The 54,415-nt window shown below is 69.5% G+C and carries 54 protein-coding genes and 6 tRNA genes (2 of these 60 running past the window's edge); 18 read left to right on the forward strand and 42 right to left on the reverse strand.

The features are described from left to right. The 7 genes from lon to A176_RS24075 form a co-directional block, all read right to left on the reverse strand. On the reverse strand, positions 1–669 hold the 5' end (the start) of the coding sequence (gene lon / locus A176_RS24045; RefSeq protein ID WP_002637351.1) for an endopeptidase La. Its footprint begins 1,782 nt before the window's first position; 669 of the gene's 2,451 nt are visible here — the first part of the coding sequence; its start codon is at positions 667–669; its stop codon lies off the left edge, out of view. Positions 670–867: 198 nt separating this feature from the next. After that, a complete protein-coding gene (locus A176_RS24050) occupies positions 868–3,033 on the reverse strand; it encodes a prolyl oligopeptidase family serine peptidase (protein WP_082282812.1) in 2,166 nt (721 codons plus the stop codon). Positions 3,034–3,228: 195 nt separating this feature from the next. Further along, positions 3,229–4,512 carry an ATP-dependent Clp protease ATP-binding subunit ClpX gene (gene clpX / locus A176_RS24055; protein ID WP_002637349.1) on the reverse strand — a complete coding sequence of 428 codons (1,284 nt, stop codon included), beginning with the start codon at positions 4,510–4,512 and terminating at the stop codon, positions 3,229–3,231. A 220-nt stretch (positions 4,513–4,732) separates the two neighbouring features. Further along, positions 4,733–5,353 (reverse strand): ATP-dependent Clp endopeptidase proteolytic subunit ClpP, encoded by a 621-nt coding sequence (gene clpP, locus A176_RS24060; RefSeq protein ID WP_002637348.1) that lies wholly within the window; start codon positions 5,351–5,353, stop codon positions 4,733–4,735. 21 nt (positions 5,354–5,374) lie between these two features. Continuing rightward, a complete protein-coding gene (gene tig, locus A176_RS24065) occupies positions 5,375–6,652 on the reverse strand; it encodes a trigger factor (RefSeq protein ID WP_044890962.1) in 1,278 nt (425 codons plus the stop codon). A gap of 106 nt (positions 6,653–6,758) precedes the next feature. Then, positions 6,759–6,840: transfer RNA gene (locus A176_RS24070), tRNA-Leu, on the reverse strand. 103 nt (positions 6,841–6,943) lie between these two features. Then, positions 6,944–7,016: transfer RNA gene (locus A176_RS24075), tRNA-Lys, on the reverse strand. Between the two features lie 385 nt (positions 7,017–7,401). Here A176_RS24075 and bet point away from each other — a divergent pair. Then, positions 7,402–8,532, forward strand: coding sequence for a phage recombination protein Bet (gene bet, locus A176_RS24080; RefSeq protein WP_044890942.1), 1,131 nt, complete (start codon positions 7,402–7,404; stop codon positions 8,530–8,532). An 85-nt stretch (positions 8,533–8,617) separates the two neighbouring features. Here bet and A176_RS24085 read toward each other — a convergent pair. The 14 genes from A176_RS24085 to A176_RS24150 form a co-directional block, all read right to left on the reverse strand. Next, a tRNA-Arg gene (locus A176_RS24085) sits at positions 8,618–8,691 on the reverse strand. Between the two features lie 23 nt (positions 8,692–8,714). Further along, positions 8,715–8,788: transfer RNA gene (locus A176_RS24090), tRNA-His, on the reverse strand. A 130-nt stretch (positions 8,789–8,918) separates the two neighbouring features. Beyond that, a complete protein-coding gene (locus A176_RS24095; protein ID WP_002637345.1) occupies positions 8,919–9,326 on the reverse strand; it encodes a hypothetical protein in 408 nt (135 codons plus the stop codon). Between the two features lie 159 nt (positions 9,327–9,485). Continuing rightward, positions 9,486–9,562 (reverse strand) — tRNA-Arg (locus tag A176_RS24100). 36 nt (positions 9,563–9,598) lie between these two features. Then, positions 9,599–9,672 (reverse strand) — tRNA-Pro (locus tag A176_RS24105). A gap of 76 nt (positions 9,673–9,748) precedes the next feature. Further along, on the reverse strand, positions 9,749–10,342 hold the full coding sequence (gene rdgB / locus A176_RS24110) for an RdgB/HAM1 family non-canonical purine NTP pyrophosphatase (protein ID WP_002637344.1): 594 nt from the start codon (positions 10,340–10,342) through the stop codon (positions 9,749–9,751). After that, positions 10,339–11,052 carry a ribonuclease PH gene (gene rph, locus A176_RS24115; protein WP_002637343.1) on the reverse strand — a complete coding sequence of 238 codons (714 nt, stop codon included), beginning with the start codon at positions 11,050–11,052 and terminating at the stop codon, positions 10,339–10,341. Before rph ends, rdgB begins: the two co-directional genes overlap by 4 nt. A gap of 88 nt (positions 11,053–11,140) precedes the next feature. Further along, a complete protein-coding gene (locus tag A176_RS24120; RefSeq protein ID WP_002637342.1) occupies positions 11,141–11,950 on the reverse strand; it encodes an N-acetylmuramoyl-L-alanine amidase family protein in 810 nt (269 codons plus the stop codon). 50 nt (positions 11,951–12,000) lie between these two features. Then, entirely contained in the window at positions 12,001–13,059 is a 1,059-nt protein-coding gene (gene selD / locus A176_RS24125) for a selenide, water dikinase SelD (protein ID WP_002637341.1), read from the reverse strand. 57 nt (positions 13,060–13,116) lie between these two features. After that, positions 13,117–14,055, reverse strand: coding sequence for a DUF4388 domain-containing protein (locus A176_RS24130; protein ID WP_002637340.1), 939 nt, complete (start codon positions 14,053–14,055; stop codon positions 13,117–13,119). A 5-nt stretch (positions 14,056–14,060) separates the two neighbouring features. Continuing rightward, a complete protein-coding gene (locus A176_RS24135) occupies positions 14,061–14,783 on the reverse strand; it encodes a tetratricopeptide repeat protein (RefSeq protein ID WP_002637339.1) in 723 nt (240 codons plus the stop codon). 39 nt (positions 14,784–14,822) lie between these two features. After that, a complete protein-coding gene (locus tag A176_RS24140; RefSeq protein ID WP_002637338.1) occupies positions 14,823–15,527 on the reverse strand; it encodes a hypothetical protein in 705 nt (234 codons plus the stop codon). Then, entirely contained in the window at positions 15,524–16,300 is a 777-nt protein-coding gene (locus A176_RS24145; RefSeq protein WP_044890963.1) for an outer membrane protein assembly factor BamD, read from the reverse strand. The genes A176_RS24140 and A176_RS24145 overlap by 4 nt, the downstream gene beginning before the upstream one ends. A 10-nt stretch (positions 16,301–16,310) precedes the next feature. Further along, positions 16,311–16,817, reverse strand: a complete 507-nt coding sequence (locus tag A176_RS24150; protein ID WP_002637336.1) for a regulatory protein RecX — start codon at positions 16,815–16,817, stop codon at positions 16,311–16,313. 35 nt (positions 16,818–16,852) lie between these two features. On the opposite strand from A176_RS24150, the gene A176_RS24155 reads away from it, so the two are divergent. Continuing rightward, positions 16,853–17,590 carry a hypothetical protein gene (locus tag A176_RS24155; protein ID WP_002637335.1) on the forward strand — a complete coding sequence of 246 codons (738 nt, stop codon included), beginning with the start codon at positions 16,853–16,855 and terminating at the stop codon, positions 17,588–17,590. Between the two features lie 115 nt (positions 17,591–17,705). Here the strand turns inward: A176_RS24155 and A176_RS24160 are convergent, their stop codons facing one another. The 4 genes from A176_RS24160 to A176_RS24175 form a co-directional block, all read right to left on the reverse strand. Continuing rightward, positions 17,706–19,124, reverse strand: coding sequence for a type IV pilus twitching motility protein PilT (locus A176_RS24160; RefSeq protein ID WP_002637334.1), 1,419 nt, complete (start codon positions 19,122–19,124; stop codon positions 17,706–17,708). A 130-nt stretch (positions 19,125–19,254) separates the two neighbouring features. Then, complete coding sequence (gene rpsI, locus A176_RS24165) at positions 19,255–19,656, reverse strand: 30S ribosomal protein S9 (RefSeq protein ID WP_002637333.1); 402 nt, start codon at positions 19,654–19,656, stop codon at positions 19,255–19,257. Positions 19,657–19,670: 14 nt separating this feature from the next. Next, on the reverse strand, positions 19,671–20,117 hold the full coding sequence (gene rplM, locus A176_RS24170) for a 50S ribosomal protein L13 (RefSeq protein ID WP_002637332.1): 447 nt from the start codon (positions 20,115–20,117) through the stop codon (positions 19,671–19,673). A gap of 212 nt (positions 20,118–20,329) precedes the next feature. Further along, positions 20,330–22,405 (reverse strand): ATP-dependent helicase, encoded by a 2,076-nt coding sequence (locus A176_RS24175; protein ID WP_002637331.1) that lies wholly within the window; start codon positions 22,403–22,405, stop codon positions 20,330–20,332. Positions 22,406–22,532: 127 nt separating this feature from the next. Here A176_RS24175 and A176_RS24180 point away from each other — a divergent pair, with 127 nt between their 5' ends. Both A176_RS24180 and A176_RS24185 read left to right on the forward strand, forming a co-directional pair. Beyond that, positions 22,533–23,015, forward strand: a complete 483-nt coding sequence (locus A176_RS24180; RefSeq protein WP_044890943.1) for a hypothetical protein — start codon at positions 22,533–22,535, stop codon at positions 23,013–23,015. A gap of 16 nt (positions 23,016–23,031) precedes the next feature. Beyond that, on the forward strand, positions 23,032–23,529 hold the full coding sequence (locus A176_RS24185) for a hypothetical protein (RefSeq protein ID WP_002637329.1): 498 nt from the start codon (positions 23,032–23,034) through the stop codon (positions 23,527–23,529). 26 nt (positions 23,530–23,555) lie between these two features. Here A176_RS24185 and A176_RS24190 read toward each other — a convergent pair whose 3' ends face one another. Together A176_RS24190 and A176_RS24195 are read right to left on the reverse strand one after the other, a co-directional pair. Further along, positions 23,556–24,743, reverse strand: coding sequence for a class I SAM-dependent rRNA methyltransferase (locus tag A176_RS24190; protein WP_002637328.1), 1,188 nt, complete (start codon positions 24,741–24,743; stop codon positions 23,556–23,558). A 5-nt stretch (positions 24,744–24,748) separates the two neighbouring features. Further along, positions 24,749–26,032 (reverse strand): metallopeptidase family protein, encoded by a 1,284-nt coding sequence (locus A176_RS24195; protein ID WP_002637327.1) that lies wholly within the window; start codon positions 26,030–26,032, stop codon positions 24,749–24,751. Positions 26,033–26,087: 55 nt separating this feature from the next. Between A176_RS24195 and A176_RS24200 the strand changes: the two genes are divergently transcribed. Beyond that, a complete protein-coding gene (locus A176_RS24200) occupies positions 26,088–26,669 on the forward strand; it encodes a Maf family protein (protein WP_002637326.1) in 582 nt (193 codons plus the stop codon). A gap of 253 nt (positions 26,670–26,922) precedes the next feature. Here A176_RS24200 and A176_RS24205 read toward each other — a convergent pair whose 3' ends face one another. After that, a complete protein-coding gene (locus tag A176_RS24205) occupies positions 26,923–27,885 on the reverse strand; it encodes a hypothetical protein (protein ID WP_002637325.1) in 963 nt (320 codons plus the stop codon). A 13-nt stretch (positions 27,886–27,898) separates the two neighbouring features. Next, positions 27,899–28,954: a zinc ribbon domain-containing protein gene (locus tag A176_RS24210; protein WP_226993973.1), complete on the reverse strand. Its 1,056-nt coding sequence runs from the start codon at positions 28,952–28,954 to the stop codon at positions 27,899–27,901. Between the two features lie 465 nt (positions 28,955–29,419). Here A176_RS24210 and A176_RS24215 point away from each other — a divergent pair, with 465 nt between their 5' ends. Next, a complete protein-coding gene (locus A176_RS24215) occupies positions 29,420–29,605 on the forward strand; it encodes a hypothetical protein (RefSeq protein WP_082282814.1) in 186 nt (61 codons plus the stop codon). Between the two features lie 60 nt (positions 29,606–29,665). Here A176_RS24215 and A176_RS24220 read toward each other — a convergent pair whose 3' ends face one another. Continuing rightward, the gene (locus tag A176_RS24220) at positions 29,666–29,917 is read right to left on the reverse strand and encodes a hypothetical protein (protein ID WP_002637322.1); all 252 of its coding nucleotides are present in this window, start codon (positions 29,915–29,917) and stop codon (positions 29,666–29,668) included. 160 nt (positions 29,918–30,077) lie between these two features. Continuing rightward, complete coding sequence (locus A176_RS24225) at positions 30,078–31,565, reverse strand: TolB family protein (RefSeq protein ID WP_420811417.1); 1,488 nt, start codon at positions 31,563–31,565, stop codon at positions 30,078–30,080. 129 nt (positions 31,566–31,694) lie between these two features. On the opposite strand from A176_RS24225, the gene A176_RS24230 reads away from it, so the two are divergent. Both A176_RS24230 and A176_RS24235 read left to right on the forward strand, forming a co-directional pair. Further along, on the forward strand, positions 31,695–32,492 hold the full coding sequence (locus A176_RS24230) for a TatD family hydrolase (RefSeq protein WP_002637320.1): 798 nt from the start codon (positions 31,695–31,697) through the stop codon (positions 32,490–32,492). A gap of 28 nt (positions 32,493–32,520) precedes the next feature. Then, positions 32,521–33,393: a tRNA threonylcarbamoyladenosine dehydratase gene (locus tag A176_RS24235; protein ID WP_002637319.1), complete on the forward strand. Its 873-nt coding sequence runs from the start codon at positions 32,521–32,523 to the stop codon at positions 33,391–33,393. A 10-nt stretch (positions 33,394–33,403) separates the two neighbouring features. Here A176_RS24235 and A176_RS24240 read toward each other — a convergent pair whose 3' ends face one another. Beyond that, complete coding sequence (locus A176_RS24240; RefSeq protein WP_002637318.1) at positions 33,404–34,387, reverse strand: PD-(D/E)XK nuclease family protein; 984 nt, start codon at positions 34,385–34,387, stop codon at positions 33,404–33,406. A gap of 96 nt (positions 34,388–34,483) precedes the next feature. Between A176_RS24240 and A176_RS24245 the strand changes: the two genes are divergently transcribed. The 3 genes from A176_RS24245 (at position 34,484) to A176_RS24255 (ending at position 37,347) form a co-directional block, all read left to right on the forward strand. Next, entirely contained in the window at positions 34,484–35,311 is an 828-nt protein-coding gene (locus tag A176_RS24245) for an SDR family oxidoreductase (protein ID WP_002637317.1), read from the forward strand. Positions 35,312–35,865: 554 nt separating this feature from the next. Next, positions 35,866–36,972, forward strand: a complete 1,107-nt coding sequence (mutY, locus tag A176_RS24250) for an A/G-specific adenine glycosylase (RefSeq protein ID WP_044890966.1) — start codon at positions 35,866–35,868, stop codon at positions 36,970–36,972. A 153-nt stretch (positions 36,973–37,125) separates the two neighbouring features. Further along, complete coding sequence (locus A176_RS24255) at positions 37,126–37,347, forward strand: DUF2934 domain-containing protein (RefSeq protein ID WP_002637315.1); 222 nt, start codon at positions 37,126–37,128, stop codon at positions 37,345–37,347. A gap of 7 nt (positions 37,348–37,354) precedes the next feature. On the opposite strand, the gene A176_RS24260 is transcribed toward A176_RS24255, so the two are convergent. Beyond that, the gene (locus A176_RS24260) at positions 37,355–38,446 is read right to left on the reverse strand and encodes a uroporphyrinogen decarboxylase/cobalamine-independent methonine synthase family protein (RefSeq protein WP_002637314.1); all 1,092 of its coding nucleotides are present in this window, start codon (positions 38,444–38,446) and stop codon (positions 37,355–37,357) included. A gap of 140 nt (positions 38,447–38,586) precedes the next feature. Here A176_RS24260 and A176_RS24265 point away from each other — a divergent pair, with 140 nt between their 5' ends. Further along, positions 38,587–39,186, forward strand: coding sequence for a hypothetical protein (locus A176_RS24265; RefSeq protein ID WP_002637313.1), 600 nt, complete (start codon positions 38,587–38,589; stop codon positions 39,184–39,186). 13 nt (positions 39,187–39,199) lie between these two features. Here A176_RS24265 and metH read toward each other — a convergent pair whose 3' ends face one another. Beyond that, a complete protein-coding gene (metH, locus tag A176_RS24270; protein ID WP_002637312.1) occupies positions 39,200–42,715 on the reverse strand; it encodes a methionine synthase in 3,516 nt (1,171 codons plus the stop codon). Next, complete coding sequence (locus A176_RS24275) at positions 42,712–43,608, reverse strand: ArsR/SmtB family transcription factor (protein WP_002637311.1); 897 nt, start codon at positions 43,606–43,608, stop codon at positions 42,712–42,714. The genes metH and A176_RS24275 overlap by 4 nt, the downstream gene beginning before the upstream one ends. A 97-nt stretch (positions 43,609–43,705) precedes the next feature. Here A176_RS24275 and A176_RS24280 point away from each other — a divergent pair, with 97 nt between their 5' ends. After that, positions 43,706–44,596, forward strand: coding sequence for a patatin-like phospholipase family protein (locus A176_RS24280; RefSeq protein ID WP_002637310.1), 891 nt, complete (start codon positions 43,706–43,708; stop codon positions 44,594–44,596). Positions 44,597–44,599: 3 nt separating this feature from the next. Here the strand turns inward: A176_RS24280 and A176_RS24285 are convergent, their stop codons facing one another. Continuing rightward, positions 44,600–45,310, reverse strand: a complete 711-nt coding sequence (locus A176_RS24285) for a hypothetical protein (protein ID WP_002637309.1) — start codon at positions 45,308–45,310, stop codon at positions 44,600–44,602. 297 nt (positions 45,311–45,607) lie between these two features. Between A176_RS24285 and A176_RS24290 the strand changes: the two genes are divergently transcribed. Next, complete coding sequence (locus A176_RS24290) at positions 45,608–47,209, forward strand: S8 family serine peptidase (RefSeq protein WP_002637308.1); 1,602 nt, start codon at positions 45,608–45,610, stop codon at positions 47,207–47,209. A 58-nt stretch (positions 47,210–47,267) separates the two neighbouring features. On the opposite strand, the gene A176_RS24295 is transcribed toward A176_RS24290, so the two are convergent. The 3 genes from A176_RS24295 to A176_RS24305 form a co-directional block, all read right to left on the reverse strand. Next, positions 47,268–47,711 carry a CoA-binding protein gene (locus tag A176_RS24295; RefSeq protein WP_002637307.1) on the reverse strand — a complete coding sequence of 148 codons (444 nt, stop codon included), beginning with the start codon at positions 47,709–47,711 and terminating at the stop codon, positions 47,268–47,270. After that, positions 47,708–48,613 carry a hypothetical protein gene (locus A176_RS24300; RefSeq protein ID WP_002637306.1) on the reverse strand — a complete coding sequence of 302 codons (906 nt, stop codon included), beginning with the start codon at positions 48,611–48,613 and terminating at the stop codon, positions 47,708–47,710. Before A176_RS24300 ends, A176_RS24295 begins: the two co-directional genes overlap by 4 nt. A gap of 80 nt (positions 48,614–48,693) precedes the next feature. Continuing rightward, complete coding sequence (locus tag A176_RS24305; RefSeq protein ID WP_002637305.1) at positions 48,694–49,011, reverse strand: DUF2795 domain-containing protein; 318 nt, start codon at positions 49,009–49,011, stop codon at positions 48,694–48,696. 203 nt (positions 49,012–49,214) lie between these two features. Here A176_RS24305 and A176_RS24310 point away from each other — a divergent pair, with 203 nt between their 5' ends. From A176_RS24310 to A176_RS24325, 4 genes are all read left to right on the forward strand, one after another. Beyond that, positions 49,215–50,813, forward strand: coding sequence for a YiiX/YebB-like N1pC/P60 family cysteine hydrolase (locus A176_RS24310; RefSeq protein ID WP_002637304.1), 1,599 nt, complete (start codon positions 49,215–49,217; stop codon positions 50,811–50,813). 7 nt (positions 50,814–50,820) lie between these two features. Next, on the forward strand, positions 50,821–51,096 hold the full coding sequence (locus A176_RS24315) for a hypothetical protein (RefSeq protein ID WP_002637303.1): 276 nt from the start codon (positions 50,821–50,823) through the stop codon (positions 51,094–51,096). A gap of 84 nt (positions 51,097–51,180) precedes the next feature. Next, positions 51,181–52,005, forward strand: coding sequence for a transglutaminase family protein (locus tag A176_RS24320; RefSeq protein ID WP_082282936.1), 825 nt, complete (start codon positions 51,181–51,183; stop codon positions 52,003–52,005). 39 nt (positions 52,006–52,044) lie between these two features. Next, complete coding sequence (locus tag A176_RS24325; RefSeq protein WP_002637301.1) at positions 52,045–52,608, forward strand: NUDIX hydrolase; 564 nt, start codon at positions 52,045–52,047, stop codon at positions 52,606–52,608. Positions 52,609–52,617: 9 nt separating this feature from the next. Here the strand turns inward: A176_RS24325 and A176_RS24330 are convergent, their stop codons facing one another. From A176_RS24330 to A176_RS24340, 3 genes are all read right to left on the reverse strand, one after another. Further along, on the reverse strand, positions 52,618–52,869 hold the full coding sequence (locus tag A176_RS24330) for a hypothetical protein (protein ID WP_002637300.1): 252 nt from the start codon (positions 52,867–52,869) through the stop codon (positions 52,618–52,620). 237 nt (positions 52,870–53,106) lie between these two features. Next, positions 53,107–53,562, reverse strand: a complete 456-nt coding sequence (gene moaC / locus A176_RS24335) for a cyclic pyranopterin monophosphate synthase MoaC (RefSeq protein WP_002637299.1) — start codon at positions 53,560–53,562, stop codon at positions 53,107–53,109. Further along, positions 53,559–54,415: the 3' portion of a trans-sulfuration enzyme family protein gene (locus A176_RS24340; RefSeq protein ID WP_002637298.1), read on the reverse strand. Its footprint extends 328 nt past the window's final position; 857 of the gene's 1,185 nt are visible here — the last part of the coding sequence; its start codon lies off the right edge, out of view; the stop codon is at positions 53,559–53,561. Before A176_RS24340 ends, moaC begins: the two co-directional genes overlap by 4 nt.

Here is a 54,415-nt window from a genome sequence, read left to right on the forward strand (position 1 = left end):
CTTCTCCACCTGGAGAATCTCGATCTCACCCTGCATCAGCTCGTAGAGCTTCTCCAGGCGCTTGGCCGGGGACTCCGTCTCGAGCAGGGCCTGCTTGTCGTTCAGCTTCAGGGAGAGGTGCGCGACGATGGTGTCCGCGAGCCGCGCCGGGTCGTCGATGCTGGCGACCTGCATCAGCATCTCGGGCGGGATGCGCTTGTTGAGCTTGACGAAGGCCTCGAAGACGGAGTGGACGCTGCGAACCAGCGCCTCCAGCTCCACCGTCTTCTCCGTCTGCTCCTCGACCTCTTCCACCTCGACCATGAAGAAGGCGTCGTTGGGGTGGAACTTCTTCACCTTGGCGCGGCGCACGCCTTCGACCAGCACCTTCACCGTGCCGTCGGGCAGCGGGAGGAGCTGGATGACGTGGCCCAGCGTGCCGAAGTGAAAGATGTCGTCCGGGGTGGGGTCGTTCGTCTTGGCCTTCTTCTGCGCCGCCAGCAGGATGACGGCCTTGTCGTCCGGCCCCTTGTGCGCCATCGCGTCCTTCAACGCCGCGATGGACTTCTCCCGGCCGACGAACAACGGCACCACCATGTGCGGGAACACGATGATGTCCCGAAGGGGCAAGAGCGGGACGGTGAGACCCCGCTTCTGGGCTTCCTTCTTGTCGTCACGTCCGAAGAACATGTATCCGCCACCTGCGGGCCGTGGATGAATCAGGCCCCTAGAAGAGTTGCCCGTCTGCTCGCTCGCCGAGCATTCGTACGGGATGAAGCAGTTCTATAACACGGCGATTCGCGGCGCCGTTCCCCGGCTCAAGATTGGGGAACGGCGTCGTGCCATCAAGGGAACACCCGAGGCTCCCTCGGGCGTCCGCTTGGAGTGTCAGCGGCCCTGCGCAGCCACCCCACCCTGTGCCCCCTGGACCTCCAGGGCATGGAACAGGAACGAATACAGGTCCACGCTCGAATCAATGGACTTGGCCACCTGGTCCGCGCCGCCGTGGCCCGCATTGGCCTCGATGCGCAGCAGCGCCGGGGCCTGGTTGCCCGTGGCGTTTTGCACCGCCGCCACGAACTTGCGGGCGTGCATGGGGTCCACCCGGTCGTCGTGGTCCGCCGCCATCATCAGCAGCGCCGGGTAGCGCACGTCCGCCTTCACGTGGTGGTAGGGCGAGTAGGCGTACAGCGTCTTGAAGTCCGCGGCCTTGTCCGCGGTGCCGTACTCCGGAATCCAGGTCCGGCCGCTGCCGAAGAGGTGGTAGCGCACCATGTCCAGCAGGGGCACGCCGCACACCACCGCGCCGTAGAGCTCCGGCCGCTGCGTCATGGCCGCGCCCACCAGCAGGCCGCCGTTGCTGCCGCCGTAGATGGCCAGCTTCTTGGGCTGCGTGTACTTCGCCTGGACCAGGTGCTCGGCCGCGGCGTGGAAGTCGTCGAAGACGTTCTGCTTCTTGTCCAGGCGGCCGGCGTCGTGCCACGCCTTGCCATACTCACCACCACCGCGCAGGTTGGCCACCGCGTACACGCCGCCCGCGTCCAGCCAGGGCAGGATGCTCGCCCGGAAGGTGGGCTCCATGCTCACGTTGAAGCCGCCGTAGCCGTACAGGAGCGTGGGCGCGTTGCCGTCCAGCGCCAGGTCCTTCCGGTGCACCACGAACATGGGCACCTTCGTCCCGTCCTTGGACGTGTAGAAGACCTGGTCGACCTTGTACTGCTCCGGGTTCATGGGCAAGTCCACCTTGGCCCAGAGCTCGGACTTCCCGGTGCTGACGGACGTCTTGTAGATCTGCCGCGGCGTGGTGAAGGACGTGAAGACGAAGTAGGCGTCGTCCAGGTCCTCCAGACCCACCAGGTTGGACGCGGCGCCCACGCCCGGCAACTGCACCGTGCGCACCGGCTTGCCCTTCAGCGTGGCCACGCGCACCTCGGTGGTGGCGTCCTTGAGGTACTCCAGCGCCAGGTGCCCGCCGACGATGTGCGCCGACTGCAGCGCGGCCACGGCGTCCTCCGCGACGATTTCCTTCCACGACGCGCGGGCCGTCTTCGCCGGGTCCACCTCGAAGACGCGCTGGCGCGGGGCACCCTCGTCCGTGAGGACGTAGAAGCGGTCCTTCCAGGCCTGCACCTCGTACTTGGCGCCCACGCCCTTCACCAGCAGGCGGAAGTCCTTCTCGCCCGGGCGCTTCCAGTAGACGTCGTTCTCGCTCCAGCCGCGGAGGATGTAGACGAAGAGGTACTTGCCGTCGCGGCTCAGGTCGCTCTGGAGGAACGTCGTCGGATCCCCCGTGCGCTCGTGCACCACCGCGTCCTTGGCCGGCTCGGTGCCCAGCGTGTGGTAGCGGATGGTGGTGTAGCCGGGGCGCTCGTCCACCTTGATGGACGAATCCGTGGGCAGCCACTCGTAATAGAAGCCCTTGTTGTCGGGCGTCCACTTGGGCGAGGCGTACTTGCCGCCCTCGATGACGTCGACCTTGGACCACTCGCCGGAGTCCACGTCGATGACGTGCAGCACCGCTTCATCCGCGGCGTTGGGCTTCTGGGCGAAGGCCACCTTCTTGCCGTCCCAGGACACCGACCAGGTGCCCAGCGACACGGTGCCGTCCTTGCTCCAGGTGTTCGGGTCGAGCAGCACCTTCTCCGGGCCGCTCTCACCCTGGCGCCAGTAGAGGATGCTCTTCTCCTTGTCCTTGTGCGTGCGCGAGTAGAAGAAGCGCCCGGCGCGGCGGGACGGCGTGGAGATGGAGTCGGTGTAGAACAGCTCGGTGAAGCGCTTGTGCAGCGCCTCACGGCCAGGGAACTTCCCAAGCTGCTCGCGGGCGTGCGCGTCCTGCGTCTTCATCCACGCCTGGACCTCGGGGGCCTTCTCGTCCTCGAGCCAGCGATACGGGTCCGCCACCTGGACGCCGTGCAAGGTGTCGACAATCTGCTCCGCCCGGGTTGCCGGGTGTGACATGCGAGGGGACTCCTCGGGAACGGGGGCCGCGGAGGCTGCCGCGGGAAGCTCTTCGCGCGCCGCCTCCTTCTGGGAGGCACACGCCGCGAGCGACATCAAGGCGGGGACGAGCAGCTTTCTCATGGGCCCAGCACATACAGAAAGGCCCCCGCCCGTCCCACAAAAAGTGTGGAGGGGCGAACGCAGCCTGGCCCCTCCCTGACGAAAGGGGCGCGCCCGGCCCACCTGTCGGTGGTCCGTGACGCGCCCCGTCAACCCGCCAACGCCCGGGCCCTCAGGGGGCCCCTGGCGTCAGGCGGATTCCTTCTTCGGCTCCGCGGCGTCCTTCTCCGCCTGCGCGTGGAGCACCACCGGCTCGCTCTTCCTGAGAATCACTTCCTCGGAGATGAGCACCTCGCGCGCCGTCTTGCGGGACGGGATTTCGTACATCACGTCCAGCATGGCCGACTCCAGGATGGAGCGCAGGCCACGGGCGCCCGCCTTGCGGCGGATGGCCTCGTTGGCGATGGCCTTGAGGGCGCCGTCGGTGAACTTCAGCGTCACCCCGTCCAGTTCGAAGAGCTTGCGGTACTGCTTGGTGAGCGCGTTCTTCGGCTGGTTGAGGATGTTGATGAGGGCGGCCTCATCCAGCTCCTCCAGCGCGGTGATGATGGGCAGGCGGCCGATGAACTCCGGAATCATGCCGAACTTCAGCAGGTCCTCGGGCTCCACGTGCTTGAGCAGCTCCGTGAGGCTGCGTTGCTTCTTGGACTGCACGTCCGCGCCAAAGCCCAGGCTGCGGCCGCCCATGCGCCGCTCAATCACCTGGTCCAGGCCGCCGAAGGCGCCGCCACAGATGAAGAGGATGTTGGTGGTGTCCACCTGCAGGAACTCCTGCTGCGGGTGCTTGCGGCCCCCCTTGGGCGGAACGTTGGCCACCGTGCCTTCGATGAGCTTGAGCAGCGCCTGCTGGACGCCCTCGCCGCTGACGTCGCGGGTGATGGAGGGGTTCTCCGACTTGCGGGCAATCTTGTCGATTTCGTCGATGTAGACGATGCCGCGCTGGGCCCGCTCGATGTCGTGGTCGGCGGCCTGCAGCAGGTTGACGATGATGTTCTCCACGTCCTCGCCCACGTAGCCGGCCTCGGTGAGGCAGGTGGCGTCAGCGATGGTGAAGGGCACGTTGAGGATGCGCGCCAGCGTCTGCGCCAGCAGCGTCTTGCCGCTACCTGTGGGCCCCAGCAGAAGGATGTTGCTCTTCTGCAGCTCCACGTCCTCCATCGCAACCTTGGACTCGATGCGCTTGTAGTGGTTGTGCACGGCGACGGAGAGCGTCTTCTTCGCCCGCTCCTGCCCAATCACGTACTCGTCCAGCACCGCCTTGATTTCGGAGGGCCGGGGGATGCGCAGCTTGGTGTCCTTCGTCTCCTCGCGGTCGATCTCCTCCGCGATGATGTCGTTGCAGAGCCCGATGCACTCGTCGCAGATGTAGACCGTTGGCCCCGCGATAAGCTTCTTGACCTCCTTCTGTGACTTTCCACAGAAGGAGCAGCAGAGGGTCTGGTTGTCTCGCTTCTCCACGTTCTTGCCCGCCATTTCGTCCCTCGCTGCGCCTGAAAGGCCCCAACCCCGAACTCCACCCACCCCGTTCCTGGCTCGGGACCAATCTAGTCAGCCCCCGTCCGGAACGTCCACGCGCCTTCCGGGTACTTAACAGGGGCCGTGCCATGACGCAGAAAGCAGAAAGCCGGAGTCGCGGGGGCGCATTCCCGCGGCTCCGGCTGCCAGCCGAGGCTCCGAAGCCTCGGCAATTCGCCTACTTCTTCTCTTCCTTGCCCAGCCCCACGACCTTCCGGGGATTCTGGATCTCATCGATGATGCCGTAGGCCTTCGCCTCCGAAGCACCCATGAAGTAGTCGCGGTCCGTGTCCTTCTCGACACGTTCAATGGACTGTGCGGTGTGCTTGACGATGAGCTCGTTGAGCTTCGCCTTCATCCGCAGGATTTCCTTGGCCTGGATTTCAATGTCCGTGGCCTGACCGCGCACCCCACCCAGGGGCTGGTGAATCATGATGCGGCTGGAAGGCAGGGCGTAGCGCTTGCCCTTCGCACCGGCGAGCAGCAGGACGGCCCCCATGGAGGCCGCCTGCCCGACGCAGATGGTCGACACCGGACACTTCACGTACTGCATGGTGTCGTAGATGGCGAGGCCCGCCGTGACGGAGCCGCCCGGCGAGTTGATGTAGAGGTTGATGTCCTTGTCCGGGTCTTCCGACTCCAGGAACAGCAACTGGGCGACGATGACGTTGGCGACGTCATCGTCGATCTCCGTCCCCAGCATCACGATGCGGTCCTTCAGGAGCCGGCTGTAGATGTCGTACGAGCGCTCACCCCGGTGGGTCTGCTCGATGACGTAGGGAACGGGCATGAAGGGCATGTCGACCTCGGTGAGAGAACCTTACGAATACTTCGCCCGGCTCCTCAGGAATTCAATCGTCTTTTCCTCTCTCAGTCGGAGAGACAACCCGAGCCGCTCGTCGGCGCCCTTGAAGTACTTCTGCACCACGGCGACCGGCTGGCCCGCCTCGGTGGCGAGCTGCTCGATGCGGGCGTCCACGTCCGCGTCGGAGGCCTGGATGCCCTCCTTCTGAGCGATGGACTCGAAGAGCAGCGTGCCCTTCACTTCCTGGAGGGCCTTCTCGCGCATGTCCTCGCGCAGGCGGTTGAAGTCCAGGTTGAGCTGGCGGGGGTCCACGCCGGAACGCTGGAGCTGCTGCAGCGCGCCGCGGAGCATGGAGTCCATGGCCCGCTCCACCATGGCGCGGGGCACGTCGAAGGTGTTGCGCTCCAGCAGCGCCTTCATCAGCGCCTCGCGCTCCTCACCCTCCACCTGGGACTTGCGCGCCTTCTCCATGTCCTCGCGGACCTTGGTGCGCAGCTCGTCCAGGGACTGGGCGATGCCCGACTCCTTGGCGAAGTCGTCGTTCAGCTCCGGAACGATCTCCTTCTGCACGGCCTTGAGCGTGATGTGGAAGCGCGCCGTCTTCCCGCGCACCTCCTCCACCCGGTAGTCCTGGGGGAAGGCGTAGTCGATGTCCTTGGACTCGCCCACCTTGACGCCCTCCAGGCCGGCGATCTTCGACTCCACGAGCTCACCGGGCTGCACCTGCACGGTGATGCCCTCGGCCTTGCTGCCCGTGAAGGGCTGGCCGTCCACGGTGGCGTCGAAGTCCACGGTGGCGTAGTCGCCGGAGGCGGCGGTGTCGCGGTCGGTGACGGGCTCCAGGCGGGCCAGGGACTGGCGCATGCGCTCGAGCTGCTCGTTCACCTGCTCGTCGGTGACGGCGGTTTCGGACTTGGCCAGGGGCAGCTCGACGTAGTCCTTGGCCTCCACCTTGGGCTTCACCTCGACGCGCGCCTCGAAGGTGAACGGGGTGTTGGCCTTGAGACCGGAGTTGGTCACCTGGGGCGTGGCGACGACCTCCACGTTGTGCTCGCGGATGGCCTCCACGTACGCGCTCTGCACCACGCGCTGGATGACCTCGTCCTCGACCTGGCCGCGGAAGCGCTGCTCGAGGATGCGACGAGGCACCTTGCCCTGACGGAACCCCGGCAGCCGCACCTGGCGGCCCAGGTTGGAGTACGCGCGGGAGAGTTCCTCCGCCACGCGGGCATCGTCGACCTCGATGGAGAGCTTCTTCTCGATGGGAGAAAGCTCTTCGACCTGGACCTTCATGCGGGCCTCGCTCGCCACCGCCATGGACAGAGCGTCGCTTTCGGGCGGTGCCGGAATAGTGGGACGTGCGCCTTTAGGGGATAGGCACGAACGGGTCAACGCGAAATGGGCGAGGAGGGACTCGAACCCTCACACCTTGCGGTACCAGATCCTAAGTCTGGCGCGTCTACCAGTTTCGCCACCCGCCCGGGCCGCGTCGTCGTGCGCTGCACCGTCTTACCGCGAAACGTTCGCGGGACGGCAGAGGCCACAAAAACAAAAGGCCCCTCCATTTCTGGAGGGGCCTCACAGTGAGAGCGGAGGGAATCGAACCCACAACCTATGGATTAAGAGTCCATTGCTCTGCCAATTGAGCTACGCTCCCGTCACTGCCCCGGTGCGCCGCCTGCGCGGCGTCCAGGTGGCGCGGTAACTACAGAACGCCGTCGGCTGTGTCAAAGCGTTTTTTCGCAGCCCCGTTCATTCCCGTCCGTGTCGATCATCGTCGCGCCGTTCTCCCGCCGCGGGATGCCGCTGGTTCGGATGCCCTTCGGCCAGCCCTGACACGCGACGCAGGCATGTGAAGCGAGCGCCCCACCCGGATGTTCAACATCGCCTGTAGCACGCTGTTGCTCCCGCCCAGCGGGACGGCGGGCGTGTGACGGCTCGCGGTCGGTCATCTCGAAAGCACCGAGCACCCCGCGGCCACCATGCGGGCGGACGGAGGTCGTCCGCCCTTTTCGCGCAGGACGTAGCAGGAGAAGACAGTGATGGAAGCCAACCCCCAACAGAAGGCGGATGGAACGGCGGCCAGCCAGGGCGCTCACCAGGCCGGCTGGAGCCGTGAGCGCGTGGAGCTCGTGAAGCGGACCATCTGCCCTCGCGGCATCAGCGAGGATGAGTTCGCCCTCTTCATCGAGCAGTGCAAGCGCAGCGGCCTGGACCCGCTCCTCAAGGAGGCCTTCTGCGTGGCGCGCCGGCAGAACACCGGCAACCGCGAGCGGCCCAACTGGGTGACGAAGTACGAGTTCCAACCCTCCGAGGCCGGGATGCTCGCACGCGCCGAGCGCTTCCCTGACTTCAAGGGCATCCAAGCGAGCGCGGTGTTCGCCGAGGACGACATCGTCGTGGACCAGGGCCGGGGCGAGGTGGTGCACCGGTTCAATCCCGCCAAGCGGAAGGGCGCGCTGGTGGGCGCCTGGGCCCGCGTGGTGCGGGAGGACAAGCTGCCCGTCGTCGTGTGGTTGGACTTCAGCGGCTACGTTCAGCAGACGCCGCTGTGGTCCAAGATTCCCACGACGATGATCGAGAAGTGCGCCCGTGTGGCGGCCCTGCGCAAGGCGTACCCCGAGGCCTTCGGCGGACTCTACGTGCGGGAGGAGATGCCCGCCGAGGACTACGAGTCACACTCCGACGAGCACGGTGGCGGCTCCTACGAGGTGCTGGGCTCCAAGCCCGGCCCCCTCAAGGCGTCCTTCCCTCCGCTGGCGTCCCAGGAGCCCCGTCCGCAGCAGGCGGCGGCGCAACTGGACATCGACGTGCCGCTCCCGCCCAAGCGCCCCCGTGAGTCCCCCCTGGAGGCGGCGCCTACCGCGGCGGATCCCCAGCGGGAGCCGGTGGCACCACCTGTCGCCACGCCGGAGCCCGCGCCGCGCCCCAAGCCGAGCGCGGTGGTGGTGGCGTTCGGCCCCCACAAGGGAAAGACGGCCTCCGAGCTCTCCGACGAGGAGCTGAGCGAGTCCATCGACCTGGCGAACGAGAAGCTGATGGAGCAGCCCCGCGCACGTTGGGCCAAGGCGATGCGGGAGAACCTGCTCGCGCTGGAGGCGGAGACGGAGCTGCGCTGCCGGGTGCCCGCGACGAAGAGCGGCGCCGGAAATGGCGCGGCTCACGACGCTTGAGGTGAGACGGATAACCGGAAGGTCGTGAGGGGGCGCCCCGCTGCGAAAGTGGCGGGGCGTTCCTGCTTCAACCTGCTGGAAGGTGCGCGCTCGGAGGGACTTGAACCCCCAACCCCCGGGTTCGAAGCCCGGTGCTCTATCCAGTTGAGCTACGAACGCAAATTCAAGGGCGGGTAAAGAAGGGCGGCCAACCGGGATCGAACCGGTAACCTCCGGAGTCACAGTCCGGCGCTCTAACCAGTTGAGCTATGGCCGCCGTTACAGCTTTACCGCGAACGGCGTTTGAAGCGGCGGCTTCCCTACCGTGGAAACCAGGACCGTGACAAGGCCCAAATGTTACAACGGCCAACTCATCGGAATCTGACGCCTTTTCGTGAGCGTCTCCGCTACGGGGCCGCGCTCGCGGCGGACGCCGATTCGGGCGGAGGCGTCGGAGGCGGCAGTTCGAACGCATCCAAATCGAGGCCCACCTTGGACGGGTCCTCGCGGTCGACGACGACCATCACCCAGGACGCGGGCTGGACGCGGGAAGTCCATTGGTTGGGGATGTTCACGTCGAGCTTCGTCGTGAAGGCCGCCTGCTGGGGCGGATGAACGCTCAGCGTCAGCTCGAAACAACTGCTGCTCTTGAAGCCAATGATGCACGAGCCGCTTGCCGCCCGCTCGACACGCGCCGGAGCCGGGGTGCCCTCGATGGCGCTCGCCGTGTTTCGAGCGCCCAGGAACTGCCCCAACATGACCAGCAAGAAGATGACGCCGAGGATCAAGCCGACGCCCTTGAGATTCGCGTTCATCTAGAACCACCCATCCCCGCAGCCTACAGCGCCCGCCAAGGTAGGCCACAGCGGGAGTTTCCGCTTTCGACACCGGAAGAGGATGGGAAACGATTGCCGAGTAGGTGCCGCCGCCCTTGCGGGCGACGGCATTTCCTCAAGGCTTTCAGGCGGATAAGTTGGCGCCCCAGGCAGGACTCGAACCTGCGACCCCCGACTTAGAAGGTCGGTGCTCTATCCAGCTGAGCTACTGGAGCTGGCCGGGCCGCCTGCTTCCGATGCTGCACTTCAAGTCGGGGCGAGAGGATTCGAACCTCCGACCCCCTGCGCCCAAGGCAGGTGCGCTACCAGGCTGCGCTACGCCCCGAGAAGTCCGGCATTGTTGAACCATCCCGAACGGACGCGCAAGGCCGACGTGACTGACGGCCTCGCATTCCGAACGGCTACAAGCCCAGCAGGTGAGGCTTCATCTTCTGAAAGGCTTTTCCCCGATGGGAGATGGCCGACTTCTCCTCCGGCGTCAGCTCCGCCAGGGCCCGGTCTCCCCCCGGGAGGATGAAGACGGGGTCATAACCGAAGCCGTGGCTGCCCTTGGGCGCGTGGCCGATGCGGCCGTTGCACTGGCCCACCTCCACCTTCGCCTCCCCTCCCCCGGGCCGAACCAGCGCCAGCGCGCAGCGGAAGGACGCGGTGCGCTTTTCATCGGGCACCCCGGTCAGCTCGGTCAGCAGCTTCTCGTAGCGGGCCCGGTCATCCCCCGGGGCATACCGCGCGGACTGCACGCCGGGCCGTCCGTCCAGCGCGTCCACGCACAGGCCGGAGTCGTCCGCCAGGGTGAGCAGCCCCGTGGCGTCCGCGTAGGCACGGGCCTTCATCACCGCGTTCTCCTCGAACGTGGCGCCGTCCTCTGCGGGCTCGGGCACGGGGGGCAGGTCCGACAGGGACACCACTTCCACGGCGTCTCCGACGAGGCCGCGCAGCTCGCGCAGCTTGCCCTTGTTCGTGGTGGCGAACAGCAGCCGGGGCTTCACCGTCATCCCAGCACCTGCGCCTGCGCGGCGGTCAGCCGCTGGATGGCGGCGAGCCCGCCGTCCACCATGGCGTCCAGCGCCTTGCGGTCGAAGAGCTGGTGCTCGGCGGTGCCCTGCAGCTCCACCATGCGCCCATCCGCGGTGGCCACCAGGTTCAGGTCCACGTCCGCGGTGGAGTCCTCGTCGTAATCCAGGTCCACGCGGACCTCGCCCTTCACGATGCCCACGGACACCGCCGCCAGCGGCGTGAGCTTGGGCATCTTGGACAGCGTGCCGGCCTTCTGCAGCGAGCGCAGCGCCAGCACCAGCGCCACGTAGGCCCCGGTGATGGAGGCCGTGCGCGTACCGCCGTCCGCCTGGAGCACGTCACAGTCCAGCGTGAGGGTGCGCGTGCCCAGGGTGGACAGGTCCACCGCGGCGCGCAGCGAGCGGCCGATGAGCCGCTGGATTTCCATGGTGCGGCCCGTCTGCTTGCCCTTGGCGGACTCGCGCTGGTTCCGCGAGTGCGTGGCGCGCGGCAGCATGCCGTACTCCGCCGTCACCCAGCCGGTGCCCTTCCCCATCAGGTGCGGCGGCACGCGCTCCTCCGTGGAGCAGGTCACCAGGACCTTGGTGTGGCCGAACTCGACCTGGACCGAGCCCTCCGCATAGCGGGAGACACCGGGAGTGAGGATGACAGGGCGAAGGTCCAGCGCACCACGTTGAAAGGAACGCACAGCAGGCTCCTGGGAAATGAGGACGAGCGTCCCCCCTCTCTACCAGAGCCACGCCACGTGGGTGTCGATTGCCGTGGCGCTGGTGCACTCAGGGCGACACGGGGCCCGCCACCTCGGTCCCCCGGACGGCGTCCCTGCGCCGCGTCTCTTTCAGGAAGGCCAGCACGCCCTCCGTAATCGCCGCGGCCAGCTTCTCCTGATACTCCGGCCGGCCCAGCCGAGGGCCCTCCACCGGATGGGAGATGTAGCCCACCTCCAGGAGGACGGCTGGGCACTCCACGCCGGAGAGGACGAAAAAGGGCGCCTGCTGCACCCCCCGGTTCGCCGCGCGGGTGCTCCGGATGAGGCGCGGGTGGATGGCGTAGGCCAGGCGGGAAGAGTCCGCGTGCGCCTCCGTGCGCGCCAGATCCTGGAGGATGAAGGCCAGCGTGGAGTCCGTGCGCGCGGCGCGCGACATCGGCGCCTCCGCGTTCTCCCGGTCCGCCACCGCGAGCGCGGCGTCACCCGACGCGTTCGCGGACAGGAAGTACGTCTCGATGCCCTCGGTGCGCGCGCGCATCTTCTTGGTGGGCATGGAGTTGGCGTGGACGGAGATGAAGAGGTCGGGCTTGTGGTCGTTGGTCCACGCCACGCGCTCCGTCAGCGTCACCAGGGCATCCTGCTCGCGCGTCAGGTACACGTCGCCGCCTGCGGCCTCGAGCTTGTCCCGGAGGCGGAGCGAAATCTGGAGGGCGACGTCCTTCTCGCGCAGCTTGCCGGGGCCCTTGGCACCCTCCTTCGCGCCGCCATGTCCCGGGTCGATGATGATGCGCGCGGGACGCTCCGCCGCCCCGGCGATGACGGGGACCAGCCAGAGCAACGACAGGAGGCCGAGGAGGGGGCGGCGCGGCGACGGCATGCTGGGAGCGCATGCTACTGGAGCCCGGCCCCCGGAGCGAAATCCGGGCCTCAGCCCACCACGTCGATGCCCGGCTTGCCCGCCTGGACTTCGCCAATCAACGCCGCGTCCACCCCGGCGGCTTCAAACGCCTTGAGGGCCTTGAGCGCCTGACGCGCGGGGACGCTGGCCAGCAGTCCGCCGTTGGTCTGCGCGTCCGCGAGCACCCACTGGATGCACTCGGGCAGCCCTTCGGGGAAGCGGACCTTCTTGCGCACGTGGTCGAGGTTCGACTTCGTGCCCCCGGGGACGACGCCCTCCTCCGCCAGTGCGGGGATGTCCGCGATGAGGGGGATGCGCTCCAGGTCCAACGACGCGCGCACCTTCGCCGCGGTCATCATCTCCAACAGGTGGCCCAGCAGACCGTACCCCGTCACGTCCGTGAGGGCGTTCACCTTGAACTTCCCGGAGGCGAACACCTCACCGGCGGCGCGGTTGAGCGTGGTCATCACGCCCAGGGCCCGCTTCGTCAGCTCCTTGGACGCCACGCCGCGCTTGATGGCGGTGGTGGCGATGCCCGAGCCCAGCGGCTTGGTGAGGAAGAGCACGTCGCCCGGCTTCGCGCCCGCGTTGGTGAGCACCTTCTTCGGGTGCACCACGCCGGTCACGGCCATGCCGAACTTCGGCTCGGCGTCGCGGATGCTGTGGCCCCCCAGGATGGGGATGCCCGCCTCGTCCGCCTTGGACTGGCCGCCCGCGAGGATTTTCGACAGCACCTTCAGCGGGAGCTCGTCCGGGAAGCACACCAGGTTGAGCGCGAAGAGCGGACGCGCGCCCATGGCGTAGATGTCCGACAGGGCGTTCGCCGCCGCGATGGCGCCGAACTGGAACGGGTCGTCCACCACGGGCGGGAAGAAGTCGACCGTCTCCACCACCGCCATGCCGGGCGCCAGCTTGTACACGGCGGCGTCGTCATTGGTGGAGAAGCCCACCAGGGCCTGGGAGGCCTTGGCGGACTTCAACCCGCCCAGGACCTGGGCCAGGTCGGAGGCGCGCAGCTTGGCCGCGCACCCCGCGCAGTGACTCATCTCCGTGAGGCGCTTCGACTTCACCGCCTTCGCCTCAGCCATGGTGCTCCCCCCACTCCGCCGTGAAGCCACGTGCCGCCACTCCCCTGCCGCGCGGACTTACGCCGCGCGGATGTAGTCCCGCTTGAGCAACTGCACCACGGCCTCGGCGGTGACGACGTCATCCGCGTCCGCGTGGTCCATCACCGAGTTCAGCGAGCCGTAGTTGTGCACCAGTTGCAGCACGTCCAGCAGCTCCGGCGCCAGCTCCCGCAGCGGCGGGGTCAGCGGCGAGGAGACCACCAGCGAGGCGTCCGCCGTCGGCAGGTTCGGCTGCAGGCGCTTGATTTCGTCCAACTGGCGGAGCGCGTCCATGAGGAGCGCCTCGGTGGACGAGTCCAGCTCCACCATGAACTCCTGGTTCTCCGCCGGGCGCAGCTCGAAGTCGCCCTCTTCCCAGGTGATGATGCGGTTGAAGCTCTTCTGGGGGCCCAGGTTGTGGTTCTCGCCGATGACGGCGTAGTACACGCGGCCCTGGCGCAGGTAGATGCGCCCTTCCTGGTCGCTGCGCTGCACCACCAGCACGCCGTTCTTCTTGGACGTGTGGAACAACTGGAGCAGGTCCGGGAGGGGAATCTCCTCGATCTTCCCCGTCATGGAGCTGGCCTTGTTCGTCGTCCGGGCGGCCTGGGCCGCGGCGGCTTCTTCCAGCTTCAGGCGGGCGGTGCCCTCGTCCACGCTGGCGCCTTCGGCGCCCTGGTGCACGAGCTTGAGGATGGAGGTGCCAATGAGGATGCGGTCCCCCTCCTTCAGGCGCGACTGCTTGACCTTCTCGCCGTTGACGAAGGTGCCGTTGGTGGAGCCCAGGTCCTCGATGGTGATGCTCCCATCGGAGAAGCTGATGCGCGCGTGCTTGCGGGAGACCATGTCCTCCACGAGCACCATGTCCAGCTCACTGGAGCGGCCGATGACGATTTGCTTGTCCGCCTTCAGCGGGAATTCGCCGCCCTGGTACTTCCCAGAGATGAACTTGAGGGCGTAGGTCTTTTGGGTGTCCATGGTCGTCAGCCAGCCTGCTCCGCCTTGCCGGGGTCCTTCACCAGGTTGAGGTACATCTGCGCGCTCTTGTTGTCGGGGCTGCGCGCCAGCACGTCCTCCCAGACCCGCACCGCCTCCGCCCGACGCCCGGCGGAGTACAGCGCGACGCCATACTGGATGTGCCCCGGCAGGAACGCCGGGTTCTGGGTGATGACTTGCTCGTATTCCAGGATGGCGGCCGCGTTGTCCCCCGCGTCACGCAGGGCGTTGCCCAGCTTGAGGCGGATGTCCACGAACTGCGGACACAGCGCGAGCGCTCGCCGGTACTCCTCGATGGCCTTCGCCCACACGCCGCTGGACGCGAAGACGTCGCCAATCTCGCCGTACATGTTGGCGATCTTCTTCTCGACGTAGGGGTCGAGCTCGCCGGGGCCGCCTTTCTGCTGCGACAGGGCGGCCTGGTAGACCTCCTTCGCCTCGGCGTACTTCCCCATGTCGTTGTAGATGACGGCCAGGTTGAGCGCCGCCTCGGTGTAGGCGGGGTTCAGCTTCAGCGCGGATTCGAACGCGCGCTGCGCCCGGGCGAACTGCCCCTGGTCGTGGTAGATGATGCCGAGCATGTTGAATACGTCCGCGAACGTCGGATTCTGCTCGACGATCTTCGCGAGGTATTGCTCGGCCTGCGCGTACTGCTTCTTCTCGAAGTAGCCGCGCCCGAGGGTCAGTAGCTGCTTGAGGGGCTCTTCCATGAATCGGCCCGCCAGGGCCCTGCCTCCGAGACGAACAGCCTACATGAGGCTGGGAGAAAACAAGAATTCATCACCACGCCACGACAACGACAGTTGCCGCTGGCCCCGCGTATCCACCGGCCGCGCCGGCAGCGCCCCTTGGAGGCGCCAATGCTCCGTGACGACCGCGTCGTCCCGCTCCAACCGGACGTACCATGCTTCCGCCCGGTAGCCACGCGCACGGACCTGTTGCAGGTGTTCCCACTCCGGTCCGCCCACGCCCGGGGTGTCCGGGCCCGCCAGCCGCTCCATCGCCGCCGCATCCGCCGCCTGGAGCGCCCTGCGCCGGGACTCCAACGCCGTCACCACCGCCTGGAGCCGGGGCGCCGCCGACGTCTCCGGCACCCAGGAGCCTCCACGCGTGACGAAGGGTACCCGCTCCACGCCCGCCGTGCCTACCCGGGTTTCCCCCAGGGTGCCCTCGAAATCGAGCGTGGCGAAGGCTTCCGCCCGCTGGCCTCCGGGCTCCACGTTGACGGTGATGCGCGCGAAGCGGTGCTTGCTGGACTTCAACGGCTGAGGCGCGCCAGGGACACCCAGCGACAGGCCCTCCGTCTCCGTCTCCTTGAGCGCGGTGATGATTTCCAGCTCGGGGCCGGCCGCGGCGCCCAGGATGCGCGGGGCGAAGAGGGCCAGGGTGCCCCCCAACGCCAACAGCACGATGAGACCGCCGCCAAAGCGGCTCCAGTCCTGGGTGGTTCTCACGAGCCCAGCATACGCTGGGCCCGCTCCGCGGCGGGCGTGCCGGGCAGCCGGCGCAGCACCTGGCGCAGCGTGTCCTGCGCCTTCTCCGTCTCGTTGAGCTTCAGGTACGCGGCGTGGAGGTTGAACAGGGCCCGCTCCTCGTACTCCGTGCCCGGGTAGCGGCGCAGCAGGCCTTCCAGGCGCTGGACCACGGCCTTCCAGCGCTCGCGGGACTCGTAGAAGTCCGCCGCGTACATCTCATGCGAGGCGAGCCGGCGCCGGGCGTCCTCCCAGTGCACCTTGGCGTCGTTCGCGTACTGCGAGTTCGGGTACTGGCGGCGGAACTCCTCCATGGCCACCAGCGCGGAGCGGATTTCGCCCTGGTCCTTCTCCTTGGACGGCGGCAGGGCGAAGAACTCGGAGGGGTAGGCCTTCACGTGCGTCATCGCGGACTGGAAGGCCGCGTAGTCCACCTTGGCGTGCGTGGGGTGGAGCTTGATGAAGGCCTGGTACTGCTCCTTGGCCTCGGGGAAGGCCTCGCGCTCGAAGTCCAGGTCCGCCAGGCGCAGCTCGGCTTCGCGGGCGGCCTCCTGGTATGGGAACTTCGTCCGGACGTACTCGAAGTACTTCTGGGCGCGGAAGAAGTCCTTGTTCTCCAGGGCCTCGCCACCGAGCCGGAGGTTCTCATCGGCCAGGGCGGCGTAATCGGGCTCACCGGCCTGTCCCTGCGTGAGGGAGGCACACCCGGAACCGAACATCAGGAAGGCGGACAGAAAGGCGACGGCGGAACGCATCGCCATCACGCTATTCCTCCGGCCCCGAGGGGTCCAGCGAAGCTTCGCCGAGCAACCGGTAGATGACGTCCTCCGCGAAGCCCCGGCTGTCCAGGAGCCGTCCGGCGCGCGCCCGCTCCTTGGCCGTGAGCGGCCGGCCGAGCAGCCCCCGCTTCTCCAGCACCGCCCGCGCCGCGGCCAGCGCGTCGAAGGCCACCGCGTCCCGGGCCTCGGCGATGGCCTGCTGGGCCGTCCCCTCCTCCAAGCCGTGCGCCCGCAGCCGGTGCTCCACGGCGGCGGGCCCCAGGCGGCCACGGCCCAGGAGCAGCGCGGCGCGCTCGCGGGCGAAGCGTTCGTCGTCGAGGTAGCCCCAGCCCTTCACGCGGGTGAGCGCGGCCTCGCGCACCGGCGCCTCGAAGCCCTTTCGGGTCAGGGCCTGGTCCAGCTCGTGGCGGCTGCGTCCGCGCATGGACAGGAGCTTGAGACACGCGTCCGTGGCACGGCGAACAGCGTCGGGCCCTTCGTCCTCCGGATGCATGGCGGGATACCTAGCATGTGGTAACAGGCGCAGCCATGCACCCCGTACTCGCTCGCTTCCTCGCCGCCGACGTCGCTCGGGAAACGCTTCAAAAGCAGCAGTCGGGCGGAGAGCTCTCCGCCGAAGAGAAGGCGTTCACCGACGCCGCCTCCGCGAACCCGAAGCACAAGTCCGTGCTGCTGGGCGTGGGCGGCCGCGTCCTGTCCACCGATGCGCAGGCCTCGCTGGTGCTGCTGGCGGCCCACGCCGCCGTCCGGGCGCTGGCGGAGGACACCACCCTCGCCGAGCCCGCGCAGAAGGCTCGCGAGGCCCTGGCCGAGGAAGGCGCCAGCCCGGAGGAGACGGATGCCTTCCTGGCGTCCATCCTCCTGGAGGAGGCGTTCGGCTACGAGCAGGACGTGGACGCGTTCGACGGCGAGTACGTGAAGGAGGCGCTGGGCGAGGTGCCCGCGCTGGCCGCGCTCACCAAGGAGGCCGTGGACGCGCTCTTCCTCACGTTCGTGAAGGGCGCCGCCAATGACGCCGAGCGGAAGGTTCGCGAGGGCATGGCCCGCGCACTGTTCGACATCGCCTGGTCGGAAGGCCCCGCGCCCATCAACCCCGAGCACATGGAGGCGGTGCTCGACGCGGAGGTGGTGGACCGGCCCGAGGAGGAGCAGGAGGCCAAGGTGCAGGCCACCGCGCAGTTGCTCCAGGCGCTGTCCAAGGAGGGCCTCGTCGGCCCCATCCGCCTGTCCCGGCTGCGCGCGCTGCTGGGTGAAGACGACGCGTAGCGCGTGTGCGTGGACGCCCTGCCCCATTCCTGGGCGGGCGCTCTGAACACGCGGATGCGAGGCGGAGCCGAACAGGCGCCCTGCCCCATTCCCGGGCGGGCGCCTCGACGCGTGGTCAGAAGCGTTCGATCTGGAAGTCGTCGTCCCCACCCGCCGCCGGAGCGGGGGCCGGAGCGGGCGCGGGCGGACGCGCCGCGGGAGGAGGCGCCATGGGACGCCCCACCGGCATGCCGGGCGCGGGCGCTCCCGGGCGCATGGCCTGCGGGGCCGGAGCACCGGGACGCATCGCCTGAGGTGCCGGAGCCGCCGGGCGCATCGGCTGGGCCATGGGCGCCGGAGCTGGCGCGGCCTGCGGCGCCGGAGCCCCCGTGGGCGCCCCCTTCTGCGCGAACGCTGAGGAGCCCGGGATGGGCCGCGAATCGCCAGGCTTCGCGTCGAAGTTGTCCCACTTGGAGTCCGACGTCCCGCTGATGCCGGAGAAGCGCAGCGCGAAGTCGTCCGGGTTGGACGCCTGGCGGTGAGCCTCCTCGTACGTGACGAGCCCCTGCCGGACCAGGCTCATCAGCGACTGGTCGAAGGTCTGCATCCCGTAGGAGTCCGTGCCCTGCGCGATGGCGTCGTGGATCTCCTTCGTGCGGTCCTTGTCCTCGATGAGCTCGCGCACGCGCGCCGTGACGCGCAGCACCTCCACGGCGGCCACACGGCCCTTGCCGTCCGCGCGCGGCACCAGACGCTGGGACACCACGCCCTTGAGCACGCTCGCGAGCTGGAGGCGCACCTGCTTCTGCTGGTGCGGCGGGAAGGCCGAGACGATGCGGTTGATGGTCTCCGTGGCGTCCAGGGTGTGCAGCGTGGACATCACGAGGTGGCCCGTCTCGGCGGCGTGGAGCGCCGTTTCGATGGTCTCATGGTCGCGCATTTCGCCCACGAGGATGACGTCCGGGTCCTGGCGAAGCGCGCTCTTGAGCGCCTGCGAGAAGCTCATCGTGTCCACGCCCACCTCGCGCTGGTTCACGATGGAGCGCTTGTCCCGAATGAGGAACTCGATGGGGTCCTCAATCGTCATGATGTGGCTGGTCTCGTTGGCGTTGATGTGGTCGATCATCGCCGCCAGCGTGGTGGACTTGCCGGAGCCCGTGGTGCCCGTCACCAGCACCAGGCCGCGCTCCTCGCCACAAATCTTGGCCAGAATCTGCGGCAAGAGCAGGTCCTGGATGGTCATCACCTTGAACGGGATGACACGGAGCACGGCGCCCACCGTGCCGCGCTGCTGGAAGACGTTCACGCGGAAGCGCCCGAGGCCCGGCACGCCGTAGGCCAGGTCCACCTCGTTGCTCGACTTGAACTTCTCCTTCTGGAACTCGTTCATGATGCCGAAGGCCATGCGAGCCACCTCCTCGGGAGGGAGGCGGCGGCCGTCCTTCAGCGGAACCAGCGAGCCGTCCACGCGGAACATGGGCGGCAGGCCTGCCTTGAGATGAATGTCGGAGGCACCGCCGCGCAGGGCGATCTGAAGGATCTCGTTGAGTTCCATGAGCGAGCGGAATGCTACCAGACGCTCGCCAGCACATGCGATGGGGCTTCAAGGACCCCGAAAACACAGCGGCGGAGGCCCTCGAAGAGGACCCCCGCCGTGAGAACAGCCCAACCGCTGAGCGAGCTGCTTAGCGCTTGGAGAACTGGAACCGGCGACGCGCGCCCGGCTGGCCGTACTTCTTGCGCTCGACCGCGCGAGCATCGCGGGTGAGGAAGCCGGCCTTCTTCAGCGCCGGACGGAACTCCGGGTTGAAGGAGCACAGCGCCCGGGCGATGCCGTGACGGATGGCGCCGGCCTGGCCGGAGAGACCGCCACCCTTGACGTTGACCGTGACGTCAATCTTGCCCTTCTGCTCGAGAATCTCGAGGGGCTGATTGAGGATCATCTTCGACGTCTCACGGCCGAAGTACGCGTTCAGCTCGCGGCCGTTGACGGTGACCAGGCCAGTGCCGGGACGGATCCAGACGCGGGCGGTGGCTTCCTTGCGGCGGCCGGTGGCGTAGAAACCGAGATCTTGGTTGATGGGCATGGACGTTGTCTCCCTTACGCCTCGACCTCGAACGCGGCCGGCTTCTGGGCCGCGTGCGGGTGCGTGTCACCTGCGTACACCTTCAGCTTCGTCATCATCTGGCGGCCCAGCGCGTTGCGCGGAAGCATGCGCCGCACGGCGTTGATGACGATGTCCTCGGGGTGACGCTGGCGGAGCTTGGCCAGGTTGGTGATCTTCAGGGCGCCCGGGAAACCCGCTCGCGGGTGCCGGTAGTACATCTTGTCCTGCTCCTTCGTACCCGTCACCTTCACCTTGTCGGCGTTGATGACGACCACGTGGTCGCCGGTATCGATGGACGGCGTGTAGATGGCCTTGTGCTTGCCCTTCAGCAGGGTGGCAATCTGGCTCGCCGCGCGGCCCAGCACCTTGTCGGACACGTCAATGACGTGCCACTGGCGCTTGATGTCCCCAGCCTTCGCGCTGTAGGTCTTCTGCGACATTTCGTGCACTCCAGACTTCTCGCGGCCGCCGTGTGCATTCCAGGGGCCGCTGCTCGTGCTTGATTCAACCACGGGTCGACCGTGAAAACTTCACGGAGGCCCGGAAAGGCCGACCGTCCTAGTGGGTGTGGCGGATCAAGTCAAGGTCGCACCGCACCGGACGTCCGGATTCCCGGACCTGCCCCCCGAGGATGCCCCCTCGGGGCACCAAGCTACCGGGCGGCTCCCCCGGAAGGCCCGGCGCCGCCCGGCGGAGTCCCGGGAATCCCGGGTTTCTTGAAGCGCTCCTTCAGGTTGGCGAAGAAGTTCTTCTCCTCCGTGGTGGGAGGTCCTTCGCGCGGCGCGTCCAGGGACACCAACTCCACCACCTCCGGGGGAAGGTCCTCCAGGAAGCGCGAGGGGGTCCGGGGGACCTCCTTGCCGCGCTTCACGCGGGTGGCGGCGCGGGTGAGGTACAGCACCTCCTTGGCGCGGGTGATGCCCACGTAGCAGAGGCGGCGCTCCTCCTCGAGGTTCTGCGCCTCGCCCTGCATGCCCCCGTGGGGCATCAGGTCCTCCTCCATGCCGATGAAGAAGACGAGCCGGTACTCCAGGCCCTTGGAGGCGTGCACCGTCATCAGGGTGACGCGGCGGTTGGCGCCTGGGACTTCCTCTTCCTCCTGCCGGGTGTCCAGGCTCAGGCGGTTGAGGTACGTCAGCAGGCTGGCCTTGGGGCCCTCCCGCTTCTCGAACTTCTCCAGCGAGTTGAGCACGCCGTCCACGCCCTTGAGCTTCTTGTCCGCGGCGGTGGCGCTGGTGGCGTGGGCGCGGGTGGCCTCGCGGAAGCCAATCTCCTCCAGGAGCTTGGTCGTGACGGTGGCGAGCTGGCCGTGCTCGTAGGCGGCCCGGTAGCGCTCCACCAGCTCCACGAACTCCGCCACCCGGCCTCCGGCGCCCGGCGGCAGGTCCTCGTACTCGGTGGCCTTGCGCATCGCCGTCCACAGCGTGACGCCCTCTCCCCGCGCGTGCACCTGGAGCCGCTCCATGGTGACGTCGCCAATGCCCCGCGAGGGCACGTTGACGATGCGCATGAGGGAGATTTCGTCCAGCTTGTTCACGATGACCTTGAAGTACGCGATGACGTCCTTCACCTCGCGCCGGTCGAAGAACTCGCTGCCGCCCACCACCTCGTAGGCGATTTGCTTCTCGCGCAGCGTCTCCTCCACCGGATGGGCCTGGCCGTTGGTCCGGTAGAGCACCGCGATGTCATCCGCGCTGATGCCCAGCGCGATGTGCTTCTGGATTTCATGCGCGACGAAGCGGGCCTCCTCCTCGTCGTTGGGGCAGTTCACCACCTTCACCTTCACGCCCCCCTTGCGGTCGGTCCACATCTGCTTGGCCTTGCGCTCGGGGTTCTTCGCGATGACGGCGTTGGCCGCGTCCAGCACCGTCTGGACGGAGCGGTAGTTCTGCTCCAGCCGCACTTCCTTCCCGCCCGGGAAGAGGCGGTCGAAGTCGAGGATGTTGCGCACCTCCGCGCCGCGCCACGAATAGATGCACTGGTCGTCGTCGCCCACCGCGCACACGTTGCGAGAGCGGCCCGCGAGCAGCTTCAGCAGGTCCAACTGCGCGGTGTTGGTGTCCTGGAACTCGTCCACCAGCAGGAAGCGGAAGCGCTTGGTGTACTTCTCGTAGAGGTCCGGGTGCTCGCGCAGGAGGCGCGCGGGCAGCAGCAGCAAGTCATCGAAGTCCACCGAGCCCTGGGCCTTCAGCCCGAGCTGGTAGTCCGGGTACACCATGTGGGTGATGAGGTCGTAGTCATCCCCCATCCCCTCCGGCTTGGGCTCCGGCGTCTTGCCGGAGTTCTTCGCCTTGGAGATGAGCCCCAGGACCTTGCGCGCGTCGAACGCGCGGTCGTCGATTTTGTGCTCCCGCATGGCGCGCCGGATGTTGGCGAGCTGGTCGCCCATGTCGGCGATGGCGAACTTCTTGGGCCACCCCAGGCGGTGGATGTCCTCGCGGAGCATCTCCGCGCCAAAGGCGTGGAAGGTGCAGACCAGCACGCCCTGCGCACGGGGCCCGGCCATGTGGACCAGGCGCTCCTTCATCTCCGTGGCGGCCTTGTTGGTGAAGGTCACCGCGAGGATGTTGCGGGCCATGATGAGGCCCGGCCGCTCGTTCAGCAGGTGAACGATGCGGTGGGTGATGACGCGAGTCTTGCCGCTGCCAGCGCCTGCTAGCACGAGGAGCGGTCCCTCGAGGGTGACCACGGCCTCGCGCTGCGGAGGATTGAGCTTCGAGAGGTCCATTGCGCGCGGGGCGGGGATACCCTTTGATTCGTTCGTGCGCGACTCTTTTTTCCCCAAGCGCTCTGGCGCTTTTCTCGCACTCGTCCTGGGCACGGGTTGCCTTGGCGAGTCCGGCACGCCCCGGGAGGTGACACCGGTGGTGGCGGCGGAGAGCGCGCCCTGCGTGTACTTCAAGCGGTTGACGCCCTTCCTCCCCGAGAGGCTGGACGGCTTCACGGTGGCGCACACCCAGGGCTCCACCGGCAAGTACGGCGAGGTGTCCGTCTCCGAGGCGGAGCGGCTCTACACCCGAGGTGAGGGCCGCGAGGTGAAGGTGCGCATCGTGGACACCACCATGGGGGAGCGCATCGGCAATGCCATCCGCGAGGCGGCCACCCGGGCCCAGGGGCGGGCTGCCAGCGACCCCGCCGCCCCCATCCTCCTGGACGACGCCGTGGGCTTCGTGCGGTACGACGCCGAGGAGTCCATGGCCGAAGCAAACCTCCTGGTGGGGGGGCGCTACGTGGTTGCCGTCACCAGCCGGGGATTTCCGGGTACGGTGGAGGTGCGCCGCGTGGCGCGCGGCATCGACCTCGCGGGACTGGCTCGCCTGAAGCCCGCCCCGAACTGATGAAGGAGTGGTCCCGGTGGTGAAGGACAAAGGAACGCGGCCGGAGAAGGCGGACCTGGTCGTGCAGGAGAAGGCGGCGCGCGAGGTGGTGTCCACCCTGGGCAAGCGGGAGTTCCTGGAGCAGTTCCAGAAGCTGACCAAGGGCTTCGCGGCCGACCCGGGCAACCCGGGCTCCTACGCGTGCGAGGGCTGTCAGCGCTGCGCCAACTGCATGTTCTGCAAGGACTGCGATAGCTGCTTCACGTGCACGCACTGCACCCGGTGCGAGCTGTGCAACAACTGCTCGCACTGCGTGGACTGCAAGAGCTGCAACGCCTGCGCGTACTGCGTCCAGAGCGAGAACTGCTCCACCAGCGCGTACCTGGTGCTGTGCCGCAACCTCCAGGACTGCAACTACTGCTTCGGGTGCGTGGGCCTGTCGAAGAAGGACTTCCACATCCTCAACGTCCCCTTCCCCCGGACCGAGTACTTCAAGGTCGTGGGCCGGCTGCGCAAGGAGCTGGGGATTCCGTAGGCCCCAGCCCCCTGTCCGCCTCCAAACTAGAGGGCGCGCACGTAGAGGGCCTTCAGGTACTCCGTCTCCGGCAACCCGGCGAGCACCGGGTGGTCGAGCCCCGCGCCCCGCCGCTCCAGAATCTGCACCGGCCGCTTCGCATCCGCGGCGGCCGAAAGCACCATCTCCTCGAAGGCCGCGCGGTCCAGCTTGCCCGAGCAGGAGCAGGTGACGAGCAGCCCGTCCGGCTTGAGGCAGCGGAAGGCCCGCAGGTTCAGCTCGTGGTAGGCGCGCAGCGCGGTGGCCATGCCCTCGCGGCGCTTGGCCAGTCCGGGCGGGTCCAACACCACGGTGTCGAAGCGGCGCCCGCTGGTGTCGAAGCGGCGCAGCACGTCGAACGCGTTGGCGTTCTCCACCGTGACGTTGGCGCGGCCGTTGGCCTCGGCGTTCGCCTTCGCGCGCGCGGCGGCCTTCTCGTCCTGCTCCACCGCGAGCACGGACGTGCAGGTGCGGGCCAGCGAGAGCGCGAAGCCGCCGTGGTAGCTGAAGAGGTCCAGCGCGTCGCCGCGGGCCAGCTCGCCGGCGCGCAGGTGGTTGTCCACCTGGTCCAGGAAGGCGCCCGTCTTCATGTCGCCCTGGAGGTCGACCTCGAAGCGGTTCTCCCCCTCGTGGTAGGTGAAGCGCGCGGCGCCTTCGCCGTGCAGCAGGCGCGCCTCGCGCGGCAGGCCCTCGAAGTCGCGGCCGGAGGCGTCGTCCCGGCACATGACGTGGGTGGCGCCCGTGAGCTCCACCAGCATCTTCGCCAGCGTCTCCTTGCGCGCGTCCATCCCTTCCGAGAGCGTCTGGAGCGTGAGGCCCTTGCCGTAGCGGTCCACGAAGAGGCCGGGGAGCTGGTCCGCCTCGCCGTGCACCAGCCGCAGGCCGTCACGGCCGGACAGGTATGCCCGGCGCGCCAACGCGGCCTCCAGGCGGCGGCGGAAGAAGGCGTCGTCCACCGGCTCGTCGGCGGGCGACTTGCGCGTCAACAGGCGCAGGGCCAGGGGCGAGCGGCGGGCGTAGAGGGCCTGGCCAATGGGGTTGCCCTGGGAGTCCACCACCAGCACCACCGCGCCGGGGCCCTTCACGTCGGGAGGGGCGGCGATTTCGGTGCGGTACAACCAGGGATTGAAGTGCCGCAGCGAGCGGGCACCCTTGGGGGTGACGCGCGCGACGGGCAGGGCTGCAGGGGGGGGCATCAGGCTCACTCCAGGCCGCGCGCGGCCAGCTCTTCATCGTCTTCGCCGCGAAGGTGCCCGATTTCGTGCAGCAACGTCACGCGGATCTGCTCACGAAGTTCCTCGGACGTGCGGACGGCCCGCGCCAGGTTGCGGCGGTAGAGCACCACGGAGCGGCACGGCGTCTCGGAACCGTCGCAGGGCTCGCTCAGCGGCGGCCCTCGGAAAAGGCCCAGGATGGTGGGCGACAGCGGCGGCTGGTTGGCCAGCAGGTCCGCGTCCGCGGGCAGCTCCTCCGCGGTGACGGGCACGCCGTTCAGGTCCCCGCGCATGTCCTTGGGCAGCGCCGCGACGGCCTTGAGGACCTCGGCGCGGAAATCCTCCTCCGAGGGCAGCGGCGGCTCCGGGAAGTCGTCTGGCGCCAGCGCGCGCGCCTTCTCGAAGTGGACCTGCGCCTGCTTCCACTTGCCCTCGCGCTCCAACAGCAGGCCCAGGTGCTGGTGGGCGTGCGCGGCGCGCTCGGGGTCGTCCACGAGGCCGGCGAAGGTGGTGCGCGCGTCGCCGAAGCGGCACAGCTCGAAGAGGGCCAGGGCTCGCTCGTAGAGGGCCTCACGGCTGCCGGGGTTGCGCGCCAGGACGATGGCCGAGTGCGCCAGCGAAGACTCCGCCTGCCCCAAATCGTTGAAGGCCATGGCGGCCACCAGCGCGAGGTGGGGAATCAGCTCCGGGGGCGTGTTGGGCTGGGACAGGCCCCGCTCGGCGTAGAGGGCACCCAGCTCGTCCCGCTCCCGCGTGGACGGAAGCTGCACGGCGTACAGGTGGGCCGAGCCCAACAGCGCGGACGGGTCCCCCGGGTCGATGGCGAGCGCTCGCGCATAGGCGAGCTGCGCTTCCGTCTCGCGGCCCAGGGCGGCCAGCGCCACGCCCCGCTCGGCGTGGGCCGCGGCCAGGTCCGGCTCCAACGCGGCGGCCTGGGCGGCGCAGGACAGCGCCTCCTCGAAGCGGCCGTCCTCGAAGTAGCGACGCGACGCGTCCAGCGGGGCCGCGCCGTCCGACTTGCACACGGCGAGGGGCTGCACGCGGTGGGTGGCGTCCTCGGGAAGTGGCCCGGGGCGCACACTGGAGTGGGACGCCGCACCCGCGGGCGCGCTGGCGGTGGGCTCGGCCGGACATGACGGAGCCTGCGCTTCGGCCGCGGGAGCGCCGCGCTTGCACGCTACGAGGAGGAGACAGAGGGCGAGCAGACCGCGCCGCGACATGGGCCGCCAGGGTACGGCAACACTCCGTGCGCTGGAAGCAGGGACGTGCATGCCCGCCTGCTCACACGACCCACATTCCCCCGCACTGCATTAGGTTGCCCGCCCCATGAGCGAATTGATTCTGGCATCCACGTCGAGCGCCCGGCGTGCCCTGATGGACGGCCTGGGCCTGCCCTACCGCGCGGAGGCCCCCGGCGTGGACGAGGTGGTGTCCCCTCACCTGTCGGCGGAGGACGCCGTGCGGGAGCTGGCCTCGCGCAAGGCCCGCGCGGTGCACCAGCGGCACCCGGAGGCGTGGGTGCTGGGCGCGGACCAGCTCGTCGAGGTGGCGGGGGAGATTCTCTCCAAGCCCCAGGACCGGAACGCTGCGCGCGAGCAGCTCGGCAAGCTGCTGGGACACACGCACGCCATCCACACCGGGGTGTGCCTGGTGGGCCCCGATGGGCAGGTACACGAGGCGGTGGAGACGGCGCGGCTTGGCTTCTACGCACTGAGCGCGGAGGAGCTGGAGCGGTACCTGGACTTGGATGAGTGGGTGGGTTGCTGCGGCAGCTACCGCGTGGAGAGCGCCGGCCAGGCATTGCTGGAGCGGCTCGAGGGCGACCGCTCCAACGTGCAAGGCCTGCCGATGGTGACGGTGGTGCGGCTGCTGCGGAGCGCGGGCTTCCGCTTCTTCGAGCGCCGCTGAGCCCCTGCTCGCACCGGGGCAGGCCGTGCGCCTACGGGCGCCACACCCTCAGGCACTGAGCCCGAGCGCCTGAAAGGTGAGCCCGTGCGCCGACGGGCGCCACGCCATCAGGCCCTGAGCCCGAGTCCCTGAAAGGTGCGCCCGTGCTCTCGATGAGCCGGGCGCGGCCAACGCGTCCCCTCGCAGGCTGCGCGACCCAGGCCCCGCCGGCGTGGCGTCCGCCGTGCACGGCGGGCCACGTCAGCCAGCCACCTCACGCGTCGGAGGACAGCTCCGCGAGAATCTCCGCGTAGGCCGCGCGGGCCTTGTCAGCCTGGTCCGCCTTGAAGCTCACGGCGGCCACCACCGGATGCCCACCGCCGCCGTAGCGCCCGGCGATGGCGGACAGGTCATGCCGCCGCGTCTCCGGCTTCCACGGGTTGGAGCCGATGGAGACCTTCGCGCGCGAGGCGCCCTTCCCCACCCACAGCGTGTAACGCGCGTCCGGATAGAGCGCGTAGGCGATGAACTTGTTGAGGCTGTCCACGCCCTGGTCCACGAGGTCGAAGAACACGACGCCGCGCTCGTAGCGGGCGTGCGTGCGCACCAGTTCGATGTTCGACTGGTGGCGCTCCAGCAGCGGCGCGAGCGGACCGGCGATGAGCGGCGAGGCCGCGATGTCCGCCAGCGACTCGGTCTGCATGCGGCGGATGACCTCGGGGATGAGCGCCGGGTCCTTGTTCGCCTCCAGCACCGTCATGATGCGCAGCGCGGGCTCCTCCAGCGCCACGGCCATCTGCGGCGACGGGAACTGCGCGCCGTCGATGATTTCCGCCCAGTGGATGAGCTCCGCCATGGGCGCGGCATCCCAGCCGAAGCGCTCGCCAGCCACGTCCGCCAGGTACTTCGTGCAGCTCTTGCGGTGCCCGTCGTGGAACTTGCGGCCACTGGTGTCCGCGCGGAAGTGCGCCTCATCCCCCGGCTGCTGGAAGGCGGAGGCGTGGTGGTCGAACCACCACGTGAGCCGCGCGTCCTGGCTGTACCGGAAGTCGACGATGACGTTCTCATCGCCGGTGAACACGGCCGGGTCGATACCCTCCGCGCCCGGCTTGTGGTTCAGGCCGAGGTACCGGAAGGCCACGTCCGGACGGATGCGCTCCCGGTAGAAGCGGGAGAACACGGCCGCGCTGGCGGCGCCGTCGAAGCAGCTATCGTGGAAGAGAACCTGGACGTTCATGGGTCCGAGCCCCTTACTGCAACGCGAGTCCCGCGCCCACCGCCGAGAAGGCCGCTTCGTCCACCACCCCCACCGACGGAGGCGCCACCACCGCCAGCCCCACGAGCCGCCCGTCCGCCAACACCCCGCAGCCCAGCGTGCCCTGCGCGCCTCCCTGCGTCGTCAACATGTTGACGGTGGCCTTGGCCCCCAGGGCCGGAGGCGCCGGCAGGGAGAGGGCCTCACCCAGGGTGCCACGCAGCGCCTGGAGCAGGCCCTTGCACCCCGCCCCCTTGCCCGCGCCACGCTCCACCCACAGCAGGCCATAGCGCCCCTGCGCCGCGTCGCCGAAGCCCACGGCGCCGCCATGCAACGTGGACGCGGGCAGCACCAGGTGCGGCGCGAGCTGCTCACGCGTCATCCGCCCCCAGCCCGCGGGCAGCTCCAGGCGGTAGCCCAGCTCGTTGCCCACCAGCGACTGCCGCGCCCCCGCCCCCGAGCCACCGGCCATGGGCAGCGCCAACAGTCCGGCCGACGCCACCGCCGCGCCCAGCCCCAACCCCAGGCCCAGGTAGCGCCGCGTGGGCCCCGGCTCGCCCACCACCATGGTCAGCGCCAGCACCCCGAGGATGACGTACGCCAGATGAACAGGCGCCAGCGGCGCTTCCCGCGCCAGCCACGCCGTGGCCAGGAGCTGCGCCACCACGCCCACCTGCGCCAGGCCCTTGGCGGGGCCCCGGTTGAGCACCAGCACCAGCGCGAGCACCGCGTCGAGCCCCACCAGGCCGTACGTCCACTGCGGGTCCTCCAGCGTGCCCACCAGGCCCGCCGCGCGGACGAACCACGCCGCCGCGCTGGCCAGGAGCACGCCCGCCGCCGGGCCCGGATGGGCGGACACCGCGCTGGTGACCAGGTCGCCACCGAACACCGTCGCGTCGTCGTCCGCCTCCACCATGGGCCGGTCCAGCCGCATCCGGCCCACCTTCTTGTGGGATTGGAGATGGTCGAACGGCTCACGGCACCGGGGACACGCGGTGGCGCCGCGCGCAATAGGACTGTGGCCGCAGTTCGGGCAAAGAGTCTGGGGCATGACTCCCGGCGTATACCGCACTGCCCGCGCTGCCTACGAGGCCGCGACATTCGTGTCACGACCTACGGGCTTTCCACCTGGAAAGGCGGCTCTGGGCGGGAAGACACGCCTCTGACATCGAGGTCAGATTGGACCTAGGTGCCAAGAATTGTAAGCCACGTGACGAAACGGGGCATTGAACGAAACGTCGAGTTCGCGCTCAGCGTGAGCGAAATCGCTCGATGAAACGATTCATACCCAGGCAGGGCCGTGAACCCAGCGAGCGTCTTGTCCGCTTAACCCCGCTTTCTGCCAGGGAAACAGGTGTCCATGTCCCACCAGGCGGGTAGGCGGACGGCTGGCACCCCAACTGCATGATGTCAGACCCACGGTGTACTCACCCGCGCAGGTCGAAGCGAGGGAGGAACCATGGGCAAGCGGACGACACGAAGCAGAAGTGCGGTTCCCAGGCAGGGCCGGCGGGTGATGCCCGCACTGCGGTGGACGGCGCAGCGGGCCCGCGCGGCGGCGGGCAAGGTCCACCTGACGGTGGGCGAGGTCATCGCGGCGGCCTTCGAGACGTCCGGCGGCGAGCTGTCCGACGTCATGGAGCAGCTCACCTCGCCGCAGATGACCCGGGCGCTGGGGCGGCGCATCGTCGTCGTCGGTTGAGCGCGTCTCCACGCGCTCCCAGCGGGTGACACGCGTGAGGCGTCACGCCCGGCGTGGCCGTCACTCTCCGGCCAGCAGGATTCCCGCCGTGTAGTGCTGCCGCGTGGGTTCTCCCGCGAGCAGCTTCCCGAAGTCTTCCACGTTGTTGGGATGCACCAGGAAGGTGCCGGAGCGCGTCTCCAGGCGCACAGGTGCGGCCAGCTCGCGCGGCTCCCCGGCCACGGTGCGTCCATTCCCCGTCTCGAGCGGGTGAACCGGCGCGGTGGCACAGGCGGCGAAAAGCAGGAAGCCAGGTGACAGGTAGCGCTTCATGCGAATCCTCCGGGAAGGGCCCAGGGGTGGGCCAGGGGCGCCCTGCCTACGTCGCTTCCCGCGGGGAGGCAAGACGGCGTCCTCCCCCGTGGACAAACGAAGGCCCGCGCCTCCCCAGGGAGACGCGGGCCAGGAGCCTCACACCGTCAGCGAACCGCGACTACCGGGGCTGCCAGCGCGGACGGTGGTCGTCGCCGCGAGACGTCTGCAGGGTGTAGTCCCCCACCGGGTGGACAATGGGGTCGCCCACCTTCGTGCCGGCCACCGGATCAATCTGCTGGACGTAGAGCTGGCCACCCTGGACATAGGCCACGTGGTGCCCATCCGGAGAGAACGAGGGCAGCGTGGCGCCCTCCGCGAAGCTGACTTCAGCCTCCATGGGCGCGCCGTCCGCAGGGTTGATGCGGCGCAGGAAGATGATGTTGCCCGGGTCTCCCGCGCAGGGCGACGTGCCGGCACCGCACAGCACCGGCTCGCCCGTCGTGGGGTTGAAGAAGTAGGCGCGGACATACGCCACCCAACTGCCGTCCGGGGCCCAGTTGGGGTTGGCGATGTACGAGTCCACGGACCCCTCCTCGCCGGGCACCGAGGTCGCCTCGGCAATCGTCTGCACGGCGGCGCCGCCCACCGGGACGATGTAGAGCGCGGCGTTCAGCCCCACCGGTCGCGTCTCGTCCGGCCGCAGGAACAGGAGCTGGTCGTTGACGCGGTTGTAGTGCGGCTGCTCCGCCGTGGGGCCGGCGAGGGCCAGCGGCGCGGGCGTGCCACCCACGGTGGTCGTCGACAGGCCCACGGAGGAGGTGCTGAACGCGAAGGTGTTGCCGTTGCGCCAGTCCGGGAACGTGCCCTGCGCGGTGGCCTGCTCCACCGGGCCGCCTTCGGGCAGCACGCGGGAGATGCCCGAGATGCTGTCACCCGCGCGGCGCACATACAGGAGCGAGTCACCCGGCTCCCACTCCAGGTAGAGGAAGCCCTCGGTGCTGCCCGTGGTGCCGTTGGCGAGCACCGTGGGCGCCGCGGCGGCGAGCGGAATGTCGCGCACCACCAGCTCACCGGCGAGGTTGCCCTCCGAGGTGCCCGTCTCGGTGGCACCCTGGACGAACGCGATGCGCGAACCCATCGGGTTCCAGCGGGGGTAGCGGCTGTTCACCGCGGCATCCGACAGGCGCGTGGGCTCTGGCTCGTCGAAGCGCGTCACCACGGCCGCCATCGCGTCGCTGTCGTCCATGGCCGTGAAGGCCACGTGCAGCGATTGACACGTCATCGCCTCGGCCATCATCTCACAGCGCAAGCCCGCGGCGCAGTCCGCCGAGCTGGTGCAGGCATCACCCTTGGCGCCCGTGCCGATGACCACCGTGCCGGCGTCGGAGCCCGCGTCGGGCTCGGTGCCCGCGTCAGGCTCGGTGCCCGCGTCCTCTTCCATACCGGCGTCTTCCTCCGTGCCCGCGTCCTCCTCCATTCCGGCATCCTCCTCGGGCGGCGGCTGGGAGTTGCGCAGCTCGCACTTGCCCAAGCGACACGTCCACTCCTGACCCGCGGGAGCCTCACCATTCTCGCGGCGGCAGTCGAATTGATCGACACACTCGTCACCGCACCCCGTCGACAGCACCAACAATGCGCCGCACAGCGCGCTGACAACGACACGCATGGTCATAGAGACCCTCCGAAGAACCTCAGAAGGCGCGTATACCGTCAGGCTTTCCAGACGTGCTTACCCTGTGGTCCAGGTCCGCGCTGCGTGTTCCTGATTGAACGCCCCAAGAGAGGAGCCTGCTCAATGATAGACACCCACTGCCACTTGGATGCGACGCGGTTCGACCCCGACCGGAACGAAGTCCTCTCACGCGCGTGGGCCGCGGGACTCCACGGCATCGTGATTCCTGGCGTCGGACCGCATGACTGGGAGCCCTTGTTGGAGATGTCCCGTCAGGAGCCACGCCTCCAGGTGGGCCTGGGCATCCACCCCCAACTGCTGCCCGACATGCCGCCTGAAGAGGACGACGCGGTGATGGAGCACCTGGATGCGTTGCTTTCACGAGGCGGCGCGGCGGCGGTGGGTGAGTGCGGGTTGGATGGCCCCAGCCTCCCGGGGGCCCCGCTGGAGCGGCAGGTGTCGGTGCTGAAGCGGCACCTCGCGCTGGCGCGAAAGCACGGCCTGCCCGTCCTGATGCACTGCCACCGGCTGCACCCGGCGCTCATCGACCTGCTCAAGGAGGAGCCCCTGCCTGAGGCCGGCCTGCTCATGCACAGCTACAGCGGCGGCGTGGAGCTGGCGCGCTTCTATCTCCAGAAGGGCTGCCACTTCTCCTTCGCGGGCCCCGTCACCTGGGCGGAGGCCCGCAAGCCGCTGGACGCGCTGAGGGCCATCCCCCTGGAGCGGCTGATGGCGGAGACGGACGCCCCGGACCAGGCGCCCACCCCCCACCGGGGGACCCGCTCCGAGCCGGGGTACCTTCCCCACATCATTGAAGGCATGGCCCGGGTCCGGGGGGAGCCCGTCGAGGAGGTCGCCCGGCAAACGACCGAGAATGCCCGCCGCTTCTTCCGGGAAGCTTTCCCCGCGCCTTCGCGGTAGGCGAGCGGTCGCGTTATAGAGGACCGCCATGAACCCGCAGCCGCTCCCCGCCCCCGCTTCCCAGAGTGAGACGCCCCCCGTCGCCCCCGACTCGCTCGCCCGTCCCTTCAAGCTTTCCCGCCGCTTCGACCGGACCGGCCGCCTGCTGGGCGACTCCGCGATGGAGCGACTGGCCAACGCGCGCGTGGTGGTGTTCGGCCTGGGTGGCGTGGGCAGCTTCGCGGCCGAGGGCCTGGTGCGCAGCGGCATTGGCCACCTGACGCTGGTGGACCATGACGACGTGTGCGTCACCAACACCAACCGCCAGCTCCACGCGACGGTGAAGGCCGTGGGCAAGCCCAAGGCGGAGCTGATGGGGCAGCGCTGCCAGGAAATCAATCCGGCGGCGAAGGTGGAGGCAGTGCGTGAGTTCTACCGCGCGGACGTGGCCGAGCAGATGCTCCAGGCCGGCCAGTACGACTTCGTGGTGGACGCCATCGACAACGTGAAGGCGAAGCTGCACCTGCTCCACCGCTGCGTGACGCTGGGCATTCCGGTGGTCAGCTCCATGGGCGCCGCGGGCCGGCTGGACCCCACCGCCATCCGCGTGGAGGACCTGTCCGAGACGCACATGGACCCCTTCGCCAAGGACATCCGCAAGCTGCTCAAGCGCAAGTACGCGGTGGAGACGGACAAGCACACGGGCATCACCGCCGTGTACTCCATTGAAGCGCGGCGCCTGCCGGTGACGCTCCAGTACGACGACGCCACCGACGGCTTCCTCTGCGTGTGCCCGAATGACAACGAGTTCCACACCTGCGACCACCGCACGCAGATTGACGGCAGCGTGGCCTTCGTCACGTCCTGCTTCGGGATGAACGCGGCGGGCGTGGTGGTGCGGCGGCTCGCGTCGGCCCGCTAGGCCCCGCGCGTCACGCCACCTGCTGCGGCCGAAGCGCTTCGGCCGCGGCGCCCTCGCGTCCGCAGGGACGGCGGAAGACACACCGCGCGCAGGACGTCAGCGTCTCCGTGGGCGGAAAGGCGGACGCGTCCAGTGGCGTGTTCGTGGCCGGGTCCTTCAGCAGCGAGCGCATCTTCGCCACGCTCTGCTCGAAGTACTGACGGAAGGAGGCCATGGCCTCCGGATTCACGGTGACTTCCTGCTCCTTGCCCTCGTTGAGGTACACGAGCGAGGCGCGCACCTTCTCCACCGGGAAGCGGTAGCGCTGCGCCACGTAGAGCGCGTAGCCGAGCACCTGCTCGTCGTACCCTTCGCGCGACTTGCCCGTCTTCCAGTCCACCACCACCGGCGTGCCGTCCGCGTCCACGAAGGCGAAGTCGGGAATCGCGAAGACCTTGAGGCCGTCCAGGGTGAAGTGGGCGAAGTCGAAGCCCGCGTCGACCTCCAGCCACTGCTCGGGCTTGAGGCTCAGAGCCAGGTCCTTCCAGCGCGAGGAGAAGAACCAGGACAGCGCGGAGCGCACCGTCTCCCAGTTCTGCTTCCACGCCTCGTCCGGCACGGGCTCCGCGTACTCGTGCTCCACCAGGCCGGTGAACTGCTTGCGGTACTTCTGCGACCAGTAGTTCTTCGAGCGCGAGTGCCGGAAGTCGTCCTGCATCAACTTGCGCGTGCGCGCCTCCACCGCCGCCGGGTCCACCTTGCGGCCGGCGCGCCAGTCGAGCAACACGTCCTTGATGCTCTCGTGCACCACGCTGCCGGCCCACGTGTAGCGGTTGCCCAGCTTCTTCAGCACGTACAGTTCGCGCACGTCCTTGGGCGCGTCCACCTCCCAGCCGCCCCAGGAGCGGTAGTAGTAGAGGTAGTACGCACGAAGGCACTCGGAGAACTTCTCGTGGCGGCTCTTGGACCAGGAGAAGTCATTGCTGAGAGGGGGGCGCCGCATGAAGGCGCGCATCCTAGGCGTTCGCCCGCTCCACCAGAAGGGGAACGGGCGAGGAAACAGGCCCCCGCTGGTCGTTGAAAGACAATCCCGTCAAGCAACCGAGAAGGTATGGTGCGCGCCGGCATGAAAACCCAACCCTTCAAGGGCCGGGTGGTCCTCATCACGGGGGCTTCCGGAGGCATTGGCAGGGCGGCGGCGAAGGCCTACGCGGCGGCGGGCGCGGATGTCGTCCTGGCCGCCCGGCGTCAGACGGAGCTCGAGGACGCGGCCCGTGAAGTGTCGTCACTGGGCGTGAGGGCACTGCCCGTGCGGTGCGACGTGACGGTGGGCGACGACGTGGCGCGGCTGGTGGCGGAGGTCGATGCCGCATTCGGTGGGCTGGACGTGCTCGTCAACAACGCGGGCCGGGGAACGTACGGACCGCTGGAGGCCATGAGCGAGGCGCAGCTTCGACAGGTGTTCGAGCTGAACGTCGTCAGCCTGTGGCGGATGACGCAGGCGGCCCTGCCCCTGCTGCGCAAGCGGCGTGGCGCGCAGGTGGTCAATGTCAGCTCGGTGCTGGGCTACCGAGGGCTTCCGTTGCTTGGGGCCTATTGCGCATCCAAGGCCGCGGTGAATGTGATGACGGAGTCGCTTCGCGCGGAGCTCGCCTCGGAGGGCATCCGGGTGCTGCTCGTGTCGCCCGGCTTCACCGAGAGCGACTTCCGTGAGAACCGCCTCAACGCGGAGGGCTGGAAGCAGGACGCCATTCCGTTGAAGGCCATGTCCGCCGAGGAGGTCGCCGACGCCATGGTCCGCGCGAGCCGGCGGGGGCACCGGGATACGGTGCTCACGCTGTCTGGCCGCGCGATGGTGCTCGCGAACCGGTGGGCCCCTGCCCTGTTCGACCGTGTCGCCCGCCGCATGGCGGCTGAAATGAAGAAGAAGCGTTCATGACCTCCCGCAGTCCCCGCGTGAAGACGTCCCCAGATGCTGCTGACGCCGCGCCGATGTCGAAGCGCCGAGGCCGGCCGCCTCGGGAAGCAGCGAACGCGGCGCCGCCATCCGACGACGCCGTGGCAAGGAAGCCCCGCGCGAAGCGTACCGCCGCTGATGACGCGCCAGCGGACATGAGCGGCTCGCCGACCGAAGTCCCTGCACGGAAGCCCCGCGCGAAGCGCACCACCGAGGGTGACGCGCCAGCGGTCATGAGCGGCTCGACGACCGAAGCTCCTGCACGGAAGCTCCGCGCGAAGCACACCACCGAGGGTGCCGCGCCAGCGGACATGAGCGGCTCGACGACCGAAGCTCCTGCACGGAAGCTCCGCGCGAAGCGCACCACCGCTGATGACGCGCCAGCGGACATGAGCGGCTCGCCGACCGAAGCCCCTGCACGGAAGCCTCGCGCGGAGCGCACCCGCATCAATGGCGAGGCAGCGGCCACGAGCGCCGCACCGGCAGAGGTGCCTCCGGCTCGGAAGCCCCGCGCGGGACGGCCACCGGCGCCTCCGTTGGTGGCCACCGTGTCACCCACGCCCGAGCACCTCGCCAGCGTGCGCGCGCCGCTGCTGGGCTGGTACGACCGGAACAAGCGCGACCTGCCGTGGCGCCGCACCAAGGACCCGTACGCCATCTGGCTGAGCGAGGTCATGCTCCAGCAGACCCAGGTGTCGACGGTGATTCCCTACTGGGAGCGCTTCCTCAAGCGATTCCCCACGGCGCGCGCGCTGGCGTCAGCCCCGCTGGACGACGTGCTCTCGGGCTGGAAGGGCCTGGGCTACTACACGCGCGCTCGCAACCTGCACCGCGCCGCGCAGGAAGTCGTCGCGCGCTTCGGCGGCACCCTGCCCTCCACCGCGGAGGAGCTGCTCGGCCTGCCCGGCTTCGGCCGCTACACCGCCGGCGCGGTGGCATCCATCGCCTTCGGAGAGGAAGCGCCCCTGGTGGACGGCAACGTCGCCCGGGTCCTGTCTCGCATCTTCGAGGTCGAAGGCCTCCCCGGAGACCGACAGCGCGAGGCCACGCTGTGGGCGCTCGCCACCGCGCTGGTGAAGGGCGAGCGGCCGGGTGACCTCAATCAGGCCCTCATGGAGCACGGCGCCACCACGTGCCGGCCCGAGAATCCGCTGTGCCTCCTGTGCCCCGTGCGCGGAGCCTGCGTCGCCTTCCGCAAGGGCCGCGTGGACGAGCTCCCACCGGCCAAGGTGCGCGCCACCCCCAAGAAGCTGACGCTGGCCGTCGCCGTGTGGCCTCACGCCGGCACCCTCCTCTTCGCGCGCCGCGCGGACGCGGGTCTCTTCGGCGGCCTGTGGGAACTCCCCGCCGCGGAGGTCTCCGAAGACGCGACGGACGCAGAGGCCCGTGCCCGGCTCGCCGCGGCGCTCGGCGTGGACGTGAAACTGGAAGGCGCACTGGGCACGGTGAAACGACAGCTCACCCACCGCGACCTCACGCTGCGGCTGCTGCGCGTCTCAGGCCCGCACAGGCCCTCCCGCTGCGATGCGTTCCAGGAGCTGCGGTGGTGCAGCGACAAGGACGCCGAAGCGCTGGGCATGAGCACGGCCATGCAGCGAGCGCTCGACGCCGCGCTTGGCGCGGGAGTGCTTGCAGGCGGCTGAGCGCCTCGCGGCAACCCCGCACGTGCCCTGTCCTCCGTCCGACAGGAAGCCAGTCCTCCTGTCGGACTGACAACCCGGGGGGACCCGTGCCGGTTTCATCCGGAGACGAGGCGACTCAATGTCCGCGGACCCCTTCCATGGAGGAATCCGCGCATGGCTCGCCACAACGCCAACAAGCAAACCAGCCCGGCCAAGAAGGCGCCGGCCGCGTCCGCCGACGTCAAGCCTCGGGCCCCGGAGTCCCGCCCGAGTCCGACGAACGAGCAGATCGCCCGCAGGGCCTATGAAATCTTCCTCGCGCGGGGCGGCACGCACGGAAGCTCCGAGCAGGACTGGTTCCAGGCCGAGCGCGAGCTGCGGCTCGGCCGTCAGTAGCGCCCGGTCAGTGGGGGTTCGTGGCGCCGACGGGGGGCCGCTCAGCGGAGAGCGCCCCTCGGAGCCGACGCTGCGCCGCCTTCAACTCCTCCAGGATGCGCTCGGCGTCGCCCACCGAGCGCATCGCGAGACCGCACGCGGGCGTCAGCACCACGGTGGACACCACCTGCGCGAAGGTGAAGCCGCGAGGCAGCGCCGCCTTCAACGTGGCCTCCACCGAATCCACCAGCTCCCCCACTTCGTACGCGGACGCCAGGTCCGTGGGGATGATGCCCAGGCTCAGCGTCGCGCCCGACGCGAGGAAGCGCTCCAGCGCGGCGCTCGACTCCACCATGGCATCCAGCGACAGCCGCACGTCCAACGAGAGCAGGTCCGGCTGGACATCCAGCAACGCCGCCCAGTCCGTGTTGCCGCAGCAGTGCAGCCCCACCAACGCGCCTTCGCGCTGCAGGGCCACCACCAGCAGCTTCAGCTCCTGCATCGCAATCAGGTGGCGCGGATTCGTCCGCTGGAGCGCGTAGAGCCCGGGCTCATCCAGATAGAAGAGCGGCGTGGTGCCCGCGCGGCGCAGCGCCTTCACCATGGCCAATGAGCGCGCCAGCGACAGGCGGAACATCGCCTCGTCCAGGCCCGGCACGTCCAGCGCGGGCTGGCCGTCCGTCGTGCGCGCCACCGAACGCACCGTGAAGGGCCCCGCGAGCTGCGCCTTGGCGAAGGCCAGCTTCCGCGTCTCCACTTCCCACAAGAAGGGGCGCCACGCGCGGCAGGCCTCGGGTGAGGGCTCGAAGGACTCGAACTTCCCCGCCTGGAACGCCGCTTCCAACCGGGCCTCGAAGGCCGGACGCCCCGCCTGCCACGCCGCGAGGTCGACGGTGCACAGGCCTTCATCGTCGAAGGACAGGCCCGGCAGTCCCTCCAGGGCCGCGGGAATCATCAGCTCCGAGGGCTTGCCCACGGGAAGCTGCGGCAGGAACGGGATGTCCAGGGCCAACGCGGCCTGAAGCCCCAGCTCCACTTGCGTGTGCGGCAGGCTCCCGATTCCGGTGGTGGCGCAGGCAGGCAGCAACTGGACGGCTCGACGGATGTTCGGCGCGCTCATGGCGCGGACTCTACCCGCTCCTCGCTGCCGGGGGTGTGCCTGCCCATCCCTGACGCGCCGGGTTCCCGACCTTCCTGTCCGGCAACAACGTTCCACCCAAGAACCGGAGAGCACCCCGGCGGACATGGGAGGGGGCGGTGATGGACAGGCGGATGGGATGGTGGAGAACAGGGACCCTGGCGGCGGCGTTGGTCGCCGGCCCTGCTCTCGCGGCGACACCTCGCGTCAAGGCGCAGCCTGCCCCGGGCTTCGGGGCCGCGGGCCTGACGGTGCGCAGCGGCGTGACGGCCTGGTCCGGCAACGTGGGCGAGGAGACGGGCGTGGGCACGTTCCTGGCCCTCGTGGGTGAAATCCCCGTCATCACCGCCGTGGGCCTGGAAGTCGGCTACGAGGGCTCCGCCAACGGCTACGCGGAGCCCCGGCGCGGCACGCTGTGGCGGCACAACGGCGGCGTGCTGGCGAAGGTGGGTCCGACGCTCTTCTCCCAGTGGAAGCCCTTCGTCGGCGCGGGCGCGGGCGTCAGCTACTTCCACCCCACGCCCATGGACGTGGGCACCGCCTTCGAGAAGGGATGGGGCGCGGAGGTGCCGCTCGCCGCCGGACTCGAGTACCGGTACAGCGGCGTCACCGCCGGCCTGCGCGCCACCTACCGCGTACTGGTGGCCCGGGACTTCGCGCCCACGAGCGCCGACGTGGGCAACCTCTTCAGCGGTGACCTCAGTCTGGGCATGCGCTTCTGAGCCGCGCCCGCCCTCACGTCACGGAGAAGTACGACGCCTGCGGGTGGTGGAAGACGATGGCGGACACCGAGGCCTCCGGCTCCATCATGGAACCGTCGGTGAGCTGCACGCCGATGTCCTCCGGCCGCAGCGCGGTGAACAGCTTCGACTGGTCCTCCAACCGCGGACACGCCGGGTAGCCGAAGGAGTAGCGCTTGCCCGAGTACTCCGCGCGGAAGCGCTCCAGCATCGTCATGTCCGGCCGGTCCGGCGTGCCCCACATGCTGCGCAACTGCGTGTGCAGCATCTCCGCGTAGCCCTCGGCCGTCTCCAGCGCCAGGGCCTGCACCGCGTGCATCTTCAGGAACTCGCCCTTGGCCTTGAGCTCCTCGGCCAGCTCGCGGATGCCGGCGCCCGCGGTGACGACGAACATGGCCACGTTGTCCGTGGGCGCGCCGCCCTCCAGCGGGCGCAGGTAGTCGGAGAGGCACAGCCCTCCTTCCCGGTCCTGGCGCGGGAAATCGAAGGACGCGGCCTCCCTGCCCGAGGCGCCGTCGAACAGCACCACCCGGTTGCCGTCACTGCCCGCCTTGTAGAACTGGAACACCGCGCGCGCCTGCATGACGCCGCCGCGAAGGAAGCCCTTCAGCTCCTCCACCGCCTCCTTCAGCGCCAGCGCCTTGCGGCCCTCCTCCGTCTTCGCCAGCTCCGCCTCGCCCGGCGTGCCCAGCACGCGCGACGAGGAGCGCAGACCCAGGTGGCGGCCGTACAACATCACCGGGTTGATGAAGCGCCAGATGTGGTCCAGCGGCGTGTTGGACAACACGTGGCGCTCCCAGTCCGGGGCGGACGGGACGGTGTCGAGCACCTTCACCTCCGCGCTGCGCCCGCGCGACACCTGCGCCGCCGGAGCCGGCCGCTCCTTCACCTCCCGCGCGAGCTTCTCGCGGCGCACGGCCAGATCGCCCCGGAGCTTCTCGTGCGAGGCCGGGTCGACAATCTGCTTGGCCAGGTCCAGGCCGTTCATCGCGTCCTGCGCGTAGGCCACGGTGCCGCCGCCGTAGGCCGGAGCGATGTTGCGGTCCACGAAGTTGCGGCTGAGCGCCGCGCCGCCCACGAGGATGGGCGTCTCCACGCCCGCGCGCCGCAGGTCCTCCGCGGTGGCCACCATCTGGTGCGCGCTCTTCACCAAGAGGCCCGACAGGCCGAGGATGTCCGGCTGGTGCTCGCGCACGGCCTGCACCAACTGCTCGGGCGGCACCTTGATGCCCAGGTTCACCACCTTGAAGCCGTTGTTGGCCAGGATGATTTCCACCAGGTTCTTGCCGATGTCGTGCACATCGCCCTTCACCGTGGCGAGCACCACCTTGCCGCGCAGGGCCGCCTGGGACTGGCTCATGTGCGGCTCCAGGAAGCCCACCGCCGCCTTCATGGACTCGGCGCTCTGGAGCACCTCGGCGACAATCAGCTCGTTGGCGCCGAAGAGACGGCCCACCTCGTCCATGCCCTTCATCAACGGCCCGTTGATGATTTCCAGCGGCGGGTACTTCTGCATCGCCAGCTCCAGGTCCGCGATGAGGCCGTCGCGCGTCCCCTCGATGATGTAGCGCTGGAGGCGCTCCTCCAGGGGCAGCGTGCTCACCAGGACCCGCGCCGGCTTGCGCTCGCGGAAGTGCGCGGCGAAGGGCGTCACCGGGTCCGCGCCCCGGTTGTAGAGGAGGTCCTCGGACAGCTTGCGCTCCTCCTCCGGCAGGGACGGGTAGCGCTCCAGCTTCTCGGAGTTCACCAGCGCCATGTCCAGGCCCGCCTGGACGTTGTGGTACAGGAAGACGGAGTTGAGCACCTCGCGGCCCGCGGTGGGCAGGCCGAAGGACACGTTGGAGATGCCCAGCACCGTCTTGCAGCGCGGGAAGCGCTGCTTGATGAGCCGCACGCCCTCAATCGTCTCCACGCCGCTGCCGGTGTACTGCGCGTCGCCAGAGGCGCAGGGGAAGACGAGCGGGTCGAAGTACAAGTCCTCCGGCTTCATCCCGTACTTCGTCGTCAGCAGTTCGTACGAGCGCTCCGCCACCTCCAGCTTGCGCTGGCGCGTGACGGCCATGCCCACCTCGTCGATGCAGCCCACCACCAGCGCCGCGCCGAAGCGGCGGGCCAGCGGCACCACCTTCTCGAAGCGCTCCTCGCCGTCCTCCAGGTTGACCGAGTTGATGATGGCCTTGCCCTGGCTGTACGTGAGCGCCATCTCGATGACGCGCTCGTCGGTGGAGTCAATCATCAAGGGCACGCGCACCTTCTTGATGGCCACCTCCAGGAAGCTGCGCATGTCCTCCAGCTCGTCGCGGTCCGGGTTGGCCAGGCAGATGTCGATGACCTGCGCGCCGCGCTTCACCTGCGCGCGCGCAATCTCCGACGCGTCGTCGAACTGGCCCGCGACGATGAGCTCCTTGAACTTCTTGCTGCCAATGACGTTGGTGCGCTCGCCCACGATGAGGGGGCGCAGCTCGTCCGTCACTTCCAGGTAGTCCACACCGGACAGCGAGGCCCGGGGCGTGGGCGCGTTGTCGCGCGGCTTCAGGCCCTCCACGGCCTTGGCCAGCGCCGAGATGTGCCCCGCGTGCGTGCCACAACAACCGCCCACCACGCTGAGCCAGCCCTGCTCACAGAAGCGCCGCACGGAGCGCGCCAGCATCTCCGGCGACTCCAGGTAGAGGCCATTCTCGTCCGGCAGGCCCGCGTTGGGGACGCACGACACGGGGAACGCGCTCATCGCGGCCAGCGAGCGCAGGTGGTCCGTCATGAAGTCCGGACCCGTGGCGCAGTTGAGGCCCAGGTACAGCAGGTCCGCGTGCTCCAGCGACGCGGCCAGGCTCTCCACGCTCTGCCCGGCCAGCATCGTCCCCATGGGCTCGATGGTCCCGGACACCGCCACCGGCAGCGCATACCCCAGCTTCTGGAACGCACGCTCGATGCCCAGTAGCGCCGCCTTCACGTTGCGGGTGTCCTGCGCCGTTTCAATCAGCAGGTAGTCCGAGCCGCCCCGGGCCAGCCCCTCGGCCTGCACGGCGAAGTTGTCCACGAGCTCGTCGAAGGTGACGCCGCCCGTGACGGTGATGGCCTTGGTGGTGGGACCAATGGAGCCCGCCACCCAGCGCATGCGGCCGTCCTTCGCCTCGGCGGCGGCGGCGGCGTTGCGCGCCAGGCGGGCGGAGGCCTCGTTGAGCTCCAGCGCCCTGTCGCCCAGGCCGAACTCCGCCAGCACCAGCGGCGTGCCGCCAAAGCTGTCCGTCTCCGTCACGTCCGCGCCGGCCGCGAAGTAGCGCGCGTGGATGTCCTCCACCAGCTCCGGCCGGGTGATGACGAGGTACTCGTTGCAGCCCTCGTACTCCGGGCCACCGAAGTCCGCCGCCTTGAGGTTCGCGTCCTGGAGCAAGGTGCCCATGGCGCCGTCCAGCACCAGCACGCGCTCGCGCATGGCCGCGCGCAGCGCCTCCACGCGACGGCCATTCTCACCAGGGGGCAGCGGGAGGGTGGTGGGGGCATGGCTCGTCATGACGGTTTGACTCCAGTGAGCAGGAAGACTCGAAAGGGACTGGCCCCGTCCCGCGCGTGTGTCTCGCGGGTGAGGGACGTGAAGCCGGCCTCGCGCAGCGCGGCCTCGATGGATTCAGGCGCGAAGCCCAGGTGCCGGTGGCCCAGCCGCTCCAGCACCCAGCGTTCGTCGTGCGGCATCAACTCCAACACCACCAGCCGGCCGCCCGGCTTGAGCAGACGGGCGGCCTCGGCCAGCACCGCCTGCGGCGCCTCTACGTGGTGGAGGCTCTGGGAAATCACCACCAGGTCCAGGCTGGCGGACGCGAGCGACAGGCGGTGCAGGTCCTCGCCCAGGAAGCGGATGTTCTCCAGCCCCTCGCGGCCCGCGCGCTCCCGCGCCTGGTCCAAGGCCTCGGCGTTCTGGTCAATGGCCCAGACGCGCCGGGCCCAACGGGCGATGGCCACGCTCAGCATGCCGGTGCCGCAGCCGAAGTCCGCGACCTCCAGCGGGGGCAGCAGCGAGGCCAGCGCGCCGGCCCACAGGAACCATGACTGCCCGGGCTCCAACAGCCGCTCATTGAGCGCCTGCCGGTCCTCGCGTGCCCGCAGCAAATCCTTCAGCCGCGCCGAGTCCCCCGCCGCGTCCTCCGCCTCGCGCGCCATCTGGATGAGCGGCCAGCGCCCGTCCGCCTGCCCCAGCGCCAGCGAGTAGTAGCTGTAGCCCGCGTGGCGCTCCTCGCGCAGCAACCCCAGCCCCTTGAGCTTGCCCAGGTGGTGCGACACCGAGGACTGCGCCACGCCCACCAGCGACACCAGCTCCGTCACGTTCAACGGCGCCTCGGCCACCAGGCGGAGGATGCGCAACCGCGTCGGGTCACCCAGGACCCGGAATGACTGGGACAGCTCTTCCATATCGCCGCATCAACATATGTCGATATCAGCGTGGAGACCAGCATTCTCTAGACGCGACGCGTTGCCTGACACCCGACAGTCGCGTACAGGGCGAAGCATGGCGACGCCCTCCCACACCCCGACCCTTCACTCTCTGCTGGACGGCAAGCGGTTTGGACTCGTCCTCTCCGCTGGATATTTCGGCTTCTATGGTCACGCCGGCTTCCTCAAGGGCCTGACGTCCGCGGGCCTGAAGCCCCATGCGTACGCGGGCACCTCCGCGGGCGGCATGGTGGCGGCCTACGCGGCGGCGGGCACGCCGGTGCATGACATCGAGGAGCTGGTGCTGCGGCAGACGCGCGCCAACTTCTGGGACCCCGACCCCATTGGCGCGGTGCTCAACGCGGCCGACGCGGGGCACGGCCTGACGGGCCTGCTCAAGGGCGAGCGGTTCCGCCGGCTGCTGGAGGCCACGTTGCCGGTGCGCACCTTCGAGGAGCTGCCGCACCCGCTGCTGCTGGTGGGCGCCAACCTCACGCTGGGCCGCCACGACGTCTTCAACACGGGAGAGCTGGCGCCGCGCGTCCACGCGACGTGCGCCTACCCCGGACTGTTCCGCGCGGTGCCGCTGGAGGGCAACCTGTACTGGGACGGCGGGCTGGTGGACAAGGCGCCCGCGCTGTCCCTGCACGAGAGCGCCGCTGGCGCGGAGCTGGACGCCATCCTCGTGCACTACCTGCCCAGCAAGACGCGCAAGGTGGTGGGCGGGCCCATGGCGTACGCACAGGGACTGGCGGCGGGCTCGGCGGCGCTGCGCCAGGACCACTTCCGCCTCCAGCTCACCGTGCTGGAGCAGAAGCAGGTGCCCGTCTACGTCGTCGTCTCCAACCTGCCGCCGGTGTCGCCCACCACGATGGAGCGCGGCTTCGACGCGCTGGACCAGGCGAGGCTCGCCGCGGAGCGCGCGTTGGCGCGCCCGCCCCTCCCCTTCAACCAGGCCGCGTGGTGAGCGTCAGCGCGGCCACACCATGAGCACCGCGGGCGCGACGGCCACCAGCGCGCCCGCCCCGAAGGCCAGCACCACCTGGAGGAAGAAGAGGTCCTCCAGCCGCTCCACCAGCGTCATCTCCACGCGCTCGAGGCCCAGCGACTCCAGGTTCCGCACCGCGGAGGCGGAGTCCGGCGCGGAGACGACGGCGCGCAGGGCCAGCACGCCCAACACGCGGCGCGACTGCTCCATGAGGAAGCGCTCCACCTCCGTCCTCCGTGGGGGCGCGACGTCGTCCTGCGCCGCCTCCACCTGACGCAGGTGCTCGCTCACCGAGGCGTCCACGACACGTGACAGCTCCTCGCGAGACAGCGACCCCGTGCCCTGGAGCCGCTTCGCCACCTGCGCCGTGACGGGCTTGAGGACCGCGTACACGCGGCCAACGACGCCCCGCTCCTTCGCCTCGTGCGCCAGCCGGCCCGACACGGCTTGCAACATGAACGCGTAGCCGCCCGACGCGGACAGGGCCAGCGGCGGCAGGACGACGCCCAGCACCACGAGCCACGTGGGCGCGGGCGCCACGCCCAGCCACCCGGGAAGGAACCAGGTCGCCGCGCCCACGGCCAGGCCCACCAGTCCGAAGAGCGCTCCGCCTTTGAACGCGCCCAGCAAGCCCACGCCCATCAACGACAACACCACCCGCAACCCCTGCCCCACCGCACGCAACACGCGCATCGACCGATGCTCCCGGGCGGCGAGCCGCCCACACTGCCCCGCAGCGGCGAGACGCCGATTCCAGGACAAGCCGACGATTCCACGCGGACTGACAACACGCCAGCGGCGCACTTCTGAGCCCGAAGCCCGCGCCTGCTCCCAGAGGGCGGCGTCTTGTTTGATTTCACACGACTGTGAATCGTCTTTCCTCATTTCATGACAGACCAGAAATGCATGATGTTCGCGTGACTCGGGGTCTCAGGTGTTCGCGCTTGGGCTCCGTCACGGCCGTCCCCTTGACCGAAGTGGAGGCTGTCCATGACGACGTCGTTCCTGTCGATGCGTCCCCTGCGATACGCGATGCTGTCCCTCTCGGTGCTGGCGTTCGCGCCCACCGCCGCGGCGGCGCCGCAGCGACTGAAGCCCCGTGAGCTGGTCGCGAAGCCCACGGGCCGCGAGCTCGCTCCGAACACCTACGTGGAGCGCATCGTGGTGAAGTTCCACGAAGGCAGCCACGTGCGCCTGCGTGACAACAAGCTGGTGGCGCTCACGTCCGAGCGCGACGCGGCGGAGCAGTCGCTGCTCGCCGGCCGCAACCTCGACTCGGCCCGCGTCCAGGACAACGCCACCCAGGTGGAGTCCCTGTTGGAGCGCGCGCCGCGCACCGGCGGCGTGGCCCGCCTCTTCGACACGCCCGAGGCGACGCTCACCACGAACAAGGCCTCCGGTGAGAAGCAGAGCGGCCAGCAGTTGGCGGACCTGAACCTCTACTTCGAAGTGCCGCTGATGCCGGGCACCACGGCCGAGCGCGTGGCCGACCTGGTCGGCGCGCTCAACGCGCTGGACGGCGTGGAGCTGGCCTACGCCGAGCCGCCCCCCGAGCCCGCCATGGTGAACTTCGCCATGGAGCCCGCGGTGCGCAGCCTGCTCGCGGCGGCGGACATCCCGCCCGCCACCCCGCTGTATGAAGGCAACCAGGGCTACCTCGACGCGGCGCCCAACGGCGTCGACGCGCGATACGGGTGGACGCTGCGCGGCGGCACGGGGACGGGCGTGAAGGTGGTGGACGTGGAAGGCGGCTGGCGCACCACCCACGAGGACATGCCGAACCTCTTCTTCATGAATGGCACCCAGTACGCGGACATTGGCTGGCGCAACCACGGCACGGCCGTGCTCGGCGAGATTGTCGGCGCGAGCAACGCGTACGGCGTGACGGGCATCGCGCACGGGGCGCAGGCGGGCTACGCGGCCATTGGCTCCCAGAGCTCGGCCAGCGCCATCGCCAACGCGGCCACAGCGGTGGGCCGGGGCGGCATCGTCCTCATCGAGCTGCACGCCCAGGGCCCCTCGGATGGCACCGCGTGCACGTGCAACACCGCCCAGTGCAACTACATCGCGATGGAGTACTGGCAGGCGAACTACGACGCCATCAAGACGGCCACCGCCAACGGCGTCATCGTCGTGGAGGCCGCGGGTAACGGCAGCGCCGACCTGGACGCGGCCGCGTACGGTGGCCGGTTCAACCGCAACACGCGGGACTCGGAGGCCATCATCGTGGGCGGCAGCACCGCCATCACCCGCGCGCCCATGTGCTGGACGAACTTCGGCGGACGCGTGGACGTGCACGGCTGGGGTGAGCGCGTCTACTCCATGGGCTACGGGAACGTCTGGGGCAGCCATGGCGAGGACCAGTTCTACACGTCCAGCTTCAGCGGCACGTCCAGCGCCTCGCCCATCGTGGTGGGCGCCGCCGCCAGCGCGCAGGGCGTGGCCCGGGCCAACGGCCGCCTCCTGACGAGCGCGCAGATGCGCGCGCTGCTTCGTGCGACGGGCACGCCGCAGGAAGCCAACGCGCGCCAGATTGGCCCACGGCCTGACCTGCGCAGGGCCCTGCCCCGCGTCGTCGCGGGCGACTTCTAGGCCCACGGAGCGGAGGTCCCCACCGTCCACGCGGGGACGGTGGGGGCTGTTCCCGTGACTACCGCGCGCCGTAGCGCCGGTGGTCCACCATGAGGCAGCGGTCCTGCACCACCTGGATGCCCGCCTTGGCCAGCTTCTCCGCCGCGGCGTCGTTGCGGATGCCGGACTGGAACCACACCGCCTTCGGCTTCTTGGCGATGAGGTCCTCCACGTGCGCGTCGATGTCCTGCGGCCTGCGGAACACGTCCACCAGGTCCAGCTCGCCGGGCACGTCCTCCAGCCGCCGGAACACCGGCTTGCCCAGGATGTGCGTCACGTCCGGGTAGTAGACGGGCACGGGCACCACCTCCACGCCCTCGCGCGCCAGGTAGTCCGGCACGTAGAAGGCGGGCTGGCCCGACTGCTGCTCCGTCTTGATGCCGAGCACCGCCACCCGCCGCGCGCCCTTCACCACCTGCTCCACCCCTGCTTCGTCCTCGATGAGGTTCTGCTCCCAGGTCATCGCGCCTCCTCCTGGAGCCCCTCTGCCCGGGACTCCGTCGTGACAGTCCAAGCCTCGCCCGCCACCGTCGCCCGCACCGTGAGCTGGCGGCTCACCGGCACGAAGCGTCCCCGCGCCACCACTTGTTCGCCTTCACAGGCCACGCCCGGCGTCAGCTCCGGCCGGCCCGCCATCACCCACACGTCCGTCAACGCGTCCGGCGCGTCCTCCGGCAGCGCGTCCAGGCACCGCAAGCTCAGCACCACCGCGTCGCCCAGCGGCGTGCCCCGCGTGCCTTGCACGGTGCGCTCCAGGACATAGGCCACCTGGCTGTCGCCCATGGGCACCTGGTCCACGGCCCAACTGACGTGGCCCTCGGTGAGGTTGCGCTGAAGCAGGCCAGAGAACTTCACCTCCCACTCGCGGCGCGCGCGCGCCTCCAGCGCCTCGGGCGCGAAGAAGCGCTCCAGCACGCCCGCCTCCGAGCCCCCGGGCACCACCTGGCGCAGCGCCTCCTGCGCGGCCTCGGGCTCCACGAGCTTCACGAAGGTGCCGTCCGCCGCCAGCCAGGCCCGCAGCGTGAAGCGCGCCAGCACGTCCGCCACGCCGGTGGGCACCTCCTGCCCGTTGCGCCACAGCCGCGAGGAAGGCACCGACTGCGCCAGCAGCCAGCCCCCTTCGGAGGGCGTGAAGCGCGTCCGAGTGGAGAGCTCCACTTCCTCGCGAAGGGCCTGGCCGCCGCGCTCCACCGAGCGCACGCTGCGCTGCGTCTCCGTGAGGACGCGGTCCACCGGCGGCTGGAAGTCCAGCCGGACCGTGGCGGGCCGAGCCTCCGCGGGCGCCACCGAGAGCGGCGCCCGGCGGCTGCAAGCGGTGACGGTCAGCGAGAGGATGAGACTGCACGACAAGAACCCGGGACGCATGCGCGTCCGCACGCTGGCAGAAAGCGCCCGCGGCCGCGAGCGCTTCCACCTGTCGGCGTCCATGGCGGACGCCGCCCTGTTCACGGATGACGCGTCTGGCCGTCCGGGGCGTTCTCCACCAGGTCCCTGCCGATGTTGCGGCGGTCCCGGTTCACCCCGTCGTCGTCCTTCAAGCCGCCCAGGGCGGACCTGCGGGAGGCCTCGGAGAGGTCTCGCATCACGGCCTCACGGGTGGCGTACTCCGGACGCGGCAGGCACTTGAAGAGGTTGATGACATCGGGGGGCGCGCCTGCATCCGCGGCGGCCATCACCAGTTGCTCCCGCTCGACGGGGTACTCCACCGCGTCGAGGTGCGGGGTGATGGAGAGCGCCGGATCCTCCGCGAGTCCATAAGCCATCGTGCATCCGCCTTTCTGCCCGGGCGCCCTGGCCCTCGGCCCCGGTGCGTTCGTGGTGTGCCCTGACAATGTGGGGATGACCGAGGCGCGGGACCACCCGGGGCGCCCCCGTCCCCGCCGCTGCCCTTCCAGGGGGCCAGCCGTCCCGCTCCCTTCCCAGGCTAGAGTGCCCGCGACGCCGTCCTCGCAGGAGCCCACACCCCATGTTCGCCGCCTCCCTGCTGCTCGCCGGGCTCACGCTCGCCAGCACGCCCAGCAGCACCCCGGCCGCATCGACAACAGCCCTCGCCGCGCAGGCGCAGGACGTCTTCGACCTGGACGACGAGGCCTTCGTCGCCCAGGCCCAGGCGGACCTGGCCCTGCTGGAGCGAAACACGCGGGGCTTGAGGAGCCTGCAGGACGCCGTGAAGCAGTCGCGCGACGTGTACCTCCAGAAGCAGAGCGTGCCGTACACGCCGGACCAGAAGCAGTTGCTGCTCAGCACCTGGGCCGCCTTCTTCGACTACTTCGTCGCCACCGAGGTCATCCGCCAGCGCTACTGGGACTTCGTCAAGGTGCCCTCCCTCTCACAGCCGAAGAAGCACGCCTGGGGCTTCCTCCTCACCCACGGCGCGCTCACCACGGAGCTGGCCCATGGCCTCACCTACGCGGACCTCACCGTGGGGCGCAAACAGCTCGAGGTGCTGCTGGACGAGCCCGCTCCCGAATACGGCCTCCCGCCGCGCGCCTTCACGCGTTTCAAGGACAAGGCCATCCACGTGTCCACCAGCTCGCAGCTCCTCAGCGGGGACGGCTACAAGGAGCAGCTCCGCCCGCTGCTGGTGAAGGCCGGGGCCCTGGACGCCCCCCGCGTGCCCTGGCTCCTCCAGGAGATGAGGCACAACAGCAAGGTCGCCAAGGGGCTGCTGACACAGCGGGGCGCCAAGCTCTTCGTCAAGGCCGCCGCGGTACGCACCACCGGCACCGCGCAGCGCGCCTTCTTCCCGGTGCAGCGCGCGGTGGCCGAATGGATGGGCGACACCCGCGTGCGCCGCGTGGGCCAGCCGCTCATCTCCCGCGAACAGGCGCTGTCCTTGCTGGAGCGGATGGAGCCCGGCGACATCCTGGTGGCCCGTCAGAACTGGTACCTCTCCAACATCGGCCTGCCCGGCTTCTGGCCCCACGCGGAGCTCTTCCTCGGCACGCCCGCCCAGCTTCGCGCCTACCTGGATGACGACGCGGAGGTGAAGGCCTGGGTGGCCACGCTCCCTGGCGAACAGGGCTCCTTCACCCAGCACCTGGCCCGGACCTTCCCCGCCAAGTGGGCCGAGTACTCCGGCCAGGACGCGCACGGCGAGCCCATCCGCATCCTCGAATCCATCAGCGAGGGCGTGTCCTTCACCGGCCTGGAGCACGGCATGCGGGTGGACTACCTGGGCGTCATGCGCCCGCGCCTGTCACGCCTGGAGAAGGCCCGCGCCATTCTCCGCGCCTTCACCTACCAGGGCCGGCCCTACGACTTCGACTTCGACTTCTTCTCCGACCAGACGCTCGTGTGCACGGAGCTGGTGTGGAAGTCCTATGCGCCCGCCAGCGACATGACGGGGCTGCGCATCCCCCTGGTCAGCGTGGCCGGGCGGCGCACCCTCCCCGCCAACGAGCTGGTCCGCCTCTTCGACGCGGAATATGGCCGGGAGGACCGGCAGCTCGACTTCGTGGCCTTCCTGGACGGCCGGGAGGCGGAAGGCAACGCGAAGGAGGCGGACGCCGACGCATTCCGTTACAGCTACCGCCGTGCCAAATGGGACATCGCCCAGGAGTAGACACACCATGACGGAGCAGATGGCCGAAGAGATGCTGCAGTTGTCCGCCCAGCTCTTCGAGAAGATGATTTCCCAGCAGCAGGCCAAGGTGCTGCGGCTGGCCCGCGAGGCCGTGCCCAACATCTCCCCGGAGGAAGTGCGCAATTCCCACGACTTCCCGGCGCTCAAGGAACATCCTACATTCGAGTTCGAGGATGGAATCCTGTCCGGGCTGATTGCGGCCCAGGTTGCCCTCCGGGCGGAAATCAAGGGACGGCTGCCATTTGAACCTCCTGCATTCTGACGCTCGGCTGCCTGCCTTTGCCGTCCGGGCCATCGTGGGTTACTGGTTCCCGCCGTGAGCATTCCCTCTGGATTCAGCCCTCCGCTGGCTCGGGAGCGTCTGGTGTCGGCGCTGGCGGCGGAGCCCCCTCGGCTGGACCTGGCGGCCCTGGCCATCGCCACCCTGGAGCAACCCCTGCTGGACGCCCCGGGGTGTCTGCACATGCTGGACGTGCTCGCATGCCGTGTGCAGGTGGAGGCGGAGCGGTTGAGTGAGAAGGGTGAGGTCCTCGCCTCCCTGCGGGCCCTGCGCCACGTGCTGGCGGACATCGAGGGCTTCCGCGGCAACGAGGACGACTACCACTCGCCCGAGAACAGCTTCCTGGACCAGGTGCTGGAGCGGAAGATGGGCCTGCCCATCACCCTCTCCGTCGTCTACCTGGAGGTGGCGCGGCGCGCGGGAATCTCCCTGTACGGCGTCCCCTTCCCGGGCCACTTCCTGGTCGCGCACGACGCGGGGGACCACAAGCTGGTCATGGACCCGTTCCACCACGGGGACATCCTCACGGAGCACGGCTGCGCGGAGCTGCTCAAGCGCGTGGCGCCGCAGCTCAAGTTCGACCGCAACATGCTGGCGCCCGCGCCGGTGGAGCTGATTGCGTACCGGATGCTGTCCAACCTGCGGCGCGTGTACCTGGGCCGCGAGGACTGTGAGCGGGGCCTGGCGGTGGTGGACATGCTGCTGCTGCTGGCGCCAGACCATCCGGGCGAGCTGCGCACCCGCGCGGCGCTGCTGAGCAGCCTGGGCGCCTACCGCGCGGCGCTGAAGGACGTGGAGCGCTGCCTGGAGCTGTCGCCGGATGCCCCCGACCGAGACCGGTTGGAGATGACGGCCCGCGAGCTGCGGGAGCGCGCGGCGCTGCTGAACTGATGACCCCGGGCCCAGGCGCTGCCTGGGGAGGACTCTCACATGTCCCATGAGGTGAAGCCCTGGCGCAGGCTGCGCCGCGGGCTGGAGCACGACTTCACCGTCGCTCGCGTGCGCGAGGACTGGTGGGCGGACCCGCGAACGAATCAGGAGCACCCGCGCGTGCGCGTGGACTGCGCGGACTGGGTGACGGTCATCGCGGTGACGCCGGACGAGCAGCTCGTGCTGGTGCGGCAGTTCCGCTTCGGCATCGACCGGAGCACGCTGGAGGTCCCCGGCGGCATCATAGACCCGGGCGAGGCCCCCGAGGCCGCCGCGGCGCGCGAGCTGGAGGAGGAGACGGGCTACGTGGCGGGCCGGCTGGTGTCCCTGGGGCAGGTGCATCCCAACCCCGCGTTCCAGGGCAACGTGAGCCACAGCTTCGTCGCGCTGGACTGCGTGAAGCGGCACGAGGGCCGGCAGGACGAAGGCGAGGACATCGCGGTGGAGCTGCACCCGCGCGCGGACCTGCCCCGGCTCATCCTGGAGGGCCACATCTCGCATTCGGTGGTGCTGACGGCCTTCTTCCTGGAACGGCTGCGCGCGGAGTCCCAGGGGACGCCGTAGCCGCACGCCTCAGTGGCGCGAACAGCCGCAGCCGCAGGTGTCGAAGAAGGGGGATTCCCCCCGGGCGCAGACGAAGAAGACGGCCTGGCACTCCTGCTTGTCCTTCGACACGAACCTGCGGCGTGACGCCTGCGCGTCGCACTTCGCCCGGTCCGCCACCGGCTGCGACACCTCGGCCGCCTCCCCTTCGTCGGAGAGCGAACCGCAGCCCGCGGCCAGCAAGGCCGGGAACAGCGCCAGAACGCCCTTCAGTTGGAACACCTGTCACCTCTCGAACCCGTGCGCGTCCTTCCACGCGCGCACGTGCTGAAATGCAACCTGGGAACCGTCCCGCGAAACCGGGAGCCCCCAGGGCAAGGCGGATGCGCGGCACGTGGACGGCGCCACATTTCGGGCGTGCAGGGACGGACACACGGCGCCGCGACTCACCGCGGCTGTCGGTCAGCACACAGGGGCCTCGGCGCGTGGGGAGGGATGGGCCCTCCCACGGCGCCAGCGTCAGCGGGCCTTCGGCGCGGGGACTTCGCGCTCCCACGTCCCGGAACGTCCGCCCGATTTGTGCTCCAACTGCACGGCGTCCAGCACCATGCCGCGGTCCACGCTCTTGCACATGTCGTAGACCGTCAGCGCCGCGGCGCAGGCGGCGGTGAGCGCCTCCATCTCCACGCCCGTGCGGTCCACCGTCTTCACCTGCACCCGGACGCGCAGCCCCTCCTCCTCCGGCGCCAGCGTCACCTCCACGCCCGCGAGCGCGATGGGGTGACACAGGGGAATGAAGTCCGGCGTGCGCTTGGCGGCCATGATGCCCGCGAGCCGCGCGGCGGCGAGCACGTCCCCCTTCTCCACCTGCCCCGCGAGGATTCGCTCGCGCGTGGCGGGAAGCATCCGCAGCAACGCGGTGGCCACCGCCACGCGGTCCGTCTTCGGCTTCTCGCCCACGTCCACCATCTTCATCGGCGCACCCCTTCAGCCACCGCGGAGAGCAGGTCATCCGCGACGTCGTCCGGGTCCTCCAACCCCACCGAGACGCGGATGAGGTTCTCCTGGATGCCCGCCGCCGCCCGCTCCTCCGGGGTGAATCGGCGCGCGCTGGCGCTGGCCGCGTGCATCACCAGCGTGCACACGTCGCCCAGCGAAGGACCGGGCCGGCCCACCTTCAGCGCCTCCAGGAAGCGCATGCTCTCCGACCGCCCCGCGCCCTTGATTTCGAACGCCACCATGGGACCGCCGCCCAGCAACAGCTCGCCCGCAGTGGCGTGGTCCGGGTGTGAAGGCAGCCCCGGGTAGATGACCCGCTCCAACAGCGGAGACTCCGACAGCCGCCGCGCCACGTGCGCCGCGTGCTCGACATGCGCCTTCATGCGCACCGGCAACGTGCGCAGTCCTCGCAAGGTCAGCCACGCCTCGAAGGGCCCCAGGACATCCCCCGCGAGCACCCGCCCGGCGCGCAGCGGCGCCATGCGCTCCCGCGAGCCGCTCACCGTGCCACCCAGCGCGTCACTGTGCCCGTTGAGCCACTTGCTCGTGGACTGCACCGCGTAGTCCGCGCCCAGCGCCAGGGACTGCTGCCCCACCGGCGACGGGAAGGTGCCGTCCACCACGAACGTCGCGCCCGCGTCGCGGCACGCCTGTGCCAGCACGCGCAGGTCCGGCACGCGCAGCAGCGGGTTGGAGATGCTCTCCGCCAGCACCATGCGCGGCTTCAGCTCGCGGATGCGCCCGGGCACGGCGGGGTCCGTCATCAGGAACGCGTGCAGCTCCACGCCCAGCGTGGCGCACAGGTTCTTGTACAGCGCGCGCGTGACGC

The sequence above is a fragment of the Myxococcus hansupus genome (assembly GCF_000280925.3).
Taxonomy (GTDB): Bacteria; Myxococcota; Myxococcia; order Myxococcales; family Myxococcaceae; genus Myxococcus; species Myxococcus hansupus.

Coding starts and splice junctions, on each gene's coding strand:
- A176_RS24175 (WP_002637331.1), bottom strand. CDS start 22,405: ATGGACCTCTCGAAGCTCAATCCTCCGCAGCGCGAGGCCGTGGTCACC.
- A176_RS24295 (WP_002637307.1), bottom strand. CDS start 47,711: ATGACCTGGGAGCAGAACCTCATCGAGGACGAAGCAGGGGTGGAGCAG.
- metH (WP_002637312.1), bottom strand. CDS start 42,715: ATGACGAGCCATGCCCCCACCACCCTCCCGCTGCCCCCTGGTGAGAAT.
- tig (WP_044890962.1), bottom strand. CDS start 6,652: ATGAAGGTCCAGGTCGAAGAGCTTTCTCCCATCGAGAAGAAGCTCTCC.
- clpP (WP_002637348.1), bottom strand. CDS start 5,353: ATGCCCTTCATGCCCGTTCCCTACGTCATCGAGCAGACCCACCGGGGT.
- A176_RS24160 (WP_002637334.1), bottom strand. CDS start 19,124: ATGGAACTCAACGAGATCCTTCAGATCGCCCTGCGCGGCGGTGCCTCC.
- A176_RS24095 (WP_002637345.1), bottom strand. CDS start 9,326: ATGAACGCGAATCTCAAGGGCGTCGGCTTGATCCTCGGCGTCATCTTC.
- A176_RS24195 (WP_002637327.1), bottom strand. CDS start 26,032: ATGCACGTCCCTGCTTCCAGCGCACGGAGTGTTGCCGTACCCTGGCGG.
- A176_RS24050 (WP_082282812.1), bottom strand. CDS start 3,033: ATGTCGCTCGCGGCGTGTGCCTCCCAGAAGGAGGCGGCGCGCGAAGAG.
- A176_RS24235 (WP_002637319.1), top strand. CDS start 32,521: ATGAACCCGCAGCCGCTCCCCGCCCCCGCTTCCCAGAGTGAGACGCCC.
- moaC (WP_002637299.1), bottom strand. CDS start 53,562: ATGAAGATGGTGGACGTGGGCGAGAAGCCGAAGACGGACCGCGTGGCG.
- selD (WP_002637341.1), bottom strand. CDS start 13,059: ATGGCTGAGGCGAAGGCGGTGAAGTCGAAGCGCCTCACGGAGATGAGT.
- A176_RS24280 (WP_002637310.1), top strand. CDS start 43,706: ATGGCGACGCCCTCCCACACCCCGACCCTTCACTCTCTGCTGGACGGC.
- A176_RS24240 (WP_002637318.1), bottom strand. CDS start 34,387: ATGCGCGCCTTCATGCGGCGCCCCCCTCTCAGCAATGACTTCTCCTGG.
- A176_RS24230 (WP_002637320.1), top strand. CDS start 31,695: ATGATAGACACCCACTGCCACTTGGATGCGACGCGGTTCGACCCCGAC.
- A176_RS24325 (WP_002637301.1), top strand. CDS start 52,045: ATGTCCCATGAGGTGAAGCCCTGGCGCAGGCTGCGCCGCGGGCTGGAG.
- A176_RS24310 (WP_002637304.1), top strand. CDS start 49,215: ATGTTCGCCGCCTCCCTGCTGCTCGCCGGGCTCACGCTCGCCAGCACG.
- A176_RS24120 (WP_002637342.1), bottom strand. CDS start 11,950: ATGCCGTCGCCGCGCCGCCCCCTCCTCGGCCTCCTGTCGTTGCTCTGG.
- A176_RS24215 (WP_082282814.1), top strand. CDS start 29,420: ATGCCCGCACTGCGGTGGACGGCGCAGCGGGCCCGCGCGGCGGCGGGC.
- A176_RS24315 (WP_002637303.1), top strand. CDS start 50,821: ATGACGGAGCAGATGGCCGAAGAGATGCTGCAGTTGTCCGCCCAGCTC.
- A176_RS24285 (WP_002637309.1), bottom strand. CDS start 45,310: ATGCGCGTGTTGCGTGCGGTGGGGCAGGGGTTGCGGGTGGTGTTGTCG.
- A176_RS24300 (WP_002637306.1), bottom strand. CDS start 48,613: ATGCGTCCCGGGTTCTTGTCGTGCAGTCTCATCCTCTCGCTGACCGTC.
- clpX (WP_002637349.1), bottom strand. CDS start 4,512: ATGGCGGGCAAGAACGTGGAGAAGCGAGACAACCAGACCCTCTGCTGC.
- A176_RS24155 (WP_002637335.1), top strand. CDS start 16,853: ATGCACCCCGTACTCGCTCGCTTCCTCGCCGCCGACGTCGCTCGGGAA.
- A176_RS24135 (WP_002637339.1), bottom strand. CDS start 14,783: ATGGAAGAGCCCCTCAAGCAGCTACTGACCCTCGGGCGCGGCTACTTC.
- A176_RS24145 (WP_044890963.1), bottom strand. CDS start 16,300: ATGCGTTCCGCCGTCGCCTTTCTGTCCGCCTTCCTGATGTTCGGTTCC.
- A176_RS24205 (WP_002637325.1), bottom strand. CDS start 27,885: ATGAACGTCCAGGTTCTCTTCCACGATAGCTGCTTCGACGGCGCCGCC.
- rpsI (WP_002637333.1), bottom strand. CDS start 19,656: ATGCCCATCAACCAAGATCTCGGTTTCTACGCCACCGGCCGCCGCAAG.
- A176_RS24190 (WP_002637328.1), bottom strand. CDS start 24,743: ATGCCCCCCCCTGCAGCCCTGCCCGTCGCGCGCGTCACCCCCAAGGGT.
- A176_RS24210 (WP_226993973.1), bottom strand. CDS start 28,954: ATGCCCCAGACTCTTTGCCCGAACTGCGGCCACAGTCCTATTGCGCGC.
- rdgB (WP_002637344.1), bottom strand. CDS start 10,342: ATGACGGTGAAGCCCCGGCTGCTGTTCGCCACCACGAACAAGGGCAAG.
- bet (WP_044890942.1), top strand. CDS start 7,402: ATGGAAGCCAACCCCCAACAGAAGGCGGATGGAACGGCGGCCAGCCAG.
- A176_RS24290 (WP_002637308.1), top strand. CDS start 45,608: ATGACGACGTCGTTCCTGTCGATGCGTCCCCTGCGATACGCGATGCTG.
- A176_RS24265 (WP_002637313.1), top strand. CDS start 38,587: ATGGACAGGCGGATGGGATGGTGGAGAACAGGGACCCTGGCGGCGGCG.
- A176_RS24305 (WP_002637305.1), bottom strand. CDS start 49,011: ATGGCTTATGGACTCGCGGAGGATCCGGCGCTCTCCATCACCCCGCAC.
- A176_RS24225 (WP_420811417.1), bottom strand. CDS start 31,565: ATGCGTGTCGTTGTCAGCGCGCTGTGCGGCGCATTGTTGGTGCTGTCG.
- A176_RS24275 (WP_002637311.1), bottom strand. CDS start 43,608: ATGGAAGAGCTGTCCCAGTCATTCCGGGTCCTGGGTGACCCGACGCGG.
- A176_RS24220 (WP_002637322.1), bottom strand. CDS start 29,917: ATGAAGCGCTACCTGTCACCTGGCTTCCTGCTTTTCGCCGCCTGTGCC.
- A176_RS24150 (WP_002637336.1), bottom strand. CDS start 16,817: ATGCATCCGGAGGACGAAGGGCCCGACGCTGTTCGCCGTGCCACGGAC.
- rplM (WP_002637332.1), bottom strand. CDS start 20,117: ATGTCGCAGAAGACCTACAGCGCGAAGGCTGGGGACATCAAGCGCCAG.
- A176_RS24200 (WP_002637326.1), top strand. CDS start 26,088: ATGAGCGAATTGATTCTGGCATCCACGTCGAGCGCCCGGCGTGCCCTG.
- A176_RS24130 (WP_002637340.1), bottom strand. CDS start 14,055: ATGGACACCCAAAAGACCTACGCCCTCAAGTTCATCTCTGGGAAGTAC.
- A176_RS24245 (WP_002637317.1), top strand. CDS start 34,484: ATGGTGCGCGCCGGCATGAAAACCCAACCCTTCAAGGGCCGGGTGGTC.
- A176_RS24260 (WP_002637314.1), bottom strand. CDS start 38,446: ATGAGCGCGCCGAACATCCGTCGAGCCGTCCAGTTGCTGCCTGCCTGC.
- A176_RS24255 (WP_002637315.1), top strand. CDS start 37,126: ATGGCTCGCCACAACGCCAACAAGCAAACCAGCCCGGCCAAGAAGGCG.